The 56,407-nt window shown below is 64.9% G+C and carries 56 protein-coding genes (2 of these 56 cut by a window edge); 22 read left to right on the top strand and 34 right to left on the bottom strand.

Features of this window, described 5'->3' with window-relative positions:
• Positions 1-1,137, bottom strand: partial view of a phosphohexomutase domain-containing protein gene (locus tag J1N60_RS04620; protein WP_312911090.1) — the 5' portion only. 312 nt of this gene lie to the left of the window's left edge; only the first 1,137 of its 1,449 coding nucleotides appear in the window; the start codon lies at positions 1,135-1,137; its stop codon lies off the left edge, out of view.
• A 241-nt stretch (positions 1,138-1,378) separates the two neighbouring features.
• On the opposite strand from J1N60_RS04620, the gene J1N60_RS04615 reads away from it, so the two are divergent.
• Complete coding sequence (locus J1N60_RS04615) at positions 1,379-2,008, top strand: NADPH-dependent FMN reductase (protein WP_312911088.1); 630 nt, start codon at positions 1,379-1,381, stop codon at positions 2,006-2,008.
• A 28-nt stretch (positions 2,009-2,036) separates the two neighbouring features.
• Here the strand turns inward: J1N60_RS04615 and J1N60_RS04610 are convergent, their stop codons facing one another.
• From J1N60_RS04610 to glmM, 6 genes are all read right to left on the bottom strand, one after another.
• Complete coding sequence (locus tag J1N60_RS04610) at positions 2,037-2,210, bottom strand: DUF1059 domain-containing protein (RefSeq protein WP_312911086.1); 174 nt, start codon at positions 2,208-2,210, stop codon at positions 2,037-2,039.
• 199 nt (positions 2,211-2,409) lie between these two features.
• On the bottom strand, positions 2,410-3,690 hold the full coding sequence (locus tag J1N60_RS04605) for an RNA-guided endonuclease InsQ/TnpB family protein (RefSeq protein ID WP_312911085.1): 1,281 nt from the start codon (positions 3,688-3,690) through the stop codon (positions 2,410-2,412).
• Positions 3,691-3,831: 141 nt separating this feature from the next.
• Positions 3,832-4,089, bottom strand: a complete 258-nt coding sequence (locus J1N60_RS04600; protein WP_312911083.1) for a GIY-YIG nuclease family protein — start codon at positions 4,087-4,089, stop codon at positions 3,832-3,834.
• An 83-nt stretch (positions 4,090-4,172) separates the two neighbouring features.
• Positions 4,173-4,322, bottom strand: coding sequence for a DUF7563 family protein (locus J1N60_RS04595; RefSeq protein ID WP_253431981.1), 150 nt, complete (start codon positions 4,320-4,322; stop codon positions 4,173-4,175).
• Positions 4,323-4,433: 111 nt separating this feature from the next.
• The gene (larB, locus tag J1N60_RS04590) at positions 4,434-5,201 is read right to left on the bottom strand and encodes a nickel pincer cofactor biosynthesis protein LarB (protein WP_312911080.1); all 768 of its coding nucleotides are present in this window, start codon (positions 5,199-5,201) and stop codon (positions 4,434-4,436) included.
• Between the two features lie 70 nt (positions 5,202-5,271).
• A complete protein-coding gene (gene glmM, locus J1N60_RS04585; RefSeq protein WP_312911078.1) occupies positions 5,272-6,636 on the bottom strand; it encodes a phosphoglucosamine mutase in 1,365 nt (454 codons plus the stop codon).
• Between the two features lie 169 nt (positions 6,637-6,805).
• On the opposite strand from glmM, the gene J1N60_RS04580 reads away from it, so the two are divergent.
• From J1N60_RS04580 to J1N60_RS04560, 5 genes are all read left to right on the top strand, one after another.
• Positions 6,806-7,717: an HVO_0234 family beta-propeller protein gene (locus J1N60_RS04580; protein WP_312911077.1), complete on the top strand. Its 912-nt coding sequence runs from the start codon at positions 6,806-6,808 to the stop codon at positions 7,715-7,717.
• Between the two features lie 70 nt (positions 7,718-7,787).
• Positions 7,788-8,318, top strand: a complete 531-nt coding sequence (locus J1N60_RS04575; protein ID WP_312911076.1) for a hypothetical protein — start codon at positions 7,788-7,790, stop codon at positions 8,316-8,318.
• Between the two features lie 123 nt (positions 8,319-8,441).
• Positions 8,442-9,329, top strand: coding sequence for a ribose-phosphate diphosphokinase (locus J1N60_RS04570; RefSeq protein WP_312911074.1), 888 nt, complete (start codon positions 8,442-8,444; stop codon positions 9,327-9,329).
• A gap of 195 nt (positions 9,330-9,524) precedes the next feature.
• Positions 9,525-10,070 (top strand): heme NO-binding domain-containing protein, encoded by a 546-nt coding sequence (locus J1N60_RS04565; RefSeq protein ID WP_312911072.1) that lies wholly within the window; start codon positions 9,525-9,527, stop codon positions 10,068-10,070.
• A 135-nt stretch (positions 10,071-10,205) separates the two neighbouring features.
• Positions 10,206-10,766 carry a hypothetical protein gene (locus tag J1N60_RS04560; protein WP_312911070.1) on the top strand — a complete coding sequence of 187 codons (561 nt, stop codon included), beginning with the start codon at positions 10,206-10,208 and terminating at the stop codon, positions 10,764-10,766.
• Between the two features lie 87 nt (positions 10,767-10,853).
• Here J1N60_RS04560 and J1N60_RS04555 read toward each other — a convergent pair whose 3' ends face one another.
• Positions 10,854-12,056: a S24/S26 family peptidase gene (locus J1N60_RS04555; RefSeq protein WP_312911068.1), complete on the bottom strand. Its 1,203-nt coding sequence runs from the start codon at positions 12,054-12,056 to the stop codon at positions 10,854-10,856.
• Between the two features lie 134 nt (positions 12,057-12,190).
• On the opposite strand from J1N60_RS04555, the gene J1N60_RS04550 reads away from it, so the two are divergent.
• Positions 12,191-13,741, top strand: coding sequence for a DNA-directed DNA polymerase II small subunit (locus tag J1N60_RS04550; RefSeq protein WP_312911066.1), 1,551 nt, complete (start codon positions 12,191-12,193; stop codon positions 13,739-13,741).
• A gap of 42 nt (positions 13,742-13,783) precedes the next feature.
• Here J1N60_RS04550 and J1N60_RS04545 read toward each other — a convergent pair whose 3' ends face one another.
• From J1N60_RS04545 to serA, 3 genes are all read right to left on the bottom strand, one after another.
• The gene (locus tag J1N60_RS04545; RefSeq protein ID WP_312911065.1) at positions 13,784-14,290 is read right to left on the bottom strand and encodes a hypothetical protein; all 507 of its coding nucleotides are present in this window, start codon (positions 14,288-14,290) and stop codon (positions 13,784-13,786) included.
• 324 nt (positions 14,291-14,614) lie between these two features.
• Positions 14,615-15,382, bottom strand: coding sequence for a hypothetical protein (locus tag J1N60_RS04540; protein ID WP_312911063.1), 768 nt, complete (start codon positions 15,380-15,382; stop codon positions 14,615-14,617).
• Between the two features lie 88 nt (positions 15,383-15,470).
• Positions 15,471-17,054 carry a phosphoglycerate dehydrogenase gene (gene serA, locus J1N60_RS04535; RefSeq protein WP_312911061.1) on the bottom strand — a complete coding sequence of 528 codons (1,584 nt, stop codon included), beginning with the start codon at positions 17,052-17,054 and terminating at the stop codon, positions 15,471-15,473.
• Between the two features lie 213 nt (positions 17,055-17,267).
• Here serA and J1N60_RS04530 point away from each other — a divergent pair, with 213 nt between their 5' ends.
• The gene (locus J1N60_RS04530) at positions 17,268-17,738 is read left to right on the top strand and encodes a FlaD/FlaE family flagellar protein (RefSeq protein WP_312911059.1); all 471 of its coding nucleotides are present in this window, start codon (positions 17,268-17,270) and stop codon (positions 17,736-17,738) included.
• Between the two features lie 310 nt (positions 17,739-18,048).
• The gene (locus J1N60_RS04525) at positions 18,049-18,549 is read left to right on the top strand and encodes a PadR family transcriptional regulator (protein WP_312911057.1); all 501 of its coding nucleotides are present in this window, start codon (positions 18,049-18,051) and stop codon (positions 18,547-18,549) included.
• Between the two features lie 118 nt (positions 18,550-18,667).
• Here the strand turns inward: J1N60_RS04525 and J1N60_RS04520 are convergent, their stop codons facing one another.
• The 5 genes from J1N60_RS04520 to J1N60_RS04500 all read right to left on the bottom strand — a co-directional run bounded on the left by J1N60_RS04520 (position 18,668) and on the right by J1N60_RS04500 (position 25,640).
• Positions 18,668-19,270, bottom strand: a complete 603-nt coding sequence (locus J1N60_RS04520) for a hypothetical protein (protein WP_312911055.1) — start codon at positions 19,268-19,270, stop codon at positions 18,668-18,670.
• Between the two features lie 90 nt (positions 19,271-19,360).
• Positions 19,361-20,914 (bottom strand): carboxypeptidase M32, encoded by a 1,554-nt coding sequence (locus tag J1N60_RS04515; RefSeq protein WP_312911053.1) that lies wholly within the window; start codon positions 20,912-20,914, stop codon positions 19,361-19,363.
• Between the two features lie 267 nt (positions 20,915-21,181).
• Entirely contained in the window at positions 21,182-22,927 is a 1,746-nt protein-coding gene (locus J1N60_RS04510; RefSeq protein WP_312911051.1) for a hypothetical protein, read from the bottom strand.
• A 430-nt stretch (positions 22,928-23,357) separates the two neighbouring features.
• Positions 23,358-23,960 carry a TIGR00296 family protein gene (locus J1N60_RS04505; RefSeq protein ID WP_253431914.1) on the bottom strand — a complete coding sequence of 201 codons (603 nt, stop codon included), beginning with the start codon at positions 23,958-23,960 and terminating at the stop codon, positions 23,358-23,360.
• Between the two features lie 150 nt (positions 23,961-24,110).
• Positions 24,111-25,640 (bottom strand): carboxypeptidase M32, encoded by a 1,530-nt coding sequence (locus J1N60_RS04500; RefSeq protein ID WP_312911048.1) that lies wholly within the window; start codon positions 25,638-25,640, stop codon positions 24,111-24,113.
• 165 nt (positions 25,641-25,805) lie between these two features.
• Between J1N60_RS04500 and J1N60_RS04495 the strand changes: the two genes are divergently transcribed.
• A complete protein-coding gene (locus J1N60_RS04495; RefSeq protein WP_312911046.1) occupies positions 25,806-26,360 on the top strand; it encodes a DoxX family protein in 555 nt (184 codons plus the stop codon).
• A 52-nt stretch (positions 26,361-26,412) separates the two neighbouring features.
• On the opposite strand, the gene J1N60_RS04490 is transcribed toward J1N60_RS04495, so the two are convergent.
• Both J1N60_RS04490 and J1N60_RS04485 read right to left on the bottom strand, forming a co-directional pair.
• Positions 26,413-27,507 (bottom strand): M20 family metallopeptidase, encoded by a 1,095-nt coding sequence (locus tag J1N60_RS04490; protein ID WP_312911044.1) that lies wholly within the window; start codon positions 27,505-27,507, stop codon positions 26,413-26,415.
• Between the two features lie 109 nt (positions 27,508-27,616).
• Positions 27,617-29,035, bottom strand: a complete 1,419-nt coding sequence (locus tag J1N60_RS04485) for an O-antigen ligase family protein (RefSeq protein WP_312911042.1) — start codon at positions 29,033-29,035, stop codon at positions 27,617-27,619.
• Between the two features lie 202 nt (positions 29,036-29,237).
• Between J1N60_RS04485 and J1N60_RS04480 the strand changes: the two genes are divergently transcribed.
• A complete protein-coding gene (locus J1N60_RS04480) occupies positions 29,238-31,139 on the top strand; it encodes a PINc/VapC family ATPase (RefSeq protein ID WP_312911041.1) in 1,902 nt (633 codons plus the stop codon).
• 104 nt (positions 31,140-31,243) lie between these two features.
• Here the strand turns inward: J1N60_RS04480 and J1N60_RS04475 are convergent, their stop codons facing one another.
• Complete coding sequence (locus J1N60_RS04475; protein ID WP_312911039.1) at positions 31,244-31,882, bottom strand: DUF2391 domain-containing protein; 639 nt, start codon at positions 31,880-31,882, stop codon at positions 31,244-31,246.
• Positions 31,883-32,281: 399 nt separating this feature from the next.
• On the opposite strand from J1N60_RS04475, the gene J1N60_RS04470 reads away from it, so the two are divergent.
• Complete coding sequence (locus J1N60_RS04470) at positions 32,282-33,025, top strand: DNA polymerase sliding clamp (protein ID WP_254159080.1); 744 nt, start codon at positions 32,282-32,284, stop codon at positions 33,023-33,025.
• A 44-nt stretch (positions 33,026-33,069) separates the two neighbouring features.
• Here the strand turns inward: J1N60_RS04470 and J1N60_RS04465 are convergent, their stop codons facing one another.
• The 4 genes from J1N60_RS04465 to J1N60_RS04450 all read right to left on the bottom strand — a co-directional run bounded on the left by J1N60_RS04465 (position 33,070) and on the right by J1N60_RS04450 (position 37,799).
• Positions 33,070-33,777 (bottom strand): DUF2238 domain-containing protein, encoded by a 708-nt coding sequence (locus J1N60_RS04465; RefSeq protein ID WP_312911036.1) that lies wholly within the window; start codon positions 33,775-33,777, stop codon positions 33,070-33,072.
• Positions 33,770-34,384 carry a hypothetical protein gene (locus tag J1N60_RS04460; protein ID WP_312911034.1) on the bottom strand — a complete coding sequence of 205 codons (615 nt, stop codon included), beginning with the start codon at positions 34,382-34,384 and terminating at the stop codon, positions 33,770-33,772. The genes J1N60_RS04465 and J1N60_RS04460 overlap by 8 nt, the downstream gene beginning before the upstream one ends.
• 93 nt (positions 34,385-34,477) lie before the next feature.
• Complete coding sequence (locus tag J1N60_RS04455) at positions 34,478-35,482, bottom strand: metal-dependent hydrolase (RefSeq protein WP_312911032.1); 1,005 nt, start codon at positions 35,480-35,482, stop codon at positions 34,478-34,480.
• 184 nt (positions 35,483-35,666) lie between these two features.
• Entirely contained in the window at positions 35,667-37,799 is a 2,133-nt protein-coding gene (locus J1N60_RS04450) for a S9 family peptidase (protein WP_312911030.1), read from the bottom strand.
• Positions 37,800-37,986: 187 nt separating this feature from the next.
• On the opposite strand from J1N60_RS04450, the gene J1N60_RS04445 reads away from it, so the two are divergent.
• The 4 genes from J1N60_RS04445 to J1N60_RS04430 are packed head-to-tail and all read left to right on the top strand — an operon-like array spanning position 37,987 to position 43,341.
• Complete coding sequence (locus J1N60_RS04445) at positions 37,987-39,087, top strand: TAXI family TRAP transporter solute-binding subunit (protein WP_312911028.1); 1,101 nt, start codon at positions 37,987-37,989, stop codon at positions 39,085-39,087.
• Between the two features lie 22 nt (positions 39,088-39,109).
• Positions 39,110-39,718 carry a DUF1850 domain-containing protein gene (locus tag J1N60_RS04440; RefSeq protein ID WP_312911026.1) on the top strand — a complete coding sequence of 203 codons (609 nt, stop codon included), beginning with the start codon at positions 39,110-39,112 and terminating at the stop codon, positions 39,716-39,718.
• Between the two features lie 10 nt (positions 39,719-39,728).
• On the top strand, positions 39,729-42,428 hold the full coding sequence (locus J1N60_RS04435) for a TRAP transporter permease (protein WP_312911023.1): 2,700 nt from the start codon (positions 39,729-39,731) through the stop codon (positions 42,426-42,428).
• A 55-nt stretch (positions 42,429-42,483) separates the two neighbouring features.
• Positions 42,484-43,341 carry a PH domain-containing protein gene (locus J1N60_RS04430; protein ID WP_312911021.1) on the top strand — a complete coding sequence of 286 codons (858 nt, stop codon included), beginning with the start codon at positions 42,484-42,486 and terminating at the stop codon, positions 43,339-43,341.
• Between the two features lie 26 nt (positions 43,342-43,367).
• On the opposite strand, the gene J1N60_RS04425 is transcribed toward J1N60_RS04430, so the two are convergent.
• From J1N60_RS04425 to J1N60_RS04395, 7 genes are all read right to left on the bottom strand, one after another.
• Positions 43,368-43,976, bottom strand: a complete 609-nt coding sequence (locus J1N60_RS04425) for an IMPACT family protein (RefSeq protein ID WP_312911019.1) — start codon at positions 43,974-43,976, stop codon at positions 43,368-43,370.
• Positions 43,977-43,979: 3 nt separating this feature from the next.
• On the bottom strand, positions 43,980-44,387 hold the full coding sequence (locus J1N60_RS04420) for a hypothetical protein (RefSeq protein ID WP_312911017.1): 408 nt from the start codon (positions 44,385-44,387) through the stop codon (positions 43,980-43,982).
• A 49-nt stretch (positions 44,388-44,436) separates the two neighbouring features.
• A complete protein-coding gene (locus tag J1N60_RS04415) occupies positions 44,437-44,733 on the bottom strand; it encodes a MarR family winged helix-turn-helix transcriptional regulator (RefSeq protein WP_312911015.1) in 297 nt (98 codons plus the stop codon).
• 279 nt (positions 44,734-45,012) lie between these two features.
• Positions 45,013-46,173, bottom strand: coding sequence for a DUF5305 domain-containing protein (locus J1N60_RS04410; protein ID WP_312911013.1), 1,161 nt, complete (start codon positions 46,171-46,173; stop codon positions 45,013-45,015).
• A gap of 198 nt (positions 46,174-46,371) precedes the next feature.
• Positions 46,372-47,541 (bottom strand): S26 family signal peptidase, encoded by a 1,170-nt coding sequence (locus tag J1N60_RS04405; protein ID WP_312911011.1) that lies wholly within the window; start codon positions 47,539-47,541, stop codon positions 46,372-46,374.
• A gap of 96 nt (positions 47,542-47,637) precedes the next feature.
• Complete coding sequence (locus J1N60_RS04400; RefSeq protein WP_312911010.1) at positions 47,638-48,756, bottom strand: CARDB domain-containing protein; 1,119 nt, start codon at positions 48,754-48,756, stop codon at positions 47,638-47,640.
• A 120-nt stretch (positions 48,757-48,876) separates the two neighbouring features.
• Entirely contained in the window at positions 48,877-49,431 is a 555-nt protein-coding gene (locus tag J1N60_RS04395) for a hypothetical protein (protein ID WP_312911009.1), read from the bottom strand.
• Positions 49,432-49,706: 275 nt separating this feature from the next.
• On the opposite strand from J1N60_RS04395, the gene J1N60_RS04390 reads away from it, so the two are divergent.
• The 4 genes from J1N60_RS04390 to J1N60_RS04375 all read left to right on the top strand — a co-directional run bounded on the left by J1N60_RS04390 (position 49,707) and on the right by J1N60_RS04375 (position 53,496).
• The gene (locus tag J1N60_RS04390) at positions 49,707-50,291 is read left to right on the top strand and encodes a DUF7344 domain-containing protein (RefSeq protein ID WP_312911008.1); all 585 of its coding nucleotides are present in this window, start codon (positions 49,707-49,709) and stop codon (positions 50,289-50,291) included.
• A gap of 2 nt (positions 50,292-50,293) precedes the next feature.
• A complete protein-coding gene (locus tag J1N60_RS04385; protein WP_312911007.1) occupies positions 50,294-51,223 on the top strand; it encodes a hypothetical protein in 930 nt (309 codons plus the stop codon).
• 133 nt (positions 51,224-51,356) lie between these two features.
• A complete protein-coding gene (locus J1N60_RS04380; RefSeq protein WP_312911006.1) occupies positions 51,357-51,680 on the top strand; it encodes an EMC6-like membrane protein in 324 nt (107 codons plus the stop codon).
• 1 nt (position 51,681) lies between these two features.
• Positions 51,682-53,496 carry a ribosome biogenesis/translation initiation ATPase RLI gene (locus J1N60_RS04375; protein ID WP_312911005.1) on the top strand — a complete coding sequence of 605 codons (1,815 nt, stop codon included), beginning with the start codon at positions 51,682-51,684 and terminating at the stop codon, positions 53,494-53,496.
• Positions 53,497-53,664: 168 nt separating this feature from the next.
• On the opposite strand, the gene J1N60_RS04370 is transcribed toward J1N60_RS04375, so the two are convergent.
• From J1N60_RS04370 to J1N60_RS04355, 4 genes are all read right to left on the bottom strand, one after another.
• On the bottom strand, positions 53,665-53,916 hold the full coding sequence (locus J1N60_RS04370; protein ID WP_312911004.1) for a glycine zipper 2TM domain-containing protein: 252 nt from the start codon (positions 53,914-53,916) through the stop codon (positions 53,665-53,667).
• Positions 53,917-54,220: 304 nt separating this feature from the next.
• A complete protein-coding gene (locus J1N60_RS04365; RefSeq protein ID WP_312911002.1) occupies positions 54,221-54,616 on the bottom strand; it encodes a hypothetical protein in 396 nt (131 codons plus the stop codon).
• On the bottom strand, positions 54,613-54,861 hold the full coding sequence (locus J1N60_RS04360) for a hypothetical protein (protein WP_312911000.1): 249 nt from the start codon (positions 54,859-54,861) through the stop codon (positions 54,613-54,615). Before J1N60_RS04360 ends, J1N60_RS04365 begins: the two co-directional genes overlap by 4 nt.
• Before the next feature lie 250 nt (positions 54,862-55,111).
• Positions 55,112-55,633, bottom strand: a complete 522-nt coding sequence (locus tag J1N60_RS04355; protein ID WP_253431834.1) for an archaemetzincin family Zn-dependent metalloprotease — start codon at positions 55,631-55,633, stop codon at positions 55,112-55,114.
• Positions 55,634-55,672: 39 nt separating this feature from the next.
• On the opposite strand from J1N60_RS04355, the gene J1N60_RS04350 reads away from it, so the two are divergent.
• Both J1N60_RS04350 and J1N60_RS04345 read left to right on the top strand, forming a co-directional pair.
• Positions 55,673-56,119: a UPF0146 family protein gene (locus J1N60_RS04350; RefSeq protein WP_425499324.1), complete on the top strand. Its 447-nt coding sequence runs from the start codon at positions 55,673-55,675 to the stop codon at positions 56,117-56,119.
• Positions 56,120-56,176: 57 nt separating this feature from the next.
• On the top strand, positions 56,177-56,407 hold the 5' portion of the coding sequence (locus J1N60_RS04345) for a zinc-binding dehydrogenase (protein WP_312910998.1). Its footprint extends 813 nt past the window's final position; the window shows 231 of its 1,044 coding nt (coding positions 1-231); it begins with the start codon at positions 56,177-56,179; its stop codon lies beyond the right edge, outside the window.

Genomic DNA, 56,407 nt, shown 5'->3' with positions numbered 1-56,407 from the left:
GTCGTCGATCGGTTCCGCGGCGTGCATCACGGCCGCGAGCAGGCCCATCAGCACGCCGTCTTTCTCGCGGACGTGGCCGCGGACGGTGAACCCGCCCGACTCCTCGCCGCCGACGAGGGCGTCGTAGTCGGCCATCGCTTCGGCGACCCACTTGAAGCCGACGGGCACCTCGTGGACCGACTCGCCGTGGGCTTCGGCGATCCGGTCGATCAGGAAGGACGTCGACACCGTCCGGATCGCCGGCCCGTCGTTCGACTCGAGCAGGAAGTCGTAGAGCGCGGCGAAGAAGAGGTTCTCGTCGAGGAGACCGCGATCGGGCGTGACGACTGCCACGCGGTCGGCGTCGCCGTCGTTGGCGATCCCGAGCGCTGCGTCCCCCTCGGTGACCGCCTCGACCAGTTCCTCGAGGTTCTCCGCCGCGGGTTCCGGCGACCCGCCACCGAACTCGGGATCGCGAGTACACCGGAGGCGCTCGACGCTCGCCCCGACGCGCTCGAGGAGGGCGTCGGTCGTCCCCCGGCCGCTGCCGTGCATCGCGTCGTAGGCGATGGGCAGTCCCTCGAGTGCGTCCTTGGGGTCGAGGGCCTGGTCTCCCGCGACCGAGCGGACGACCTCGAGACAGGCCTCGGCGTGCGCGTCGACGAGGTCGACCTCGCGAACCGACCCGTGCTCAGCCTCGGGCAGCGGATCGGGGACGGCGAGCGAGTCCGCGATGGCGTCCATGATCGGGGGAAGCGCCGGGGCACCGTCGTCGGGAATGAACTTGATGCCGTTGTACGACGGCGGGTTGTGCGAGGCCGTGATCACGACCGCCGCCGAGAGGCTCCGGTCGACGACTGCGTGGGCACACAGCGGTGTCGGTCGGTCGCGGTCGCTCAACAGGACGTCGAAGCCGTTGGCACACAGGACGCGGCTGACCTCTTCGGCGAACCCGCGGGAGGTCTCGCGGGCGTCGTAGCCGACGACGACTGGCGCCGTCTTCCCCTCCTCGCGGAGCGTCGTCGCGATGGCCTGGGCGACCATCCGCACGCGGGGTGCGGTGAACTCCTCGAGCGTGGCTCGCCAGCCATCGGTGCCGAAGGAGATCGCTGCCCTGTCGTCGGCCGTCGTCGCGTCCGTTTCCGTCTCCGGATCCATACGCGGACTGTCGTCGCCCTGGTCGAAAAAACCGACGCACGCACACGGGGGCGACGGTGACGAACGCACACGAAGGCGACTGTGACGGCGTGGCGTCCGGGGTCCAGAGCCATCGGCCTCGAGAATTGAACCGCGATCGTTCCGGCACGCGGTCGAACCACGGTCGATCCGAAACGCGGCCGGAAGAAGTAACGACTGGCTGTATCGAGTCCGTTTTACCGCGCGACCCGGTAGAGCGCGTATGGACGCCGCTCCACACGTCGTCGCCGTCTCGGGGAGCTTCCGCGAGAGGAGTACGACCCGAACGGCCCTCCGGTACGTTCTCGAGGCTGCAGCGGACGCCGGCGCCGAAACGACGCTGCTCGACCTCCGCGAGTACGACCTCCCCGTCTACGACCCCGACGTCGACGGCCAGGGGGACGGGACCGCCGTGAAACGAATCGTCCGCGACGCCGACGCGGTCGTCCTCGGCACGCCCGTCTACCACGGATCGTACTCGGGAGCGCTGAAGAACTTCCACGACTACTGCGGCTGGGACGAGTACGAGGACACCACCGTCGGCCTGCTGGCGACCGCCGGCGGCGGCAGCTACGGGTCGACCCTGGACCACCTCCGGATCACCGTCCGGGGTGTTCACGGCTGGGTCCTCCCACACCAGGTCGGCATCCGGAACGCGTCCAGCCAGTTCGAGGACGATCCGAACGCCACCGACGGCCGGGCGTTCGTCGACCCCGACCTCGAGGAGCGCGTCGAGAAACTCGGCCGTTTGTTGGTCGAGTACGCGTTCATCTCGCCGGAGGTGACGACGCCGCGGGCGTCGGAGTCGAGTTCGGGTTCGGGTGCGGAGTCGAGTTCGGGCTCAGGCGACTGAGCAAAAAAACCGAATCGCCGGACGGCACTTAGACCGATTGTAGGTACTCGGTCTGCAGTTCCTCGTCCGTATAGTCCTTCCCGTGGACCTCCTTCATGTGATTTCTCGCCAGTTCGATCGCCTCTCCCTCGTCTTCGGACTGGACGACGAATCGGCAATCGTTCGCTGCCGATTCGCAGTCGAGTTTGTGTGCTGTCGTCATGTAGTTGTCTCCGTTAGTCGCCTCCCTCAGTCGTCGCCAGCCGCCCCATCCTGCACGTGGGCGGCGATTTGCTCGGCCTCCCCGTAGAAGGTCTCGAGGTCGTAGTCCTGTGCCTGAATCATCGCGCTGTACCGCGGCGTTTGACATCCTCCCCGCGCTGAAGCGCGAGGATTCCTGATCGCGTTTGGGATATTATGGTTTACGACGTGGCCTGTTCTTGAGGTGCAAACGCACCAGTTTCCTTGTTAAACAAGAACGTCGAAGGCTGTGCCAACCAGCCGTTACTCCTATCTCCGCCATCGCAGGCGAGACTCGGAGATACTTTCTGTCGAATGTTCTCAGCTCCGTTCACGTCCGCATTCGCCACCGCATCACACTTATCGCAGACGTACAATCCGCGTTCAACACGGTTCGCTGCACGCTTGCGACCACAGCACGAACACGACTTCGACGTATCACGCTCAGACACTTGCTCAACCGTGATTCCCTCCATCTCGGCCTTGTAGTCAAGCATCGACGTGAAGCGGTCGAACGCCCACGAATGTAGGTCAAGGTTGCCATGCTTGCCCCAGTTCTTCGACTCACCGCTCTTCTCGCCCTCACGGATGCCGGAGAGGTCTCCCACTACAATCGTTCCAACTCCCTCGTCAACACACCGTTCAACGATGTGTTTCGAGAGTGTATGGAAGTGGTAGGTGCGGCGGGCCGATTTCGTCTGATTCAACCGCGTCGCCTGCTTGGAGTCCGAATCGTCACAGCGAGCGATGCGTTTGCTGAAGTAGTAGTCATCCTGTTTCAGACAATTCAGCGGATATAGTTCGCTGTAGCCGTCTTCGTAGGAAAGGGCGGCGAAATTATTGATACCGAGGTCAATACCCACAGTCTTCTCACCGGGGGATTCAGTCACTTCGATTTCGACTTTGCAGACGAAGTGGAGTTCCCACTCCTCACCATCCCAGACTATCCGAACTTGTTGGACGTTCTCTACGGTGGAGAGGTCAACACCGGGGCGCATCTGGTACTCGCAGAGGATGAAGTCCGACCAGTACTCCTTGAGGTTTGAACCTTTGGAGAGGCGGACGCGGTTGTACTTGGTGTCGAGTTTGAAGCCTTTGGTCTTGAATGTGACCGTGGAACGCGGATGTTCGTCTCTGTGTTTGCGGTAGCCGGGCGGGTTCGCGTTCGTGTCTCCGTTGCGTCGTTTGCCGTACCAGCCGTTGAACGCTTCAGCGAGTTCTTGAAGGACTCGCTGACTTGACTGAGAATGCAGGTCACCGTAGCGTTTGTGCGACTTCAGGTACGCGGTGAGTTCGTTGTGTTCAGGAATGTAGCCGATTTCATCCCAGACGCGACTACACGTCCACCGCCCGACGTTCCAGAGTTTCGAGGCCGAGAACCCGAGGGCGTCAAGGTCGTCGGACACACGTTGCTGATTCCGAATGGACGCAGTGTAGGTTCGGGTGACGACCTGTTCCGCCATACATAATCCATGTCGGTAAGATTATTTAATGGTACGGATTGGTGTGGAATATCCAGTCGTCCGGCCGAAGACGAACTCGGGGTCAGCACCGTCGTTTCGCTCGCCCTGTCCACTCTGTCCAGCCTCTCCTCCCAACACGCCTTACTCGCTCTCGAGACCGACCAGTCGCTCCTTCCGCGTGCGAGCGAACTGCTTGATCTCGTACTCCCTGCTCATAGCAACCGACCTCGAGGAGTAGCGTTCGACGTGGACGACTTCCACGGGCCCGCGACCACGGGTGTACTTCGCCCCCGTTCCCGCGTTGTGCTCGTCGACGCGTCGCTCGAGGTCGGTCGTGTAGCCGGTGTAGAGGCTGCCGTCGGCGCACTCGAGGACATACACCGTGTGTCGCTCGGTCATCGGATTCGCCGATCAATAGGTGGGCGATATCAAAAAGCCTCGCTACGGCGTGGGGTCCGCCGGTGTTCGTCTGGGCTTGCCGCTCAGGAACTGGTGGCGCGTTCTCTCGCCGCTTCCGCGATCCCAGCGTTGGCCGAACAGCTGATACACGCGTGGATCTTGCCATCTTCGTCGGCGAAGACGCGTGCGAAGCGCTCGGAGACGTGCGCGCCGCAGTGGGTACACGTTGGCATGGTATGCCGGGACGATGCCGGCATCTCGAATTAGTGCCCGATCGATAAATAGCCTTTGCCAAACGCTGCCAAGTTTTTACAGAAAGAAACATTATCTTTCGTTACTGCGACTTACGACTCGCCGGTTCGGGCCTCGTCGATCGCTCGAGCGATCAGCGTCGCCTGGGCACCGGCGACGAAACCGGCGTCGACGTTCACGACCGAAAGGACGGTACACGACTGAAGCATCCCCGCCAGGGCGGCCTCGCCGTCGCCGCCGTGGCCGTACCCGCTCGAGACCGGCACGGCGATGATTGGGGTGTCGACGAGGCCAGCGACGACCGTCGGGAGCGCCCCTTCGCGGCCGGCCGCGACGATCGCCACGTCGGCCGCACGGACTCGCTCGACCTGGTCGATCAGCCGGGTGAGCGCGGCGACGCCCACGTCGTCGAGCCGGTCGACCTCGAGGCCGGCGTCGACGCAGACCAGGGCGGCCTCGTCGGCGACCGGGCCGTCGACCGTACCCGCGGTGACGATGGCCACGGTCGCCTCGAGGGCCGGTCGGTCGTGGTCCGCCGCGCTCGCGAGGAGGGTCGTTCCCCGGCGGTCGACCATGGCCCCCGGGACGGTCTCCTCCAGACGTTCCTCGAGTGCGTCGACGTGAGCGTCCTGGAGCCGGGTCACGAGCGCCCGGCCCGTTGTCTCGAGGGCAGTCGTTGCCAGGCTCGCGACCTGTTCCGGTGTCTTTCCTTCCGCGAGGATCGCCTCGGGGATCCCTCGACGGGTGTCTCTCGCAGCGTCGAAGCGGCCCGCTTCGCCCGTGACGTATCCGCTGAGCTGGGCCTCGGCTTCGGCGGGCGAACACTCCCCCGCGGCCACGGCCTCGAGTAACTCGCGCATGGTTCGTAGTGTGGCGGGAGCCTACTCGAATGCGTCGCTCCGGGGACCACCTTCGTGATCGACGGACAGATCAGGCTTGCTCTTTCGCCTCGATCAGCGCCTCGTGCATCTCGGTGACGAGCGCCTCGGCCCGCTCTCGCTCGCGCGCCTCGGCGTAGATCCGGACGAGCGGCTCGGTGCCCGAGGGGCGAGCGAGCACCCACGCGTCGCCGTGATCCAGGCGATAGCCGTCGCGCGTGTTGAGTTCGGCGTCGGACGACTGGGCCTGGTTGGCCGCCGCGTCGAGCATCGCGTCGCGCTCGGCGGTCGACTCGTAGGCGACGTTCCGGCGAACGTTCGCGTAGCCGTCGTAGGGCGCGACGATCTCGCTCACCGGGCGATCGGCGACGAGTTCGAGGAATCGCGCGGCCGTGTAGCCGCCGTCCCTCGCCAGCCGGAAGTCGGGGAAGAAGATCCCGCCGTTGCCCTCGCCCGCGATCGGGACGTGGCGGTCGTTCAACTCGAGTTCCTCGATCCGGGTGATGATGTTCGTCGAGCCGATCGGCGTCAACTCGAGATCGGCGCCGACGTCGTTGGCCACGTCGACCAGCCGCTGGGAGACGTTGACCGCGGAGACGGTGACGTCGTCGGGCTCGAGTTCCGCGGCGGCGAGGGCGGCCAGGGTGGCGTCGCCCTCGACGTAGGTGCCGGTCTCGTCGAAGAAGATGGCCCGGTCGGCGTCCCCGTCGTGGGCCACTCCGAGGTCGGCGTCGGTCGCGCGGACGAGTCGACCGAGATCGGTGAGGTTCTGGCTGACCGGCTCCGGGTCCCGGCCAGGGAAGTGGCCGTCGACCTGGGCGTTGACCGTGACGACGCGGCAACCGAGCGCCCGGAAGAAGCCGGGGCTCGTGAGCGAGCCGGCACCGTGGCCGGGATCGAGCGCGACCGTCAGCCCGGCGTCGGCGATCTTCTCGCGGTCGACGTTCGCCAGCAACTCGTCGACGTAGTCCTCACGCACGCCGTCGACCTCACGAACGCGGCCCGTCTCGTCCCACGACGCGACCGAGAACGTCTCTCCCAGCAAGGTCTGTTCGATCTCCTCGAGGTCGGACACCGCGAGTTCGACCCCGTCGGCACCCACGAGTTTGACGCCGTTGTACTGGGGCGGGTTGTGCGAGGCCGTGATGACGATGGTCGGCACTCCCTCGCGCTCGGCGTAGAACTGCGCACCGGGTGTGGGGACGATTCCGAGGCGGTCGACGTCCGTTCCCGTACTCGCCAGCCCGCTCGTGGCCGCGTCGGCCATCATCCGGCCCGTGTACCGGGTGTCTCGAGCGAGCGCGACCCGGTCGACCCCCCAGGCGGTCCCCGCCGCTTTGGCGACCCGGAGCACGAACGCCGGCGTCAGTTCCTCGTTGGCGACGCCGCGGGTCCCGCTCGATCCGAATACCTTCATTGCCGGGAACTTTAGCGGGCGTCGTCAAAGTGGTTCCGAAGCGGTCTGGTCGGCTTCGGGCCCGCTCGAGCGCTCCGTTTTTACTATAATTTCTATAGTATTTCTGGCGCGTTTTCAGAGACCAACGACAGACAGCAAACCTTTCGGCCCACGCCGCCCGACTCGAGGTATGGTATCGATCGACGAAAAGCGCGTCTACGGCGCTCGAGAGGGGGCGACGGCGGCCTACGTCGCGGCCGAGATGGGCGTCGTCCGCGTGCTGATTTCTGGCGACGCCGTCGGCGAGTTCTCGCTGCTCGAGCGCTGTACCGCCCGTGACCTCGCGGCGGGCGTTGGTTGGTTAGTCGTCGCGACCGGCGAGGACGTGCTGGTCTGCAACCTGTCGAGCGAGTCCGAGGAGCCAGCGTTCGCTCGAACTAACTTCGGTCCCGCCGTCGCCGTCGGAATCCGCGACGGGACGGTGTTGGCCGCGGACGCGAACGGCCTAGCGGGCAGTCTGGACCTCGAGCCACTCGCGGAGAACGACTGGCGCGACCTCGCGTTTGCCGACGCGAAGGCCCCCGAGGAACCGACCGTCCGGGCCGCCGACGGCGACCTCCTGGCGACCGATGCGGGCGTCTACCGGCGCTCGGGAGCCCGACTCGCACACGCCGGACTCTCGGCCGTCCGCGACGTCTCCGCCGCCGGCGTCCCCCTGGCGGCGACCGCGGGCGGCCTCTACCGCCTCGGCAACGGCTGGATGTGCGACCTCGAGGGACCGTTCGACCGGGTCGCGGCGGATCCGCTGAACGACCCCGGGTCGCTCGACCGCGCCCACGCGCTCGGCGACGCGGTGTACGAACACGGCACGGACGAGGAGGACCCCGAAACGGCGAGCGAAAACGGCTGGCGACGTCTCGACGTACCGGACGCCGGCCTCGTGGACGTCGCCTACGGCGACGGCGTGTACGCAGTTACCGAGGACGGAACTGTCCTGGTAGCCGACCCCGGTCGAGAACCGGGAACCGAGGCCCGGTGGCGGCCCCACGCGATCGGCGTCCGCGGGGTGACCGGCGTCGTCGTTCCGCTCGAGCGTGCCTGAGTCGCCAACGAACCGCGTCAGACGGGTGTCTGACGGGGAGTTATCAACAGGGCACCCCATTCGCTCGAATATGACCGAATTGACACGCAGACGGGTGCTCGCAGCGACGGGGATCGCCGGTGCAATGGCGACCGCTGGCTGTCTGGGATCGGCTGACGAAGGTGACGGGAACGAGAACGGAAATGGGGACGGACCGGACGACGAGGAACCAGCACCGACCGGAACGCGCCTCGGCGAAATCACCGTCGAGAACCTCGACGACGCCGACCACACGGTCGACGTCCTCGTCGAGTACGACGGCGAAATCGCCCACTGGTCGACCCACGAGTTCGACGACGAGACCGGCGGCGCCACGCTCGAGGCCGACTGGCCCGACGAACGGGGCGACTTCCGGGTGACCGCCCGCATCGACGGCGGGGACTTCACGCAGGTGACGCCGGCGAACTGGAGCGACCCCGACTGCCTCAACCTCATCGTCCTGGTCCGCCGGGACGGCACGGTTCGCATCGCCGGCGTCACCGAGGGCGGTCCCTGCGGATCGGGCGACGTGGACATCGAGGCCGCTCAGGACGCCGAGGAAGGGAACGAGAGCGACGAGTAGAGACTCAAGTCGACGTCGTCGGGTAAACTGGCGGCGAGGACGGCGCGAACGGTGAAGCGGAGACCAGGGCGACGCGAGCGACGAACGAAAACGGGTTTTACCACGGGCACGCTTTCCACGCGTATGACCACCATCGTCAGCGCCTCGAGTTCCCAGGCGCTCGCGGCTGCCCTGGCCCGCGAACGCGACACGACGCTCGCCAGCGTCGCCTACGACCGCTTCCCCGACGGCGAACTCTTCGTCAGCCTCGAGAGCGAGTCGGCTGACCTCGAGGGCGAACGCGTCGTCGTCGTCGCCGCGACGGCCTCGAGCGACGCCCACGTCGAACTGCTCTGCCTGCAAGACGCCGCCCGGGAGGCCGGCGCGTCCGAAGTCGTCACCGTCGTCCCGTACATGGGCTACGGCCGCCAGGACAGGGCGTTCGAGCCCGGCCAGCCCATCTCGGCGCGCGCCGTCGCCCGGTCGATCTCGACTGGCACCGACGCGACGTTCGTCGTCACGCCTCACGAGACGTCGGTCTGTGCCTTCTTCGAGCCGGCGGCAACCCCGGTCGACGCCGCGAGCATCCTCGCCGAGCCCCTTCCGGCCGACCTCGAAGAGCCGGTCTTCCTCTCCCCTGACGCGGGCGCGATCGAACTGGCCGAAACCGTCCGCGACGCCTACGGCCGCGGGGAGACGGACTACTTCGAGAAGACCCGTCATTCCGGCACTGACGTCGAAATCTCGCCGAGCGACGTCGACGTCGCGAATCGAGACGTCGTCGTCGTCGACGACATCATCGCCACCGGCGGCACGATGAGCGAGGCCGTCGGCGTCCTCGGCGAGCGCGGCGTCGGGCGCGTCTTCGTCACCTGCGTCCACCCGCTGCTCGTCCGGAACGCCTACACGCGGCTCTCGAACGCCGGGGTCGAGGCCGTCTACGGCACCGATACCCTCGAGCGGCCGGCGAGTGCTGTCTCCGTCGCGCCAGTCGTCGCCGAGGCGCTCGAGAGCGCGGGCCACCTCGACTGAGCTCGGATCACCGGGAAAATTGCCGCGAACGGACGGCCGAAGACCCATGAGTCGAACGACATATTACGGTTGGGTCGAATCATCGACCCGAACGGGGGACTCATCGGAGGTTCACGGAAGGCTCACCAGAGAGTCGCCGGAGACACGCCGGGAGTGCCAGCGGATCATCGACTACGCGACACACACTCGTCCCAGATGCACGGACTCGTCCACCAGACGCTGAAGACCTACGTCGTCGAGAAGACCGACGAAGCGAGCTGGGCGGTCGTCCTCGAGCGCTCGGGGATCGACCCCCGGCTCTACCTGCCGGTCTCGCACTACCCCGACGAGGAGATCGCGACGATTCTTGAGACCGTCGCCGAGCTGTCGGGTCACGAGGTGGCGGCCGTCGAGCGCGACTTCGGCCGGGCGCTCGCTCCCGCGTTGCTCCAGAACTTTCGCGCACACTGGCGAGAGGACTGGTCGCTCGTCGACCTCATCGAGGCGCTCGAGGAGATTACCGCCGCACTCGCGGCCAAGGCGGCCGATAACCAGCCGCCGACGGTGACCTGCAAGTCGACCGAATCGGGTCTTCAGATCACGTACCGATCCCACCGCGATCACCCGGCGATGGCCCACGGCATCCTCGAGGGACTGGCTCGCGAGTTCGAGACGGACGTGACGGTAACCCGGGTCGAGACCGAGCGGACTGACGAGGAGACGCGGGCCGTGTTTCGCCTGGACGGCGACGGACTCGAGTGATCGGCGGTGAGAAATCGGTCCGGAAACTACTACGTTAGGCACTGGCAAACGAGACGAAGAGCGCCTGCAGCCGCGTCGAAACAGTGGTTAACAGGAGACTAACCAATAGGGGCGGGGTGGAGCGCTCGAGTACCCATGAGCGACTACTCCAGGGACGAGCCGGACGCCGCTGACGCCTCGGACGTCTTCGACGACGTCACGCCCGATCCGGACGCCGTACTCGACGCCTTCGACGTCGATTCGCCCGACGACCTGCTCGCCGACGCCGCCATCGGTGACGGCGCTCACGACCCCACGACCGACGACGCGATTGACGCCGACGACACCATCGCGAGCGAACTCTTCGACGAACTCGGGCGCGTCGCCCGCGAACTCGAGGCGACCGACACGGTCGAACGCGAACCCGAGGGCGCGCTCACGGCGGGATCCACGACGGAAACGACCGAACGAACGCAACTGGGCTACGAGGAAGCCGACGGCGTCGGGGAAACGACCGTCGAAAAGCGCGTTCGCGAACTGCCGTCGTCCTGGCAGGCGGTCTTCGGTCGCGAGTCGGATCGGAGCGACGGCCGAACCGAACGCCGACAGCGGCGAACCGGGAGACTGCTTCGAGTCCGGACCGAGTCCGACATCACCCTGTCTGGGCCGACGCCGTCGCCGGTGCGCATCTCGAACGAGACGTTCGGGCGAGTTTGAGTCTGAAGGCGATACGGCAATACGAAACACGAATCGAGACGATACACGAGTCGGCCAATTAGTGCCAAAACATCAGTGCCGAGACGATCAGCGCCGTCTCGAGCGTGGCGGATACGCGAATCCAGTCGCGCCGACCATCCCGAGGAGCGTCGGTGACAGGAGGGAGAGGCCGCTCGAGACGTCCGGAATCACCGCGAACGGGAAGAGTTTCTCGAAGCCCAGCCGGACGTGCCCGAGCCACGGGATCCGGAACATGCCCTTGCCGGTGGTCCACTCGGGTTTGACGACCGACGTGTCGGCGCCGACGTTCGCCGTCTGGTCGTAGCCGCTGTTGGCGTCGCCCTTCGTGACGAACCCGTCGTGGGGGGCCGGACAGGCCCGAACCCGATCGCAGCTGGCGCCGTTGACGAACTCCGGGTTCGCCTGCCCGTCGACCCAGTTCTCGTCGGCTTCGACCCAGAAGTGAGCGCGGTGGATCACCGGCGTTTCGCGTGCGTTGCCGTCCGGTCGGAAGATGATCACGTCGCCGGCCCCGCCGAACTTCTCGTGGCCGTTCTCGAGGCCCGATTCGCGGGTGACGATTCCGGTTCCGTCGATCGAACCGTCGCCGACGAACCGATCCTCGGCGACGACGAAGATCATGTCCCCGCGCTCCATGTTGGGTTCCATGCTCCCGCTCTCGACGGCGACCAGCGGCGGCCAGATGCCGCTGATGCCAAAGAGCACCAGGCCGATGACGGCCACGAGCGCGACGCTGCTCAGTACGTCGCGCACCGCGACGACGGTGCCGTTGTCGGTCCGGAGGAACCAGCGAATCGGGCCGTCGTCTTCGATCGTCACCCGGTCGTCGTCCGGCCGCGCCCGTTGTGGCGGTGGCGGTGTCCGGTCGCGTTCCCGGGTCGTCTGGCTGGCGAGTGTCGACTGGCGCCTCGAGCCGTCAATACCGCCGTCGCTGCCACCGCTACTGCCGTTACCGACGTCGGCACCGCTACCGCCGCCACCGCTACTGACGTCGGCACCGCTACCGCCGCCGCCACTACCGACATCGCCGCCACCGCTACCGACACCGTCTCCATCACCACCATCGCCGGACGCCTGTGCCGGCGGCGGGGATTCGCTTCGGTCCGCACTCGAGTCGTCTTCTGCAGGTGATCGACTCGAGCCGGCCCGTTCGGTACCATCGTCCCTCGACTGATCGCCGTCCGCCCGGTCGCTCGGGCGTTCCGGCCCGGTGCCGTCGGCGCGCTCACTCGAGTCCGCCTGTCGGTCGTCGCCGCCGTCACCGCTCATCGACTCCCGGTTTGGGGGACGCGGCAATCAATTTTCTGTTCGAGGGTGAGTCGCGTTCCCACGCCGACAGGTCGTCGCCCGAACGGACGGTCGTATCCGCCATCCTTTTATCGTCACTCGCGAATACGCAGGACGTGCCACTCGAGGGGCCGGCCCGGATCGTCAGCGAACTCACCAGCCGCGGCTACAACGCCGACCGCGAGGCGGTGACGCTCATCGCCACCGCGGACGACCCCGCCGGCGTCCTCGAACGCGCCATCGACGCCGCCCCCGAGAACGCGCTCGTCCTCCGGACCGAGGACGTCAGGACGGCGCTCGACGGCGCAACCCACCAGCCTGCCTCGAGCGAGCCGACGTCCGCTCGCCAGGACCCCCCTGTTTCGACTGGAACCGGCCCCGACGTATCGCCACAGGACGAGGGTAACGCTCCAGTCGAAACGAAGGGGGATTCCGCTCCGAGAACGCCCCTCGACCCGAATCGGCAGTCGATCGACGTCGCCAACGACATGACCGGCCAGAGTACCGGCACCGGCGAGTACGAGGACTTCGTGGCGGTCTTTCGCGACCGCCTCGAGCGCCTCGGCGGTAAACTCCGGGGACGGGTCAACCACCGCCCGGCGACCGCCATTCAGTCGATGCCCGGCGGCGGTGAGGTCGGGATGGTCGGGCTGGTCAACGACATTCGCTCGACGGCCAGCGGCCACTGGCTGATCGAACTCGAGGACGCCACCGGGACGTTCCCGTGGCTGGTGATGAAGGACCGCGACTACGCCGACCTGGTCGACGAACTGCTCTGTGACGAGGTGCTCGCGATGGAGGGAACGCTCTCGGACGACGCGGGCATCGCCTTCGTCGACTCGATGTACTTCCCTGACGTGCCCCGGACCCACCAGCCCTCGACGGCCGACCGCCACGTGCAGGCGGCGCTCATCAGCGACGTCCACGTCGGCAGCCAGGAGTTCATGCACGACGCCTGGAATCGCTTTACCGACTGGCTCCACACCGAGGACGCCCAGCACGTCGAGTACCTCCTGCTGGCCGGCGACATGGTCGAGGGCGTCGGGATCTACCCGAATCAGGACGAGGAACTCGACATTATCGACATCTACGACCAGTACGAGCGCTTCAGCGAGTACCTCAAGCAGGTCCCGGGCGACCTCGAGATCGTGATGATCCCGGGCAACCACGACGCGGTTCGCCTGGCCGAACCCCAGCCCGGGTTCGACGAGAACCTGCGCGAGATTATGACCGCCCACGACGCACAGATCGTGAGCAACCCCGCGATGGTCACCGTCGAGGGCGTCTCCGTCCTGATGTACCACGGCGTCAGCCTGGACGAGGTCATCGCCGAGCTCCCCGCGGAGAAGGCGAGCTACGACGACCCGCACAAGGCGATGTACCACCTCCTCAAGAAGCGCCACGTCGCGCCCCAGTTCGGGGGCCACACCCGCCTCGCCCCGGAGGAGAAAGACCACCTGATCATCGACGAGGTGCCCGACATCTTCCACACCGGCCACGTCCACAAACTCGGGTTCGGGAAGTACCACAACGTGCTCGCGATCAACTCTGGGTGCTGGCAGGCCCAGACGGACTTCCAGAAGAGCGTCAACATCGACCCCGACTCCGGCTACGCGCCCATCGTGGATCTCGACACGCTCGAGATCACGGTGCAGAAGTTCGCGTAGGTGCGTCACTCGTCGTCCGCGTCAGTGATCAGCACTAAAAGTCTAGACGTATCCCTCGATAGCCACCGAAACCGACTCGAGGGTGTCGTCTCGTTCGTCAGTGACCCTGACGAGCAGCGAGTGGATTCCCAGATCGTCGTTCCCACCCCGCCACCACGGGTGTTCGACGGTTACGTCGAGGTGAATCCCATCGTCGGTTCGAGAGATCGCCTCGAGTGCGAGGTTGGGTTCGGTTTGCATTCCCGTCTGGACGATTACGAGAGACGAGGCGTCGAAATCGGTCTCTTCGACGAACGTGATTGCAGAATCGTCGAAGGTAATCTCGTTCGTTCCCGTCTCTTCGTCTTCGAATACCTTGTGTCGCTCTTCTCTTGGACCTAGAATGCGATCAGGCGGCGCTGGTTCGCCGAATACGTCTCCGCTGACATACAACGTTTCGACGTCCATTCCGTCCGGCAGGGACGGAGCTCGATACCAGTTCCACGCGACGTATCCGCCTGGAACACTGGCGCTCGCTCCGACGAGAGCGAGTATGTGCCTTCGGTTCATTGACGTTATATCGTATGCAAAAAGCATGACTCTTCGGGAGGCATCCAGAGCGTGATTGGTCGATAGAGAGATCGTACTACGCCCTCTTACGATGTTTCCCGCACATTTCGTCGGTCGGTCTCGTACGCCCATACTGCACTCACCCCAGCACCGACCACGATGCCCGCACCGAGTCCGAGTATTCCACCGACCGTGCTCCCGAGAACGCCACCCAAAAAGGCGGACGCAGTCACGACCAAATCCTTGTAGTCCATACAATTAATTATCCATCATCTGGAATAATTGTGGCGGTGACCGAAGATACAGTCCGGGAAACCCGACGAACTAGCGGGGAGAGCCATCAATACCCGTAACCCCGGTAATACGTTCGAGGACGTCCCGCGCCGACTCGAACGACTCCAGCGACGAGAACCGGAGTTCGTTGGGTCGAGGCTCCCCAAGGAGACCAATCAATTTCTCGAGAACGCGCCCGAGAACGCCCGCTGACGGCTCGTGCCAGGAGAGCGCGATCACTCGTCGATCCCGGTCAGGTTCGATTCCGGCCAGCATCCGCACGCCGAAGCACGTGTTTCCCACACAGAGCGACGGCGGCGCGATGCGGTACGACGTCTCGCCGTGCTCCCACTCGACGAGTGGTTCTGTCGAGAACACGCCCGCCGGATGGGCCTCGAGCGCCGTGCGAACGGCCGAAATTACGGCGGGATTCGCGTCCTCGTCGAGGGTGAACGACGTGTGTTCCGGGACGTACTCGAGACAGCACCGACCGTCGTGGAAGAGCCGAATCGACCTGAGCGCGTGCACTCGCTGCCAGGAGTCGATCGTGAGCAGTGCTGTCAGTGCATCGCCGACCTCCTCGGCGGCGGTCCCCTCGTAGACGACGTCGCTCCCGCCAGGTCGTACGTCGAATCGATCCTCGAGCAGCGAAATTACGTCGGCGTAGTCGTCTTCGAAGTGGGTCCGCTCGAGACGGATCGCTATCGACTCCGAGACCGTCGCTGTCGCGACGGTGGCGTCGACCAGGAGTCGATCGAGCGCACCGGTGCCGATCACGGGGTCGCCGACGAGCACGGCATGACTCGACTGGTGTTGCACTGTATACACCACCAAGCACGGAACAAATGAGCGTTTCTGACAACTCGAGCGACGACGACCGAAAACGAATCTGAATCGCCAAGACGGGCTACGACCCGTTCAGTGTGATGTACCGAACCCTGATGATCCGTTCGTCGGCCTCAAGTTCTTCCCTCGCCTCGTCGGGCACTTCGCCGTCGACGTTGTAGACGGTCAGGGCCTCCCCACCGTGGGCCTCGCGAGCGTTGAACATCCCTGCGATGTTGACGCCGTGGGCGCCCATCACGGTCCCGATGAGGCCGATGACACCGGGTTCGTCCGTGTTCCGGGTGACGACCATCTTCCCGTGGGGGATGGCGTCGACGCGGTAGTCGTCGATGCGGACGATCCGCGGGTCGTTGCCGGCGAACAGGGTACCGTCGACCGTGATCGCGTCGTCGCCGCTCGAGACCGTCACCGAGATCAGGCTCTGGAAGTCCTCGCTCTGGCGGCTCTTCGACTCGGTCACGTCGACGCCCCGGTCCTCAGCGATCTGGGGGGCGTTGACGGCGTTGACCTGCCACTCGAGCGGCTCGAAGACACCCTTCAGCGCCGAGGCGGTGACGAACTCGACGTCCTCCTCGGCGATGTCGCCCTCGTAGCGCACTTCGATGGACTCGATGCGGGCGTCGAGCACCTGGGCGGCAATCTTGCCCGCCGTCTCGGCGATGTTGATGTAGGGCTCGAGGCGCGGGAACGCGCTCTCGTCGATCGACGGCGCGTTGAGTGCGTTCGCGACTGGCTCCTCTGCGAGGGCGGCGACGACCTGTTCGGCCGTCGAGGTCGCAACGTTCTCCTGGGCGGCCTCGGTCGAGGCCCCGAGGTGGGGCGTGACGATGACGTCCTCGACGAACAGCAGCGGGGAGTCCTCGGGAAGCGGTTCCTCGCGGAAGACGTCCAGGGCGGCCCCGGCGACCACTTCCTGCTCGACCTTCGCCGCGAGGGCGTCCTCGTCGACGATACCGCCGCGGCCGACGTTCACGAGGTAGCCGTGGCCGAAACGCTCGAGTTCGGCGTCGCCGATCAACCCCTCCGTCTCCGGGGTCAGCGGGGTGTGGATCGTCAGGAAGTCGCCGCGCTCGAGGCAGGTCTCGAGGTCGACGAGTTCGGCGCCGAGGCGGTCAGCGCGCTCCTCGGAGATGTAGGGATCGTAGGCGACGAGGTCCATGCCGAGCGCGTCGAGTTTCTTCGCGACCTCCTGGCCGACGCGACCGAGGCCGATGATACCGAGGGTCTTGCCGTTGAGTTCGGTCCCCAGGAACTCGCTTTTGGCCCATTCGCCGCCTTTGAGGCGGGCGTGAGCCTGCGGGATCGAGCGGGCGGCGGCAAAGGTCATCGCGACCGTGTGCTCGGCGGCCGCACGAACGTTCCCCTCCGGTGCGTTGGCGACGATGATCCCCTCGTCGGTGGCCGCCTCGATGTCGATGTTGTCGACCCCGATACCCGCCCGCCCGACGATCACGAGGTTCTCGCCAGCTTCGAGGACCCCACGCGTGACCTCTGTCCCGGAGCGTACGATCAGCCCGTGTGCCGTCGAAATCGCCTCGAGGAGCGCCTCGCCCTCGAGTTCGTAGGCCGTTTCGACCTCGTGGCCGGCGTCGCGGAGTACGTCCAGACCCGCGTCGTCGATGGGGTCCGTGACCAGAATCTTCATGCGCGAGTCAATCGCGTGCAACGGGTAAACCCTTCCGAAGGCTGCAGATGTTGGTCCCCTGTGTGAGGAACTCACAGGGACGCGAAAGCGAGCGGCGCCGTCCGCAACTCATCGCTCGACTCACCGCTCGAAATGACGGGAATGTTCAAGCCTGCTCCGCCGAAGAACCCGACAGACACGCAGCCAGGCAGCCAGGCACCCTACACCCCCATCATGTCATCCCCCACCCCCACCCCGTACCTCGAATCGCTCGAACAGTCCTCGGCCCACGCCGACGCGACGATCAAGTGGGCTCGCTACCTCGGCGAGACCTTCGGCACCACCGGCGCGCTCAACTGCCTGCGGTACTACGAAACCCTCGGGTGGATCAGCCCGCTCGTCCGCAAGCAGATGACCTCCTACCTGCGCGGCCTCTCGCTCGGCGAGATTCACAACCGTCGTTACGACGAACCCGCGAGCCTCGAGTACCCCCTCGAATCGCTGTCGGGGACGCTCTTTGGCGCCCACGCCCAGAGCCTCGAGTACATCTCGAAGATCAGCGGGGACGACCTCGAGGAACACGTGATGATCGCGCGGATGGCCGAACGTCGTGTCGAGCGTCGACTGGACGACGAGGAGGAAGACTCGAGTCAGCCGAGCGAGATGGTGAGCATCATCCGAGACGAGGCGACGAGCCTCTCCTGACGACGAATCGTCATCTTTTCGACGACGCCGGCCGTCCGAATTCGGTTGTCGAGATGGACGACACGAGATATTTCGCATACATATTTAAGGTTCTTCCGTAAACCCTCTCAACCGGAGTCTAAGTGCTTATAACGCGACTTTCGCTCTCGGACAGTCGGTTTTCATACCGGCAAGAATCGGCCACGTTCTTTATTACGTGGTAGTTCATCCTCTTGAGTAATTCACGATCGGAAATGGAATCAATCCAACCGTTCTCCCGTGCGTGGGGAAGGGTGGTGCGTTCGGTCGTGAACCCCCCAGGTGTTCGAAAATGCGTGAGCAACCCCCCAATACGAAGTCCGTCCTCGAGCAGTTCTCGAGCGCGGCGACTGCGGCAGGGCAGTCAGCACAGTACGATATCACGATCGGGACGACCAAAGAAGACAGCCGGGCCGTCGAGCGCGAACTCGACGAACTCATGGCGGAGGTCACGAGTGCGCTCCCGACCGACGATGTCCAGTTCGACGACGCCATCATCAAGGAGAATCTCGACGAGATCCTCCTCATGCTCATCTCGCTCCACGGCGAAACCCACGGCAAAGAACTCCTCTCGGACCTGACGCACCTCTTCGGTGCCCAACTCAGCCCCGGGACGGTCTACCCGAGCCTCCACGAGCTGGAGGACGAGGGTGTGCTCTCGATGCACGCGAAGGTCCGCACGAAGGAGTACGCCATCGCCGACGAGGACTACGTCCGAACGACCGTCGAGCAAACGATGCTCCAGCACCTCGCGTTCGGATTGCTGTTGTACGCGTTCTTGCCGCGGCTGTAGGTGTAGGCGATTTTCTGGCAGAGTGTTCGACGGCAGCCGATACGTGTGGATTCTCTCTGGTGGAGTCACTCGAGCAGTGACTACGAGCGGTGGCTACGACAGTGACTACGAACAGTGACTACGCTCGAGGGTCGGAGTCCGGGTCGTGGCTGGAGTCGGGATCGACGTCAGCGTCGGCGTCGGCGTCGGTGTCGGGCCCTGGTCCAGGTTCGACGACGTCTTCGCCGAACTCGTCAGCGTGAGGTCGTTTCGCACCCGGATCTCGATCCCGATTCTGCTCCTGGCTCTGAACTCCATTTCGGCCCCGGTCGCGGTCGCGGCCCTCGGGCTCCCCGGACTCGATTTCGATCTTCGTTCCTCGAGTCTCCTCCTCGCGCCGTTTGCCGATCAACTGCTCGATGCCGCGCTCCGTCTCCTCGTTGATCGCCCACAGCACTCGCCCGAGTCGGTCGGCGTCGCCCGCCAGCCGCTCGAGGTTCTCGTCGGGGGCGAACTCCTGAATACTCCGGGCGCCGTCCGGGTGGAGATACTGCAGCGGGTGGTCCGGCGGCACGTCGTTGAGGTCGACGTCGAAGCCCCAGAGGTACGGGAGCGCCTGTACGGCGTACCCGTGTGGTTTCGGCGCTCGGCGACCCGCAGCGGTGAGCGCGAGAGTGACCGCGGTCGATTCGGCGTCGGTGTCGTAGTAGATGCCCGGCATCCCCGGTATCGAGACTCGCATACTCGAGCCAGGGTGCCAGGAGAAAGAAGTACTCGCCCGGCATACACAGGGTCGCTCGCGGCGCCCACTCGAGACCGGGTCGATCCAGCGCTAGAGGCCGTACAGCGTCCGGAACTTCTCGTCGACGTACTCGAGGAAGTACTCGGCGGTGAGCGGTTCGCCCGTCGCCACCTCGATCAACTCCTCGGTCGGGTAGCGCTGGCCGTGACGATGGACGTGCTCGGTCATCCATTCGCGGAGGGGGTCGAACTCCCCCTCCCGAACGAGCGCGTCTACCTCGAGGTCCTCGCGCATCGCGGCGTCGAGCTGGGCTGCGAGCACGCTCCCGACGGTGTACCCCTGGAAGCCGGCGAAGCCGTACGACCAGTGGGTGTCCTGGAGACAGCCCTCGGCGTCGGTCTCCGGTCGAACCCCGAGGTAGTCGTCCATCTTGTCGTTCCAGACCTGCGGGACGTCGGCGACCTCGAGGTCGCCCTCGACGAACGCCCGGTCGATCTCACACCGGAGGATGACGTGCAGGTGGTAGGTGAGTTCGTCCGCCTCGACGCGGATCAGGTTCTCGGGGTAGATCCGGTTGACCGCCGCGTAGGCCTCGTCGACGGTCACGTCCTCGAGGTGCGGGAAGTGCTCTTTGACGGTGGGGAGAATCAGCTCCCAGAACGCCTTCGTCCGACCCACGTGGTTCTCCCAGAAGCGAGACTGGGACTCGTGGACGCCCGAGGAGAGCGAGGAGCCGAGCGGAGTTCCGTACTGATCCTTCGGGAGGCCGAGCTGGTAGGTCGCGTGACCGAACTCGTGAATCGTCGCCGTCAGCGCGTCGAGCGGGTCGTCCTCCCGGAAGCGAGTCGTGATCCGGGCGTCGAACTGATTGCCGGACATGAACGGGTGCGGAGCCGTGTCGAGACGACCGTGGGTTCGGTCGTAGCCCAGCACGTCCAGAACGGCCTCCGAGAGCGCCATCTGGGTCTCCTCGTCGTAGGTGTGGCCCGCGAACGGCGTCGGCAACTCGCGGCCCCGCTCTTGAATCTCGTCGATCAGCGGAACGAGATGGGCGCGCAACTCGTCGAAGATGCGCTCGACCGTCTCGAGCGGCAGGTACGGCAAACTATCCTCGTAGAGCACCCGATAGGGGTTCTCCGCGGGGTCGATCGCCGCCGCGCGCTCGCGATGGAGGGCGATGAGTTCCTCGAGCGCCGGCGCGAACCGCTCGAAGTCGTCGGCCGCCTTCACCTCCTGCCAGACCTGCTGAGTCTCGGCCTGGTGGGCCGTCAACCGCTCGATCAGGTCGGCCGGGACGTCGACCGCCCGGTCGTGCTCCCGGCGGAGTTCCCGGACGACCGCCGTCTGCTCGTCGGTGAGGCCGTCCGCAGATTCAGCGTTACCCGTATCCCGCGTCACCCCATCGGACTCGAGCGCCTCGAGCCACGTCGCCACCTCGTCGGCGGTCAACAGTTCGTGTCCGAGCGACGAGAGCGTCGACAGTTGCCCCGCTCGCGCCGGCGTTCCCCCTTCGGGCATCATTACCCGTTGATCCCACCCCAGTGCCATCGACGCCATCCGGACGTTCGTCAGCTTCTCGGATCGCTCGAGAAGCCGTTCGTAGGCGTCCGACGGGTCGATGGCAGTCTCGTCAACAGTTGCCATATTTCGTCTCGAAAGGTTCGAGTGAGTGATAGTAAATCCTCGGGTCGATCCGACCATCGTGTGTAGAGAAGCGAGTTCTTCGGCGGCGAAGGCTTACAGCCACTCGGCGGTCCGGATCGACGTTTTACTTGCTGAAAATTCGTTCCAGCCATTTTGAGTTCCCTGTCGAACGGAGGAGATCGGAGCCTGGCTCCTTGGATTGATTCCGCTATACGTTTGACATAAGTGATGGAAAACCGATGTTTTCGTGAATTTCGATAGAATTGGCTACAGATACAGATTCGAGCACGACGCCTCGAGTCGCTTGACCCCCTGGACGGTTTTCCCGGCCGTCCGGAACTGCGGCGACAGATCGTCTAGCTGCCGGCCACCGTCGGTGAGCAGTCGGTGACTGACCTGGGTCGTCCGCATCGACTGCCCCGACCGAACCGCCGGCAGGACACTCTCGAGGTCGTCCGAGGCCCGCCGCAGCTGGGTGGCCACGTCGCTCGCACTCGTCGCCCCTTTCGAGAACCCTTTGTCGCCGACGAGCGTCTCGATGACGAGGAACGCGCTGTACCCCGAATACCAGCCGTTGGCGAACTGGCAGTGGGTGAACTCCTCGTCGCTGAGCCCCAGGTGGTCGCCGTCGGAGTAACCGAGCGTTCCCAGACACGTCGAGAACGATTCGAGTGGATCGCTCGAGGGAGCTGGATACGGATTCGCCTGCTGTTGATCGTGATAGATGCTCGGTGGCAGATCCTTCGCGATCTCGACCCAGGGATTCCGCATCGGATCCACAGAGGCCCGTCCCATCTCCTCGATGAACTCGGTCATCGCCGTCGCCATCTCTCGCGGCTCCTTCCGAACCAGGCGGATGAAATCCGGCAACTCGGCCGCACCCATTGTAACACCGGTCAGAACCCCTGCTTCCTCGGGCGAGTTGAGTTCGGTCGCTAATTTGACCGCGTACGGGTGTTTGTAGTACAGCGTCTCGGTCCCTATGTTCTCGTGGACGTCTTCGACGGTGATCGTCGTCAGCGAGCCTCGCCACGGAGTGAGAGCGATCTCGAGGGTCGACTCGAACGTCGAGGTGTCGAATTCTGATTTCTTCCCAGGATACGTGTTCTTGTCAAATCTCGCACAATCACGCCTGAGTTCAGCACTCGCCACGCCAGCGGAATCACTGAGTTCATACCCATAGGTCACCCAGTATTTCGGCAATTCGAACTTTTCATTATTTATCCCCTCGTTGATTGACGACAGGCTCACCGCTGGCGGCGTCACCGTGAACATCGTCGGATCCTCCCTGTCGAGTTCGAGAGCGTCTCGATCCGAAATCCCGTCACCGGTCGTATCCCGAAGCTCGGGATCGGTTCCCAGTTCGAACTCCTCGGCGTCGCTCAATCCGTCGCCGTCGGTGTCGTCGATCAGCGGGTTCGCCTTCACCGGTCGTTCGGTGAAGAACTGCCCCAGGTCGCGGTCGTCGTCCGGGTCGGCGAGCGCCTCCATCATCGCTTTGGCCTCGCCGTGCTCGTCGACGACGTTGATCTCCCAGCCCTCGAGTTGCTGGCGATCGGTCAATCCGTCGCCGGTGGTGTCGATACGAGCGGGGTGGGCAGTAGCACCGTTGACCACGGCTTTGAGGTCCCAGGCACCGTCGCCTCGATCGGACCTGACGAAATCCCATTCGAGGTCGATGACCTCGGCGTCGGTCAGCCCGTCGCCGCTCGTGTCCGCAACCGCCGGATCCAGGTCGAGAGGGGACCAGAAAACGCCCGGTGAACCATGACGCATCCTGAGGGGCATCGTCTGGACTTCGTCGGGGATACCGGTGTCCGCAGTATCCTCGAGGAAACTCACGTAGTCGACCTCGAGTTCCTCGTCGTTCTCGGCCCGGAGCTGGACGGTCACCTCCTGGCCGGCGAAATCAGAGACGATGAGCGATGTGTTGTGCCAGTCCGTATGAGCAGAGACCGTTCTCGTCCGGTCGTCACCGATCAGCCTGAGTTCGGCGTCTCCGGTTCCGCGCAACCGCGTGTAGAAGTCAACTACCCTACCTAACGCTCGCTGATGCTCACGTTTGAGGGAAGGGGTTGTCGGAATAGCCTCGTGATCGTCGTCATCGTCGAGCAGTCCCCGATCCGACTCGTTTCCGTCCGTGAACGTCGAGTTGCTGTCCGGGTCGGGTGGGACCGTCTCCGTCGCCTCGAGTTCGTACCGGTTGAAATCCGCTTCGTCTCACCCGTCAGCCGTCCCTCCTCACTGCCGACTCGAGGCGCCAGGCGACGCGTCAAATGCTGTTCGTCGATGGATTCTTCGATGCGCCGCTCGCTATAAAAAGTGTAGTGTCCCCCTCCCCTGGTGGACGCCACCTGAAGGCGCCACCTCCGACGTGCGTCCGTCCGGTGAGTGGGCACCGAGCGCGGGCCACATCGAGCCAGGACCGACGCGACGGGAGACGTTACAGTTCCTCGATGCTCCCGTCGCTCGAGCGCTCGCGGAAGACCTGTCCCTCGAAGAGGGTGACGACGACGTCGTCGTCCTGCCAGGCCGTCGGGGGGAGTCCGGCCTTGCGACACGTTCGGTCGAGGTACTCGCGGGCGCTCCAGCCGTTTTCGACTGGAATCGTCGGGTAGAGCCACCCCGCGTTGCCGCCGCCGTCGATGGCGACGCCGTGGGTACCGAGTTCGAGGTCCTCGAGCGGGTCGTCGGTGAGCAGGATGTTCCGAACTGTACAGACCGAGACTGTCAGGTTCGAGAGTTCCGAGGGCGTCACCTCCGAGCCACAGGAGTCGCCGCTCGCGGCTTCGATCGCCGCGTCGACGATGACGTGACCGAGCTGTTCGCCCGAGCGATAGCCGCCGGCACAGCCCCGAAGGCTGCCCCGACCGCGGGTGGATTCGAGCCGGACGAACGCGCCGGTGCGCTCGTAAAAAGTCTCGCGCATGCTTCCCGGGTGTTCTCGTTGGCCGTGCCGTACGTAGGATTCGACGGATTCGCGTGCGAGTTCGACCGCACGCGCCCCGTCCTCGTAGGAGAGGTCTGCGCCCTGTCGCTGGGACATACAGACGTACAAGGAGTTACGTCCCCTAAAGCGCTTCTATTGGAAAAGGGGTATAGTAGCCCCGGCTTACGAGGACGAAAAATCGCCTTGCGTCGGGCTCAATACAGGATTACTGGCGTCCGCTTGGCCGTCCTCGAGGACGGTTCAGCCTCAGTAGTCCTCGAGATCGTACAGGTCGCCGTACTTGTCTTTCGCGTACTCGAGGAAGTAATCCGCCGTGTAGGTCTCGCCGGTGGCTTCCTCGACGAGGTCGGGCGTGGTGTAGCGCTTGCCGTGAGCGTGGATCTCCTCGCGCAGCCAGCCATTGAGGTCGGCGAAGTCGCCCTCGCGGACGCGGTCGTCGAACTCTCCGAGGTCGTCCTCGGCGGCGGCGTACAGTTGCGCGGCGAGCACCGACCCCAACGAGTACGTCGGGAAGTACCCGAAGGAGCCGTGGCTCCAGTGGATGTCCTGCAGACAGCCCTCGGCGTCGGTTTCGGGGCGGATGCCGAGGTACTCCTCGTACTTGTCGTTCCAGGCCTCGGGGACGCCAGAGACCTCGAGGTCGCCCGAGATCAGGTCGCGTTCGATCTCGAAGCGAACGACGATGTGGAGGTGGTAGGTGAGTTCGTCCGCCTCGACCCGAATGAGGTTGTCGTCGTAGACCTGGTTGGCCGCCTCGTAGGCCGCCTCCGGGGAGACGTCCTCGAGTTCGGGGAAGCGCTCGCGGGCGATCGGCAGGAAGTGCTCCCAGAACGGGCGGGAACGACCGACGTGGTTCTCCCAGAGGCGGGACTGCGACTCGTGGACGGTCAGGTCTCGCGCTTCACCGAGCGGGGTGCCGTACCCCTCGTCGGGAAGGCCGAGGGTGTAGTTGGCGTGGCCGAACTCGTGGATGGTCGACGTGATCGACCCCAGCAGGTCGTTCTCGTCGAAGCGAGTCGTCACGCGCGCGTCGAACTGGGTGCCCGTCGAGAACGGGTGCGGGGCGGTGTCGAGACGGCCGCGATCCCAGTCGTAGCCCAGCGAGTCGAGCACGTCTCGAGCGAGCGCTTCCTGATCGTCGTCGTCGAACGTGCCTGCAAAGGCGTCGGTCTCGACGTCGGCCTCGGAGTCGTCGATGGCCTCGAGCAGCGGCACGAGTTCGTCGCGCAGGCGCTCGAGGACGCGCTCGGCGGTTTCGAGGTCGAGGTAGGGCTCGTAGTCGGCAAAGAGGACCTCGTAGGGATCGGCGTCCGGGTCGATGTGGTTCGCGTACTCCTTCTGTAGGTCGACCAGTTTCTCGAGCGTCGGTTCGAAAATCGAGAAGTCGTCTTCTTCTTTGGCCTCGACCCACGTCGGGTGGGCGTTCGCGGTCGTCTCCGAGATTTCTTCGACGAGGTCCTGGGGAACACTCGTCGCTCGGTCGTACCGCCGTCGGATTTCGCGGACGACGGCTTCTTCCTCCCCGTCGAGTTCGGTATCCTCGAGTGCCTCGAGCAGCACGCCGGTTCGTTCGTCGGTCAGCAGTTCGTGGCCGAGCGCCGAGAGCGTCGAGAGCTGTTTCGCCCGGGCGGGCGTGCCGCCTTCGGGCATCACGACCTCCTGGTCCCACCGGAGGACCCCGGCGGCGTTGCCGACGTTCGTGATGCGTTCGATGCGCGTGAGAAGTTCGTCGTAAGCACCGTCCGTCTCCGTCTCCGAATCCGAGACTGTCGCCATGTCACTGCAATACTTGCGGCGGGCTATCAACCTCGTGGTTTCGGCGAACGCCTCGAGGCGGCGCTGGCGACGTCACGAGCGAAGCGAAACGAATCCGGCGAGACGAATACCACGTATTGGGAATCGGTCCCCTCGTTTAATGGATCAGCAGACGACTGTTCAACCATGGCAACAGAAGAAGTACAACTGCAAAGCACAGTTGCAGGATACACGGCGACCGGAAAGCTTCACACTCTCAGCGTCTGGTTCATCCTCGCCCTGCGACTGATGATGGGACTCGCCTTCTTCCAGAGCGGGGTCGATAAGGTCCTCTCCAGAGAGTTCAGTGCGGCGGGCTATCTCACGGGGGCGGCACCGAACAACGGGAGTCCCGCCGCGGACCTGTTCGTCGCGATGGGCGAGACCGGCTGGTTCGTCGACTTCGTGAACGTCGCCGTCCCGTGGGGCGAGGTCCTCATCGGTCTCGGGCTCATCTTCGGCGTCCTGACGCGCCTGGCGGCCTTCTGGGGCGCGTTCATGATGCTCATGTTCTACCTGGGCAACTGGGACATCTCCCACGGCTACATCAACGGCGACTTCGCGTACATGCTCGTCTTCCTGTCGGTCGCCGCCTTCGGTGCCGGCCGCATCCTCGGGCTCGACGCCTATATCGAGCAGTACGAGGTCGGCGGTCAGCCACTCGTCGAGCGTTACCCGTGGACGCGGTACTTCCTCGGGTAGGTGAATACTCTCGATTCGTTTTCTTCGATCAGTAGTTGCGTCGGCCTGTGATTCACCCGCCTCGCTTCCACCCCGTAGACGCGAGCCGCCGGTACGTCTCGAGACAGCGCTCGAGCACCCGGATCGAAACGCTCTCCGTGGCGGTGTGGGCCTCGCCGGGTTCGGACGGGCCGTAGACGACGCACTCGGTGCCGGCCTGGACGAGCCAGCCGGCGTCAGTGGCGTGGGGTTTCGTCACGAGTTCCGGCGGGGTCGACGCGTCTGACTGGACTGCTCGAGCCACCTCGAGCACTGACTCGGCGAATCCGTCGTCCCCACAGCGCATCGGCGGCAGGTCCTGGTCGACCGTCCACTCGATTCCCGGGAGGGCTGCGACGGACTCGAGATCGACCCGCTCGCCGGGGACGGTTCGCTCGTCGACCGTCAGCGTACACGAGTCGGGGACGACGTTGATCCCCGACCCGCCGTCGATTTCGGTGACGGTGACCTGTCCCTCGAGTGGTTCGCCCGCGACCTCGACCGTTGGCGGCTCGAGTTTTCGGATTGCATCGACGGCGTCAGCCGCGCGGTAAATGGCGTTCTCGCCGACGTCGGGTTCGCTGGCGTGAGCCGCCGTCCCGCGGGCGGTGATCGTGCTCCCGCGGCGACCCCGGTGGGCCACGGCGACGTCGGTCACGCCCGGGCCGGAGTAGTTCGTCGACCCCTCCCCGACGACCGCGTAGTCGGGGGCGAAGCCGTGCTCGATGGCGTGGCGGGCGCCGACGCCACCCACCTCCTCGCCGACGAAGCTCGCGAAGACGAGTTCGCCAGCGGGGTCGGCGTCTCGAAACGCGAGCATCGCCGCCGCGACGGCCCCCTTCATGTCGGCCGCGCCGCGGCCGTAGAGACGCCCGCTGCGTTCGTCGACGACGTACCCGCCACTGGTATCGAGCTGTGAGGGCGCCGGGTCGACGACGTCGTGGTGGCCGACGAGTGCCAGCGACGCTCCGCCTTCTCCCCGGCGAGCGATCACGTTCCCCACCTCGTCTCGAATGACGTCGGCATCGGTTTCGCGTCGCAGCCAGTCCTCGACGTAGTCGCCCGCGGCCGTCTCGTCCTGGTGGCTGGGAATGGAGACGAGGTCGCGGGTCAGTTCGCGAACGTGCATGGCGGCGAGTACGACGGTGGAGGTGTTGGGTCCACCGGATTCGGTCTTCGAAAGTGGACCCGACCGCCGCCAGATCGAACGTGGACCCGACTGCCGCCGGCTCGAGCGCTCAGTCCCCGAACAGGAGGTACCCGATGACGAGCGAACCGATCACCGCGCCGGGTGACCACCAGAACAGGGTATAGGACTCGAACAGCTGGTGGACGGCCCAGCCGGCGGCGAACGCGAGCATCGCGACGTCGACCTCGCGGTACTCGATCGCCCCGGCGACGACGCTGCCGACGACGAGGCCGAGGTACGCGAGGCCGCCGACCAGTCCGAACCGGACGAACACCGAGAGGTACGAGTTGTGCGGCGACGCGGACAGTCCGCCCTCGAGGTAGGGTTCGATGACGTGTCCCGCCGGAGCGCCGTATCCGAACAGGAGCGGGCCGTCCCGGATCGCCGCGAGGCTCCCGGCCCAGAGGGCGAAGCGGTTCGAGTCGGAGATGCCGATGACGTCGACGTACATTCCGAGGAGAAATCCGCCGATTGTGAGGGCGGTCGCGACGAGTACCGCAGGGACGGCGCGTCGACCGAAGACGACGTACCCGGCGTAGACCACGACGGCGGTCGCCGCGGCGAGCATCGACGCCCGGGCGTTCGAGAGAAATAACCCGAGGCCGCAGATTCCGGCGAGGGCGGCGGTGACGGCCCCACCGAGGGGGCGTCTGGTGGCGACCGCCCGATGGAACTCCACCATAGCGGCGACGAATCCGGCGAAGGTGACCACGCCAAGGGAGTTCGGGTTCACGAAGATCGATCGCATGATCGTGACGTCGGTCTCGATTCCCGGGAGTGACGGGGAGCCGGACCACTGGCGAACCTCGAAGAGCCACAGCGAGTAGTCGCCAACGAGGTACGTGACCAGTCCCAGCAGGACGACGGCCGCGGCCAGGCGAGAGATGGTCCAGAGGAACACCCGTTCGGGAACGAGGCGCGGAATCACGACGAGGCTGCTCCCCATCACGACCAGGGCCCACACGGGCCATCGCGACTGCGAACTCGAGGGGACGAACGCCAGCGTGTGTGCGAGCGAGACGGCGGCGAGGACGGCGAAACAACCGATCGCAACCCACTCGCCGACCGAGTACTGCCTGGCGTCGGTGACGAGGAGGAAGAACGAGACGATGGCGACGAAGACGGCGACGACCGAGAGCGGTCGAGTCGATTCGAGTCCGAAGCCCGGCGAGCGGCTCTGGTAGACGACGACGAGGACGGCGGCGGCCGCGGCGAAAATGATGGCGAGACCGAGTCCACGGCGGACGGCCTCTCGGGACGAGGCCACGGCGAGTCGACAGCCGAGGACTGCCCCGGGGACGACCGCGACGGCGGCGAGGTGCCACGCATGGACCGAGTCGGTCGCGTTTGCGACGACGACCAGTCCCAGGTAGCACGCGAACAGGAGGCCGGTCGCGCCGGTCACGAGCCAGCCGTCGCTCCGGTCGAAGACGAGCGGCGACGCCGGTTGCTGGTCGATCGTAGCCACAGTCGTGGCAATCACAACGGATGATAAATAGCTGTTCCAATCGACAATCTGCCAGGTACGGGTCGAGCGACCGCCTCTTAACGCGTTCCGTCTCGCTGACTGTTCGCGACTGGATGATTTCCGCGTACTTACCCGTCCGGCAGCCGTACACCTGGTATCGCCGGTGGACACGCTTATACGCCTCCGTCGAGCAATTACCGTTATGAATGTCGTGCCGGACACGAGCGTGGTCATCGACGGCCGCGTCTCCGCTGCGATCGAAGACGGGCAGTTCGAGGGAGCGACGGTCTCCGTACCGGAAGCCGTCGTCGCCGAACTCGAGGCGCAGGCCAACGACGGCCTCGACAGCGGCTGGGACGGCCTGGGCGAGCTCAAACGCCTCGCCGAGTTCGCCGACGAGGGCCGCATCGACCTCGAGTACGTCGGCGAGCGCCCCTCCGCCATCGAGCGCGGTCACGCCGCCGAGGGCGAAATCGACGCCGTCATCCGCGACCTGGCCGAGGACCTCGAGGCCACCTTCGTTACGAGCGACATCGTCCAGGCCGAAGTGGCCCAGGCGAAGGGCCTCGAGGTGGACTACCTCTCCCCCGAAGTGCGGCGAGTGGGGACCCTGGCCATCGAGGAGTACTTCGACGACCAGACGATGAGCGTCCACCTCAAGACGGACACGCGGCCGAAGGCCAAACGCGGCGAGATCGGCGACATGCACTACCAGGAGATCGCCGACGAGCCCCTCGACGAGGACACGATGGACGAGTACGCCCGCGAGGTCGTCGACGGTGCCCGCGAGGCCACCGGCGGCTTCATCGAGCTCTCGGAACCGGGGATGAAGATCGTCCAGTTTCGGGACTACCGGATTGCCATCGCTCGGCCGCCTTTTTCCGACGGCATCGAGATCACCGCCGTCAGACCGATCGTCCAGACCGACATCGAGGACTACGAACACGCCGACGAATTGAAAGAGCGCCTGCTCGAGCGCCAGCGCGGCGTCCTCATCTCCGGGTCGCCCGGGGCCGGGAAGTCGACGTTCGCCCAGTCGGTCGCCCGGTACCTGAACGATCACGACTACGCGGTCAAGACGATGGAGAAGCCCCGCGACCTCCAGGTCGGCCCCGAGATCACCCAGTACACCGAACTCGGTGGGCGGATGGACAAGACCGCCGACGCCCTGTTGATGGTCCGGCCCGACTACACAATCTACGACGAGGTCCGCAAAACCGACGACTTCGAGGTCTTCGCGGACATGCGCCTGGCCGGCGTCGGCATGATCGGCGTCGTCCACGCGACTCGTCCGATCGACGCCCTCCAGCGACTGGTCGGTCGCGTCGAACTCGGCATGATCCCGCAGGTCGTCGACACCGTCGTCTACATCGACGCCGGCGAAGTTTCGACCGTCTACGACGTCAAGACGGAGGTGAAGGTCCCCGCGGGGCTCACCGAGGAGGACCTCGCTCGCCCCGTGATTCAGGTGACGGACTTCCAGACGGGCAAACCCGCCTACGAGATCTACACGTTCAACCGGCAGGTCGTCACGGTTCCGCTCGAGGACGGCGGCGAAACTGCGGAGAGCGGCGTCGATCGGATCGCCAAGTCCGAGATCGAACGCGAGATCCGGTCGATCGCCCGTGGCTACGTCGACGTCCAGCTGAAGAGCCAGAACCGTGCCGTCGTCTACGTCGAGGAGGACGATATCTCGACGGTGATCGGCAAGGGCGGCGGGCGGATCACCGACGTCGAGAACCGGCTCGGGATCGACATCGACGTGCGAACGCACGACGAGAATCCCCACTACGGGTCGGACTCGAGCGGTGGTGGAGGCGGTGGCGGTAGTGGCCGCGGCGGCCACGGCAACGCAGGCGGAAACAGCGGCAACGCACAGCCGGCCGGCCAGATCGTCACCCCCGAGATCACCTCGAGACACGTCATCGTTCCCGTCGACGGCAACCACGGCGAAACCGTCGAGGTGCAGGCCGGCGGCGAGTACCTCTTCACCGCGACGGTGAGTCGCGGCGGCGAAATCCAGGTCTCGAGAGGGAGTGCGATTGCCGACGACCTCGAGGACGCGATCGATCGCAAGCAACCGATTACGGTCGTCCCGTCGTAGCTGGCGCCGGTACTGTCCCGCGGCGAGCGAAGCGAGTCGCGGCTTTTTCGTCCAGGTTTTTGCGCGAGGGTGAGCGGATCGATGTGACGCACGGTCGTCGCCGCTCAAAGGCGGTCGCTGATGTCCTCGTCCGTCGATTCCCCCGGCAAGATGTCGCCTAGCGCGGCGCCGAACGCGGCGACCGTCCAGACCACCGTCACGCGACTCACCTGCTCCATCGCCGTCGGCTCATCCGCGGTGAGTTGTCCCCACATGAGCATCATTGCAACGGACGCCAGTAGCGACACGACGAGCACCCCCGCGTAGCGCCGCGGGATCACGCCGAGGATCGGCTTTCGAACCTCGACCTGCCTGAAGTCGGCGTAGTAGAGCAGCCCTGCGGTCATCGCTAGGAGAAAGCCGAGATTGGCGACGAAGAACACGGGAACGCCGCCAAGGGTGACCGACAGAAACCACTCCGCGATGTCGAAGACGCCGTCCTCGACGAGTAGCGGGAGCGCGAAGATGACGGACCCCACAAACGCCTGCGCGATGTCTTTCGTCGTGTACTTCGTGATCCGTTTCGTGAACGCCTGGCTCCCGGGCATTCGATTTACGAGGTGAATCGTCTCTTCGACTCGTCGACGCTCTCCGGGGTCGTCAGCAGCGTCTTTCAATTCGTCCAGTTTGTCAAGCAGGTCCTCGATGTCCGGGTCCGAAACGTCGTCGCTCGAGGCGCCGCTCGCGTGCGTATCGGCGGTCATCTATCCGAATGGGGATCGGTTATCGACAAAAGTGTGGGTGCCTCCGGTCGGTCCAACCCAGCGCAGTGCTCAGTTTCTCGAGGCCCACAGGCGGCCCGCAAACTGGAGGGGATTGGCGAAGGTCTCGGTGACGTAGACGCCAATGGTCTGGAGCGTGATGGCCGAGCGTTAGGAATCGGCATTCGAACGCAGAATGCAGAAGGACCCCTCGGGTCGTGAAGTCCATCAATTCTGTTTCGAGGACGGTGAACTCGGTGAAGACGAGATCGACAGGCGACTCGAGGTGTCGTCCGCCGGAACACGGTCACCGTTTACACGCCGTGGACCCAGGAGGTGGACGCGAACGGAGTCGGCGCCAAAGGGTGCCTTTTTGTACCGACCGTCCGTAGCCCGATCCATATGTTCAAGGCCATCGTGAGCGCGGAAACGCTCACCAGCGCGCTCGATTCGGTAAGCGTGCTGGTCGACGAGTGCAAGATCCACCTCGAGGAGGAGGGGCTCTCAATCCGGGCCGTCGACCCCGCCAACGTCGGCATGGTCGACCTCTCGCTCGAGGCGGCCGCGTTCGAATCCTACGAGGCCGATGGCGGCCTGATCGGCGTCGACCTCTCCCGACTCGAGGACATCGCCGGCATGGCGGAATCCGGCCAGTTGATCCAACTCGAACTCGACGAAGAGACTCGCAAACTCCACATCCAGATCGACGGCCTGGAGTACACCCTCGCGCTGATCGACCCAGACTCGATCCGCCAGGAGCCGGACATTCCGGATCTGGACCTGCCCGCCCGGGTCGTCCTCGAGGGCAAGGACGTCAACCGATCGGTCAAGGCGGCGGACATGGTCTCCGATCACATCGCGCTGGGCGTCGACGACGCCGAGGAGTTCTTCTACGTCAACGCCGAGGGCGACACCGACGACGTCCACCTCGAGTTGACCCAGGACGACCTCATCGACCTGCAGGTCGGGCCGGCGCACTCGCTGTTCTCGCTGGATTACCTCAAAGACATGAACAAGGCGATTCCGAGAGACACCGAGGTCACGCTGGACCTCGGCGAGGAGTTCCCCATCAAGTGTTACTTCGGCTTTGCGGAGGGACAGGGCCAGGTCACGTACATGCTGGCGCCGCGGATTCAGAGCGACTGATCGACCGATCGACCGATCGACTGATCGACTCGAATCGACATCGCTCACTTCTTCTGTTCTTCCGTTTCCCCTCGCTCGAGGTGCTCCAGTCCCCCCGCTGATCGAGCCTCGAGTCGCTCACGAATCGCCCCGCTCACGTCTCCGAGGTAGGCCCCACCCCAGGTGGCGACGACCAGCGCCCCGATCGAGTTGAAGACGAAGTCGAGCATCGTGTCCTCGAGGCCGTACTGGGTGAGCACGCGAGGCAGCCCCAGGGCCTCGGCAGTGAGGGCGATGGCGAACTCGAGGATCTCCCAGAGGACGCCGAACGCGAGGACGAACAGCAGGATGAACAGCGCGATGAACCGGCCGGGGAAGTGGATGCCCTCGGCGTGCTCGTCGAGGGCACGAACGGTGGCGTAGCCCGCGGCGGCGACGACTGACGCCGAGAGCGCGTGGGTCATGTGGTCCCACCACCAGACCTGGCTGTAGAGCGTGCTCGTGGCACCTGGCAGGCCGACGGTGCCGAAGGCGTGGAGGAAGACGGCGGTCGTGATCCACAACGTGAGCCGTGGATCCATCGGAATACCGTAGTCGCGCTCGAGGATCGGCGGGAGTTGCGTCACGGCGAGGGCCACCGCAGTGTTGACGACGATGCCGCCGTTGCCGCGATCGACGCCCACGAAGAGCATACCGACCAGCGACAGCTCCATCAGGTACGAGAGCTGTCGCTGGCGCTCGGTCGAGAGTGTGAACGCGGCGAGATCAATCATCGTCCACCCCCGGGACGAGGTCCTCGAGGTCGGGGAGTGGGTCGATGCGGCCGAGTCGTCTGAAGTACAGTTCGAAGACGACTCCGGCGCCAAGTCCGGCGAGCGCGGAGAATACGAACTCCCACATGACGGCGTCGTGGTCGGCCTCGAACGGAATGCCGAAGACGGTGGCGACCCCCCAGCGGAACACCGCCCAGAGAGCGGCGGCGGCCATCGTCGTGACGACGACGAAGACGACGGCGAAGGAGGCAGTCATCCGCACAGCGGTGAATGTCTGGAGTTCGACGGCGAGCACAAGCGCGACCGCGGCCACCGAGAGGTAGGAGGCGACGTGGCCGGTCAGGAGGTCGGCCCCCAGCACGATGCCGAGTGCGGGGGTCGCGGCGAGCAACAGCACCTCCCAGGGGAGCATGACCAGCGGCGATCGGAATGCGATCGGCGGGAGGACGGCGAGCCCGACCAGGACGAGCGCGAACGTCGCCCACAGGAGTTCGCGAGTCGCCAGCCCGCCGACGGCAATTCCCACCAGGGCGACCACGATTGCCCAGCCGGCGACGGCGTTCGTCCGATCGTCGCCGATCAGTTGCTCGAGTCGCGTTTGAGACACGGTCACTGATACCGATGGAATCGTTAAAAAGGGGAGGGCTCTCAGGGCGGGCGCCGGAGGTTGTCCGGCCGAGTACCCCGGACACGCTCGACGTTACGGAAATCCTGCCAACAGGTACACCGCGGCGTAGGCGAGGAGCGCGACGGTCACGCCGGTCAGCGCCGTGAGGACGATATCGAACACGCCGCTCGAGGTGCGCCAGCGCTGCGGGATCAGACCGTGAACCCCCGGCACGGTCCCTTCCCGGACGACACCACAGACGAGTCCGGCGCCGAGGATCGAGAAGACGAAGTGGTAGGACATGTCGAGCGTCGGGGGCGTACTGACCAGGGCGACGACCCCGTAGGCGGCCCCGGCGGCGGCGCGACGGTCCAGCGCTGCGAGAGGGTCCCGGTCGGCCAGGCGTGCGTAGGTTAGCAAGGCGAGCCAGATGACGGCGAGTTCGATCGCGAACGCGCCGAGCAGGTTCAGCGTCGGGTCCGGGTGGAGGAGGACGCGAGACTCGAGAGCGGGGGCCGCGAACGGGAACAGCCACTCGGGCGGTTCGCCGGTGACGAGGTCGCCCCACGGATGCGAGAACAGGCCCCAGATCGCCGCGAGGGCGACGATCGCCGGCGAGAAGGTGGTCGCCCGGGAAGTTCCGACCGCGACGACGGCGCCGGTGATCGCGAAGAGAGCCATCACGAACGCCGCGACCGGACCGGACGCGGCGAATGCAACGACCACGAGTGCGGTGAGTAACCCGACGGCGGCGGTGTGAGCGAGGTAAGCACGAACGGAGCCGGAGCTCGAGCGCGTGCGACGAATCGCGAGCAACCCGAACGCAGGCGCGGCGACGACGCCGACGACCAGCGAGTGGGTGGCCGAGCGGTGGACGGTTCGACTGGCGTCCCAGAACGCGGTCGAGGCGCCCAGGGCGCCGTCGCCGAGGTTCCACTCGGCGAGGCCGACGAGCGCGTAGGCGACGTCGACGTCGGGGATCGCGGCGAAGAGGCCGGCGACGACCCCGATCGCCAGCGCGCGACGTGGCCCCCAACCTCGCCACTCGGCGACGAGGGCCGCGACGGCGAACGCGAGGAGCGCGTGACCGACGAACACGATATATCGGATAGGGAACGCGTCGTCTTAAGCGACTCGCGTACTCTCGGTAGTCGGAAGTAGGTGCCGTGACGCAGGAGGCAGGTGGCTCGAGGGAGTCTCGACAGCGGTGACAGACGGCTCGAGAGCGCCGTGGCGGCGGTGACAGACGGCTCGAGACCGACAAATCCGTGGCGATGCGGCGTCAGGCGCTCGTCTCCTCGTCGTTCTCGGTTGGTGCGTCGTCGCCTTCACTGGCATCGTCCCCACCCTCGTTTGTCTCGCCCTCTTTCCCCGCCGTGAGCCCCTCGTTCGGGCCGCGCTCGAGCGCTGGCGACGCGTCGGTGTAGTCGCTGTAGCCGTCGAACCAGCGGACGATCCGCTCGAGGCGGTCGACGACATGGGCCGGTTCGCCCGAGCGAGAGAGTTCGTGGCCTTCGCGGGGATAGCGGACCATTCGGGTGTCGACGCCGTGTTTCTTCAGGCCGAGGTAGAACAGTTCGGCCGTGTTCGCGGGCGTGCGGTAGTCCTGGTCAGCGTGGATCAGGAGCGTCGGCGTGGTCACGTCCGGGACGTGTGCGACCGGGGAGTGCGCCCAGAGGTGCTCAGGGTCCTCCCAGGGCGTAATGCCGTAGTCGCCCTCGACGAGTTTGAACGCGTCCGTCGAGCCGTAGAAGCTGGTGAAGTCGTAGACGCCGCGCTGGCTGACGGCGGCCCGGAAGCGGTCGGTCTGTCCGACCGTCCAGGCGGTCATGAACCCGCCGAAGCTCCCGCCGGTGACGTACTGCTCGTCTTCGTCGACGTACTCGCGCTCGCAGGCGAGGTCGACGCCCGCGAGCACGTCGGTGAGCGTCACGTCGCCCCAGTCGCGCTCGATGGCGGCCGCGTGGGCCTCGCCGTAGCCGGTCGATCCGCGAGGATTACACCAGAAGACGGCGTAGCCCGCGGCCGCGAGGCTCTGGAACTCGTGCCACATCGTCCCGCTGGTGGTCCACCGGGTGTGGGGGCCGCCGTGGATCTCGACGACGAGCGGGTACGTTTCGTCCGGGTCGAAGTCCGGCGGCGTCAAGAGCCACCCCTGCACCGGACCCTGCTCGCTCTCGTAACGCAGTTCCTCGGGTTGGGCAACCGCCCGGTCCTCGAGGTAGTCGGCGTTGACGCGGGTCAGCCTAGTGACCTCGTTGCCCCCGCGCGTGGACGCGAAGACGTCCCCCGGGTGGTCCCACTCGCTCTGGACGGAGGCGATGGCGTTTTCACCTACCGAGAAGCCCTCGAGAGTGACGCCCTCGCCGTAGACGGTGGTTGGATCCTCACTCCCGTCGCCGGGGGCCGACCAGAGCGCGCTCGCGCCCTCGTCCGGCGTGGCGAAGTAGAGGGTCTCCTCGTCGGGCTCCCACTCGATTCCGCCGTCGAAGCTCAGGGTGCGGTCGATCGAGTCGGTGACGGTCGTCTCCGTTCCGGCCGTCCGGTCGTACACCTTTAGTTCGGTCTGGCGGAGAGTAAACCCGTCTTTCGGCACCCAGGGGTAGGCGACCCGGCCGTCGGTCGTCGCCGCGAGCATCGTCGCCCAGCCGGTCGTTTCGGTTACCTGCTCGACCTCGCCCGTCTCGAGGTCGTGTGCGAGGATTTCGGACTCGATGGAGTCGTCGGGTTCCTCGCCGAGCTTGCGGGCGTAGTAGACCGTTTCGTCGTCGCCCCAGGTCGCCCCCGTGTAGTCGACGTCGCCGTTGGTGAGTCGCTCGAGGGCGTCGTTGTCGCCTGCGGTCTCGGTAATTGACCCTTGCTCGAGCGCCGACTCGACCTCGAGCGTGTAGATGTGGTTCCGCCGCCCGTCCGCGTAGCGCTGGTGGGCCCGGTAGACGAGTCGGTCGATCACCCGCGGGTCAGGCGTCTCCGGTTCGTAGTCCGGATCGACGGCAAAATCGCGCCCCTCCGCGCGGTCGTCGGCCGTCGATGCCTGGGTGAAGAGAACCCGAGAGCCATCGGGGCTCCACTCGAGGCCGGCAACGCCGCCGACGACGCTCGTGATCTGCCGGGCCTCGCCGCCGTCGGTCGGGAGGAGCCAGAGCTGTGGCCGGTCGTCGTCGGCGCCTCGGGTGCTGACGAACGCGAGATGTGACCCGTCGGGGCTCCAGCGCGGCTGGCTGTCGACGCCCTCACTGACGGTGAACTGGGTCGGCTCGTCGCCGCCGAGTGGAACGACGTAGACGGTTGCCTCGTAGGACTCGTCGTCTTTCGGAATCTTCCGGACGAACGCGACGCGCTCGCCGTCGGGCGAGAGCTGGGGGTCGGCTACCTGGACGATGTCGTGGTAGTCGGCGGGGTCGACCGTGTGCATAGTCCTCACTCCGAGCGGTCGAGAGTATACGTTTCGGTTCGAAGGAACCGTGGGCGTCTACGACGCGTGTCACAGGGCCATTACCGGACGTTCAGCGCGTCGTGAGTGTCCAAAAGTCCATATTTTCAGCGAACGCAATCGGTTATGCGCGGCATAGTAATCAGCCGAAAACGCATAGACTGCCATCATGGCGCGAAAGTTCAATCGACGCGACTTCATCGCAGTGACTGGTGCAACAGGAATTGCAGGTATCGCCGGGTGCATCGGCGAGGACGCCGAGGATCCCGGAAACGGCAATGGGAACGGAAACGGCAACGAAACCGGCAACGGAAACGGCAACGAAACCGGCAACGGCGACGATAACGAAACCGAAGACGGCAATGGCAACGGCGACGACGAAGAGGAAATCGGCGAGGCCGAACCGGACGAGGGCGGAGAAGTCCTCTCCTGGCACGCCGGCGGCACCGGCGGCACGTACTACCCGCTCTCCGGCGAGGTCAAGTCCATCGTCGAGGAGAACACGCCCCACGGCCTCCAGGTCCAGTCGACCGGCGCCAGCGTCGAGAACGTCGGCAGCCTCGCCCGCGAGGAAGCCGAGTTCGCGCTGATCCAGAACGACGTCGCCTACTTCGCGTTCAACGGGACCGGCATCGAGGACTTCGAGGGCGAACCCGTCGAGAGCATTCGCGGGGTCGCGACGCTCTACCCCGAAACGATCCACATCGTCACCCAGGCCGACTCGGGCATCGAGTCCGTCGAGGACCTCGAGGGGGCGACGATCAACACCGGCGACGCCGGCAGTGGGACGCAGGTCAACGCGAACCAGATCCTCGAGTCGGCGGGCATCTCTGACTTCAGCGAGCAGAACACCGACTTCGCGACGGCGACCGACCAGATCCGTGACGGCGACGTCGACGCCGCCGTCATCGTCGGCGGGTGGCCCGTCGGCTCGGTCGAGGAACTCGCCTCCTCGAGCGACATCTCGCTCGTGTCCGTCGACGGCGACGTGCGCGAACAGGTCAAGAGCGACGCCGAGTGGATGGCCGACGACACCATCCCCGGTGGCACCTACGACGGCGTCGACGAGGACACCGAGACCGTCTCGGTCCAGGCGATGATAGCCACTCACGAAGGCGTCGACGAGGGCATCGTCGAGGAGGTAACGACCGCCATCTTCGACAATACGGACTCCTTTACGATCAAGGCCGACTTCATCAGCGCCGACACCGCCCAGGACGGGATGCCGATCGACCTCCATCCGGGCGCGTCCGCGTACTTCGGCGAGTAACGCGTCCACGACGCCTCTCACCGTGTTCACTGGTCACCGCCGTCGCCGAACGCTCGTCGGTATCGTCGTCGTCGTCGCCCTCGTCGTCGGGAGCGTCGCGGCCGCCTCGAGTCTCGATCCGGATCCCGAACGAACCCTCGTCGTCCAGGATGCCGACTCGGGCGAGACGCTCCTCGAGCGACCGGTCGAAAACGGCGAGCGGGTAACGCTGGCGTACACCCACAGCGTCGAGAAGACGCCGGTCGAGGACGTCTACGCCGTCGACGGCGATCAGTTGCGGATGACGGAGATGCGATTCCAGTCTCACGGCGCGGGGTTGCCTGCCGACGAGTCGATGGAACTAACCGACGGCTGGTTCGTCGTCGAGCGAACCTCAACGTACAGTCAGCTGCGGGTTGCCCCCGGCTCCATCGCCGGTCACGAACTACTCGTCGGCGAGGATCGGTACGACCTCGTGGCGATGTCGGACGGGCCGGTCGTCATCGTCGTCGACGAGGACGAACCGGGAGCGCTCGAGGGACTGCTGGCGTTTTCAGCGCCGGCAGAAGTGGCACAGGACAGACTATTGGGCGACGAGGACCGCTCGAGCGGTACTGTCGTTACCCACATAAATATGGGCCTCTCCCACTGATACCGTACCAATGAGCGTCGATACCGGCGGGTCGGAAGAATTGTCCGATGCCGAACAGGAAAAGATCCTCCAGGAGGTCGAACGACGCCGGACGCTCCAGGGCGGGGCCGCCGTTCTCGTCTCGCTGATCGGGATTACCTTCTCGGCCTTCCAGATGTGGATCGCCGCGAGATCCTACATCTTCCAGATTACCCTGCCGCTCTACGGCACGATCGATATCGGCTCCCTGCAACTCCTGCAAGTCGGCGCGATCCACGTCACGTTCGCCCTGGTGATCGCGTTCTTGCTCTTCCCGGCCAGTCGAGGCGACGGATTCGTCGCCCGGCGACTCGGTCGTCTCGAGTCGGCCACGAGAGGACAATTCGGCGACGAGCACCCGGTCACTCGAGGGGTCTCCCGGGCGGGCGATTTCGTCCGCTGGGCCGCAATCGACCCCCAGATGAACCGGGTAACCCCGCTCGACGGCCTCATGATCGTCCTCTCGTTGCTTCCCGTACACTACACCGTCACCAACTACGACGAGATCCAGTCGATCGCCATCAGGCGGTTCGACGGAACTCAGGGTATCGGGGACGTGCTCTGGTTCCTCGAGCCAGTCGTCGCCGGGATCGCGGCACTCGGGATTCCCATCGACGAGGCGTCCTACGCGTTCTGGATGGGCGTCCTCGGACTCTTGCTCGTGCTCGAGGCGACCCGGCGCACGCTCGGCTTCATCCTGATGAGCCTCGTCGGCTCGTTCATCGTCTACGCGCGCTGGGGCTACCTCGTTCCGCGAGACTCCGTCATCGGGCCCCTCGCCATCCAGCCCGAGAACTGGGCGAACATCGTCTACAACCTGTGGTACACCGTCCAGGCGGGCGTCTTCAGCACGCCCGTCATCGTGAGCGTCCGGTACATCTACATCTTCATCCTCTTCGGCGCCTTCCTCGAGATGAGCGGCGCCGGCAAGTGGTTCATCGACCTCGCGTACGCGCTGACCGGGACCAGGCGGGGTGGACCAGCGAAGGCGAGCGTCGTCTCGAGCGGCTTCATGGGGATGCTCTCGGGGTCGTCCATCGCCAACACCGTGACGACGGGTGCGTTCACGATTCCGCTGATGAAACGGTCGGGCTACTCGCCCGAGTTCTCCGGGGCCGTCGAGTCCTCCTCGTCCTCGGGTGGCCAGATTCTCCCGCCCGTCATGGGCGCCGCGGCATTCCTCATCGTCGAGTACACCGGCATTCCCTACGCCACCGTCATCATCGCCGCGACCTTACCCGCCCTCGCCTTCTTCTTCGGGATGTGGGTCATGGTCCACTTCGAGGCCGTCCAGCACAACATCGGCGGGCTACCTCGAGACGAACTGCCGGAGATCCGCTCGCGCTTTCGGTCCGGCTGGTTCTACCTGGTCCCCATCGTTCTCCTGCTGTACTTCCTCATCATCGCCCGCTTCTCGATCCCCCGTGCGGGCTGGTTCACCATCGTCTCGGTGATCGCCCTCATCGCGTTCGTCGCGGCCTACGACGAGCGCTCGCGCGTTCCCCTGGTCGGCACCATCGCCGCCATCTTCACCCTGCAACTGCTCAGCTACGCCACCGTCGGCGGAAACGTCGTCGACGCCACATTGGCGTTGACAGGGCTCGAGGCCGCCGGGACGGGACTGGGACTCGAGACGGCCGCGTACGCCGCGGCGAGCGGACTGGGAACCATCGTGATCCTCGTGAGCGCCGCCGTCATGCTCGCCAGGCCGAGAACGGTCCCGACGCTGCTCGAGCTCGACGATGCCGTCGACGAGTCGGCGGAACGGGCGGCGTCGAAGATCCGTCGACCGCAACTCGCCCGGAACCGGGCCTACCGGTTCGGTGCGTTCGTCCTCAAGTCGATGGACTCGGGGGCGCGAACGGCGACGACGGTCGTGATCGCGGTCGCGGCCGCGGGCGTCATCCCGGGTGTCATCAGCGTCTCCGGCCTCGGCCCGAACCTGGCCGCGCTGATCGACGCCGTCAGCGGCGGCTCGCTGCTGATCTTGCTCGTCCTGACGGGCATCGCCTCGATCATCTTCGGAATGGGGATGCCGACGACGGCGATGTACATCATCCTGATCGCGATGCTCGGCGGGCCGATGGAACAGGCAGGGACTGCCCTGCTGGCTGCCCACCTGTTCGTGCTCTATTTCGGCCTGATGGCCGACGTCACGCCGCCGGTCGCCGTCGCCGCATTCGCCGGTGCGGGCGTCGCGAAGGCCGACGAACTCGGGACGGCGCTAATCGCCTTCCTGCTCTCGCTCAACAAGATCCTTGTTCCCTTCGCGTTCGTCTTCTCGCCGGGCATTCTGCTCCTGCGAGAACGCGGCGACGAGTGGACGATCCTCACCGCCGCCGACGTAGCCGACCTCGGCTTCTTCGTCCCCGACGTCGTCATCCCCATCCTCGGGATGTTCCTCGGCGTCTACGCCCTCGGGGTCACGATCATCGGCTACCAGTACACCGACGTCGGCCGGGTGAGGCGAGCGCTGTACGCCATCGCCTCCATCTTCCTGATGGTCCCCGAGATCCCGCTCCTGGTTCTCGAGGGCACCCTCGAGGCGGTCGGCATTCCGGCGTACCTCGCCATCTTCGAGTTGACCGCCTCCCTGCGACTCATCGGCCTCGTCACGCTGGTGGCGCTCTCGACCCGAAACCGAACCCGCGGACGGACGACGGAGGCGGCGGAGACGGCGGAGACCGCCTGACCGCCGACCGTCGACCGCCGTTGCATTCATATCCCCCTGCGGAGAATCGAATGACGTGTTATCGGATCGACAGCAGTTCGAGCCCCGCCTCGAGCGAGCCGACCTCGAGGTTCCCGACATCGGCTTTCGGTTCGGAATCGGGGCGTACGTCGCCGCAGTGCTCACCGCCGCGGTGACGACAGCTGCCGTCCTCGCCGGCGTCACCGGCACGACCGTCCTCGCGCTCGCGCCCGGAACGGTCACCGTCGGCGTGATCGTCGGCGGCGTGCTCGCCGGCCGATATCGCGGGTTGGCCGAACGGCTCGGTCGCCGTCGTTGGCCTAGCGTGCCGTGTTCGCTTCCTGCCCTTCCGTTCGTCGGACTGGCGTTCGCGCCGTTCGTGACCGACGTCGGAGCGAACGTCGCTGGAGTCGCCATCGTGGGCGCGATCGGGATCGTGCTGGCGGGCCTCCTCGTCGCCGCAATGGCCACCAATCGCTACGTTGACGCGGTCACGAGCGACGAACCCGTCGTCGCCTGGACGTGGGCCAAAGCCGGCGTGCTCCGCCGGGAACTGGTCATCGGTGTCGGCTTCCTGCTCGTCGGCCTCGGCTCGTTGTACGCCGGCGACCTCACTTTCGCCGTTCTCTGGGGCGCCTACGGCCTGTTCTGGCTCCTCGCCGGCTACTCGAGTTCGCTCTTCGACGCCGATTCGGTGTCGACGCCCACCCTCGCCGTCCACGAGGCCGGCCTCGTCGTCGATCGCGGCCTCACGAAACGGCTGCTTCCGTGGGCAGCGATAGCTGGGGTCGAACTCACCGCCGACGAACTCGTGATCGAACGCGACTGGCGCTCGCTCCGGTGTCGTCGGGACGCGATCGACGATTCCGAATCGGTCGCCGCGACGCTCGAGGCGCTTCGCATGGAACGATAACCGTCAGTCGGCAGCCGCCAGACGCCTCACTCGAGACGCGCCCGCCCGCTCGTCGCACTGCGAATACGGTCACGGAGAGCGTCGGCCTCGGCGATCGGGACCCGAACCTCGAACCGCACGTCCGCTTCGTACTCGGCCTCGAACTCGAGCCCCTCGCTCTCTAAGATGCCACGAACGGTTCCCGAATCGTCGTACTCGAGGGTGATCGACACCTGTTCGTGAGGCCGCTCCTCGATCACGCCCGCGGCGTCGACCGCCTCCTTGACCGCCCGGGAGTACGCCCGAACCAGGCCGCCGACGCCGAGGTTCGTCCCGCCGTAGTAGCGCGTGACGACGACCGCGACGTTCTCGAGGTCGCGCTGGGTGAGCACGTTCAGCGCGGGCTTGCCGGCGGAACCGCTCGGCTCGCCGTCGTCGCTCGCGTACTCCCGGAGCCGCCCGTCGGCGTCGACTCTGACCCGGTAGACCGGGACGTTGTGGGTCGCGTCGGCGTACTCCTCGCGTACGTTCTCGAGGAACGCCTCGGCCGACTCGAGGTCGTCGGCGGGGCGAGCGTGTCCGAGAAACTCCGAGCCCCGGACGACGAAGCTCGCGGTCGCGGCCTCGGCGACGGTTCGGTAGGCCTCGGCGTCCATGCGTTACCTCGAGCTGGCGTCGTCGGGACGGTAGAGGTCTGGGTTACGCCACCAGAAGAGAGCCCAGCCGGTGAGAAAGCCCACGAGCATGGCGAGCAGGTCCCGCAGGAACTGCGAGCCGATCAGGTCGATCGTCAGCGCGATGGCGATGCCGGCGCCCACGGCCGTTCCCACGACCAGGAAGCCGACGTCGCCGAAGATCTTCGCTCGTGACTGCTCCCAGTAGTACTGCCTGTCCGAGTCGTACCAGACGCCCACGTAGACCAGAACCGGTGCCATCGCGGTGACGATGATGGCCATTCGCCAGTCGGTCGAGATTTGCAACACTTCGCTGGCCAGGTTGGCGACGACCGCGGCAACCATCAATCCGAAAAACAGCCACGCCCACTCCGGCAGCGTCTCCTTGTCCATGTCTCGAGTCGGTCACTCGAGGACGAATATTCTATCGACTCGCGACAGGTCACTCCGCACAGCAGGCGTCCTTGCTCGCCGGCTCGCCGCTCCCGCCGTCGGCCGCGACCGGTTCGGGCTCCGTAATCCGGTAGAGGCTCTGGCGCGCGTCCGCGAAGTAGATGTTCTCGTCGACGGTGCCGATGTCGCTGAGGCGCTCGAGGGCGTACCTGACCGTGCGCGCCGACAGCATCGACTCCTCGACGATCTGTTTCTGGGTCAACGGACCGTCGTACTCGAGGACTTTGTAGACCAGCTTCGCACTCGGTGGCAAATCCGTGATGTCCTCCCCGTCAGTCTCACTCATATTACGAATCGAAATGCTCCAGGAGTATAAAGTTGAGCCTTTCTGGATGACAGAACGGATGATTCATTCACGAATACATCTATGAATATTGGGCATAGAACCTCGAGGAACGGGACTTCTCGACAATTTGACCGGTCAGTCAGCCGGCGTGACAGACTCGGGTGAGAACATAAACGAGTACACACGAGAGTACGCGACAGAGTACAGATATGCGTGACATTACAGATATGCGCGACCGATCACCCGTGTGCGCGACAGATCACAGGCGTACGCGACCGATTACAAATTGTTCCAGGCGTCGTCGTCCTCGGGGTCCGGCAAGTCCTCGAACGGCGGCTTCGGTCCGCTATCGCCCGTTTGAGTCGCCGGTCCGTCGCCGTCACCGGACGAGATCACGTCGCCCGGAGTCGGCCGCTCCTCGAGGTCGAAGTCCGGCCACGCCGTCTCTTCCCAGAGCCCGCGGTCGCTGTAGTAATAGACGACGCCGTCGCTGACGACCGCAAACAGGCCGCGACTCCGGTCGTGGATCACGCGCTCGTTCGTGTCGATGGCGACGTCGACGACGTCCTCGAGCGTGTCGAGCGAGACGTGTTCGTCGCCGATCCACATCGGCAGCGAGCCCCGTGAGATCCACTCCGCGTAGCGATTCTCGTGAATCGCCTGGCGCGCCCGGTCGACATCGACGTCGGAGCGGGAGTTGACGAACGCGGCCCCGCCGAACGACCCCACCGTGAGGATCAGGAGGGTGCCGATCAGCGCGGAACTAGGTGGGTCAGTCGTCTCGACGGTCTGGGTGACCGGGTTCGGGTCCGACTCTTCGGGATGGTCCTCGAGGTAGTAGCTCCGTTCGGTGACGACGAACGGGGTTGACGGGGCGTGTTCGCCGACGTGCGTCCCCGTATCGTAACTCGTACGGATGATCAGCGAGATGTCGACCGTACCGACCCCGTCGAGGCGAGTCCTGAGTTCCTCACGCCGGTCCTGGACCTCCCGGACGTCGACCGACGCTCTGGTGACGCCCTGCCCGTCCGTAATCGTCGGTTCCTCGGCCGCCAGCACGCGTTCTGACTCCCAGAACACCTCGTCGTTGCGCGAGGCTGCGTACCTGAGGACGATCTCGTGCTCGAGACTCGTCTCGTCGCTCGGGACCGCCGTCTCGGCGACGATCTCGAGTTCCGGTGAGGCGTTTATCACGTACGCAGGGTTGTCCTCGAGCACGGTGCCGGCCTCCCAGAGGCCGTCCTGGACGACTACGGCTTCCGTACCGACCTGCGTCGAGACCGTCTGATGATCGACTTCCTGGGTGGTCGTCGTCGTCGACGGGTTCGCGACGACCCAGCCGGTCGCGAGCAAGGCGATCGTGCCGATCACGAGCAACGCAATCAGGATCGGCCGGCCGGATCTGGCGATCAGCAGGTCGAGTCGCGGCGTGTTCGTCACGGTGTCCCCTCTCTCTCGTTGGTTCCGTCGATTCCGTCAATCCCGTCAATCCCGTCTGGCCGCACCGCTGGCTGTGACTCGCCGTCGGCCAACCCCCCATCTAACACGGTGCGGAAAGTCACGCGATACGATAGGTCGTCGTTCATCGACTATAACAGTAGTGGCCGTCGATCGGTTGGTCTGAGCGGATGATAGCGCTCACAGCCACTTCTCGAGCAGGCGCTCGAGTCGCGTCGAGAGCGGGAGATGCGAGCCGGGCGTCCGTATCCGAAGGTCGCCGGTGCCGAAGAGGGCGAACACCAGACCGACGGCGACGGCGACGATCACGACGTTGACCGCACCGATGGCCACGAACGGGTGGAGGTCGTGGAGCCAGACGAGCAGCGTCGGTGGCAAGACGAGGAGGTACCGACTCTCGACGACGTCGCGGGTGTAACTCCCCGTCGTCTCCGGCGCCGTCATCGAGAGCGCGACCTCGGCCGTGTCGCGACTACCGACCGTCGTCGCCCGCGGCTCGGCGTCGACGGCGGGGTGTGGCGCGTCGAGCACGACGACGACCGGGACGTAGCCACTGTTGTCGATCGTTCGCGTGAGCGTCGTCGTCTCTCCGGGAGCGACGATCTGTGGGTCGTCGGTCGGCGAGTCGGTGCTCACGAGTTCGTAGGCGGTTCCACCGGCCGGGATCACCATCGCCGCCGTCGCGAAGAGGGCGAGCACGACGACGACGGCCGACAGCGCCGACCAGAGCCCGATCACGTTCTCGCGGCTGGTTCGTCGCGCCGTCCGCCGCTCGGCGACGCCGACGCGCTCGAGCAGCAAGCCGACCCCAAGCAGGCCGACCCCGAGGGCTACCAGCAGGGCGCCGGTCCCCTCGGCGTCGAAAGCTGCCGTGATTCCGAGCGGCGCCGCCAGGAGACCGAAGACGGCCCCGACGAGTCCCTGGACGCTCATGATGACGGTTCCCAGGTGCGGGACCCGGACGACCGACCCCCCGATCTGCCAGGCCTCGGCGACGATCTTCCCCTCGGTGACCGGCGGCTCGCCCCCATCCTGGTCGGTGAACGGGTTGGCGTCGCCCCGCGTCACGTACCCCTCGTCGGTCTCGGCGACGATTCGATGGGTGGTGAGCCCGCCCCCGTGTAACGTCTCGGCCTCGAAGACGACGACGTCGCCGGGTTCGGGCGCGTCGGTCACCGCGCTGGGGACCGCGACGAACCCATCCCCGGCGGCAAGCGTCGGCCCCATGCTCCCCGTCGCGACGTAGCCGAGCAGGATCGGCTGGCCCAGCACCTGGCCGAGAACCAGCAGTACCACGACGAGGCCCACCAGCCCCATCGCGACCTGCTTCGCTATCGACGCCCCGTTCATCGTCGTCGCTCCCTCGAGTTCGCTCCTGGCACGGTCGTGTTTTCCCTGTCTCGCATTCGAATCGTCTTAACTGCTCGTCTCCGGTCGGTACTCATCTCACGTTCGCCGCCGCCGGACGACGAACCCGACGCCCAGGGCAATCGGGAGCGCGAGCGCCGCCGTCGACCGTGAGGGAAGCGCGGCCGTGACCGCCGCAATCGCCGGCAGTCCGATGACCGTGACGGTACCCACCGCCTCGCCCTCGAGCGCCAGCGCGTAGCGGCCGGGGTCGGCGAACGATCGCTCGAACTCGACCTGTCGCGTCTCGCCGGGTGCGAGTTCGACCCGCTCCGTCTCGACGACGAAGCCGCCGACGGCGAACTCGAGGGTTCGTACCCCCGTCGCGTTGCCCGTGTTCTCGACGGTCGCCGTGACCGACACTGACTCCCCGATTGCGACCTCGGTCCGGTCGAGGTCGATCCCCGTCACCGTCATATTCGGCACCGATTCGCCCGGTTCGGGTTCGGGATTGGTGACCGTCACCGTGTGCGTCCGGCCGTCGATGCCGACCTCGTACGTGCCGGGGGCGTCCATCGTCCGCTCGAAGGAGACGGACCGGTTCTCGCCGCCGAAGACGAACACCCGTTTCTGGCTGACGACGATGTCATCGACGGTCAACCCGACCATCGTCGCCATCGACTGCGATCCGCCCCGGTAGATACCCGTGACCGTGATCGTCTCGCCGACGGTTACCTCGGTGTCCGAGACGATGACACGCTCGAGCGTCGGCGGGTCGGGGTCGGTTTCGTCGTCCTCGTCATCGTCGTACCGCACGTGGATCGTGAACGACTCCGTTCCCTCCCCCGCCTGGTGAGTGTCGATAGAGACGCCGACGGCAATCGACTGGCCGGTGGCTGGTTCGAGCGGCGATTTCGCGGTTATCTCGTCTCCAGGGTCGCCGTTTCGGTAGAAGGTGACGCCGTCGGTGCCCGAGAGCCAGATGTGATCGACGTCCTCGTCGATGGCGCGTACGGTGAAGGCCTCGTCGACCGTCGTTACCGCGTCCGCATTGAGTCGCTCGAAGTCGAGTTCGAGCTGGCCGTTTTCGGTGGTGGCGTAGGGACTCGAGGCCTCGAGAACAATTGTGTTGGAGGTGTCGTCCTCGAGAGTGACTGCAGCTGTCGGCACGGCTAAGGTGAGGGCGAGCGCCGTAACCATCACGAAGGCATATTTCATTATAATTACAATAGATCTTCAGATGTGTTTGAGATGGTTGAACACTGAATTCGGCCACACACTAATTCCCGGTTTCTACCGGGCGTAATCTGAAAACATATCCTTTGAATGAGACTGGATCTAAGCAGACACGGAATTTGCCTTAATCGTGATATCTACACTGGCTAAATTGGAAACGGCCCCGCCCCAATCGCCGGGGTTGTCGCTATTTGTATTGATAGCGATCCCTAACTGAAGTTCCGAATTAGTTGCACCAGCAAGATCTGTATCTCCGGCGATTATTGTATGATCATCACCATAAGCCGAAATTGAATCCGAGCCGTTCCACGAACCTGTGTAAAAAACGACGCCTTCGGCAGTACCATGATTATTGATAGTTATCTCTACATCGTTGCTCCCTGCGTTCCCAATAGTTAATACGTCATCAAATGACGTGACAGCGTTTTCATTCAGGTCCTGAAGATCAATTTGCATTACGTTACCCCCGTTATCAATAATTCCTCCATATGATTCATCTACTTTAAATCGAAGGAGTGCATTCTCGTCGTCAGCAGTGCTGACATTAACAGTACGACTCGCTTCAACGGTACTAAACGCACCCGTCGCGAGTGCGCCGCCGCCGCCAGCTACGATCGTTCCCAGTCCGACAAGCACGTTGCGTCTGTTGAGTCTCATTGTATGGTCTCCGTTCGATCCGCGCCGGCACCGTAGGCACCGGATACCGACGTGATCATCACCTCCTTCACTCGAGGCTACCCCCTTTGTATTAGGTCTCCAGAAGCAGTTCTGGCCCACCAATCGGGGCTTCAAGACGGGCTTGATCGGCCGAAATCAGCCGTCTGAGGGAAAGTGTGTGAGTTAAAAACACACTCGTGTTAGATCTACACGCGACGGCAACAAACGTTATGTAGGCATAGTTCAGTAATCCTAGATAGATTTCGGGGGGACCAATGGCGACGATTACCGAGCAGGTAGGCGAGAACGACGCTGGGACGGCCGAGAGCGACAGGAATGCCGCCGGCCCCACTCGAGGCGAAATTTTCGACCTCCTGAGCAATCACCGTCGACGGTACGCCATCCACCACCTCAAGCAGACCGACGAACCCGTCGAACTCGGAGCCCTGGCCGAACAGGTTGCCGCCTGGGAACTCGAGAAGGAGGTGCAAGGACTCACATCCACTGAGCGCAAGCGTGTGTACACGTCGCTCCAGCAGACGCACCTTCTGGCGCTCGAGCGCGCGGGAATGGTCGAGTTCGACGCTCGAGCGATCGAACTTACCGAGGAAGCCGAGCAACTCGAGGTCTACCTGGACATCGTTCCCGGCGATTCGATCCCCTGGGGCGTCTACTACCTCGGCCTCTCGGCGGTCGCCGCCGCGGTGATGGTCGGGCTCTGGCTCGAGGTCGTTCCCGTCGAGACAGTGTCGACACTGGGATGGGCCACGGCCGTCGTGGGGCTGTTCGCCGTGTCGGCGGTGGTGCACGTCCTGGAGAATCGACAAAACCGCCTGGGTGAAGGGGAACGCCCGCAATAGCCATGAACGGGATCGGAAAACTCGCGGTCGTTCTCGTGGTCGTCGGCACGGTATTACTGGCTGGACCGGTCTTCGGATTCACGACGATCAGCGCAGATCGCGGCGTCTCCGTGAGCACAGCTACAGACCCGAACGGGTTACTTGGTGTCATCGATAACTCGGCTGCGGGGAGCGCAGACGTTGTCCCATCGAATAATCAGCGGGGCGAAGTCTTCTACATCGACGATAACGCTGGACTGTTCGACGTTAACGATGTGACTGTCAACGACATCAAGTTCAACGGCCAAGAGACGGGCCTCGAGGCGAATGTCCAAACCGACGGCACCAACGGTGACTACGCCGTCGTCGTAACGTGCGGAACGTCAAATCTCAAGGATCCGGGAACGCTCACCGTGCAACTGACGGCCTCGAGCAGCGTGACTGTCGACTTGGAGCGAACCACAGGCGCGGAAATCGACGTGAACTGTCGCGGCGGCGGGAACACTGATCCGCCGGGGCTTGAGGTCACCAGCGTCGATTCCGTGCAGGGAGGCGTCGTCGAGTTTACGCTCAATAATACTGGTGGTAAAATCGAGATTACGGAAGTCTCGGTTACGAGGGCATCGACGTCGGCGACCGAGATTTCGCAAGGGAATCAAGCTGGAGAGGTGATTGTCGATGGCGGGGCCGATAATACAGAAACGGCATCCGCCAGCCCCTGGGAGATCGGAGATCAGAACGTCGAGTTCGGGAACGGAAAGGGGAAGCGAGTGGACCTCGGAACGGGTGATCTCGCCACCGTGACGATCGACGCGTTCGTTGACGAGAACGGCGAGGAGGTCTCGATGGACAATGCGGAGATAGAGATGACATTCCATGACAAGAAAGGCGGATCCGACAGCATAACTGTCACAATCTCCTGTGACGACGATTCGACGGCCTGTGGGCCATAATCGACGCGGGCACTCATCCTCGAGGCCAACAAATCTCGAGTGGCAAATTGCTATCCGAGATTCAACGCTTACACGTGGTACAGCGCCCGGACAATGCGAACGGCTTTTGAACGCCCGACACAGACTCAGTAGTATGTCAACCGCAACGATGAGCGATCGACGCGAGCACATTCGCTCGATCGGCGTGACAGCGTTCGCCTGTCTCGCCGGGGTTGGCGCCGCCATCGGCTCCTCGATCCTCACCGCCGGGGAAGCCGTCGACGCCGCGGCGACCGAACCGCTCACCTACCTCCTCGTCTTCGGGCTGATCGCCCTGCAGGTCATCGCCCTGCCCGCGACCGGCCTCTACGATAGCGAGGAGTTCGGACCCAAACACGTGCTGTTCATCGGGTTGATGACCTTCTCGTTCTGGTTCATCACCTGGGGAATCATGCTGAGCACCGGCGCGAGCTTCTAACATGGCCAAAGACAGCATCGCCGTCGTCGACCTCGATCGGTGCCAGCCCGACCGGTGTAACTACGAGTGCAAGAACTACTGCCCGCCCAACCGCACCGGCAAGGAGTGCATCACGCTCCGTGGCGAAGAGGCCGACGAGGGCCAACCCGAACAGATTCGCATCTCCGAGGAGATCTGTCTGGGCGAAACCTGCGGCATCTGCGTCGAGAAGTGCCCCTTCGACGCCATCGAGATCATCAACCTGCCACAGGAACTCCAGGACGACCCTGCCCACCGCTACGGCGAGAACGCCTTCTCGCTGTACGGCCTCCCGGCGCCACAGGAGGGGAGGGTAACCGGCATCCTCGGACCAAACGGCATCGGGAAGACCACCGCCGTTCGCATCCTGGCCGGCGAACTCGAGCCAAATCTCGGGCGCTTCGACGAGCCACCGGGCTGGGACGACGTGCTCGAGGCCTACCGCGGCACCGAGATCCAGGACTACCTCGAGGCCGTCCGCGACGGCGACCTCTCGGTGGCGCGAAAACCCCAGTACGTCGACCAGATTCCGAACCAGTTCGACGGAAACACTCGCGAACTGCTCGAGCGGACGAACGAGCGCGACGCCCTCGACTCGCTGGTCGAACGGCTATCGATCGGTCCAGTGATGGACCAGTCGATCGACGATCTGTCGGGTGGCGAACTCCAGCGCGTGGCGCTCGCGGCGACGCTCGCTCGCGACACCGACTTCTATTTCCTCGACGAGATCACGCCCTACCTCGACATCGGCCAGCGGGTCACCGCGGCCCGTCTGATCCGCGAACTCGCGGAGGAGGAAGGGAAGTCGATGCTCGTGGTCGAACACGACCTCGCCGTCCTCGACTTGCTCGCCGACACCCTCCACGTCGCCTACGGTGAGCCCGGCGCCTACGGTGTCATCACGACGCCCAAGTCGGTCCGCAACGGCATCAACGAGTACCTCGCGGGCTACCTCGAGAACGAGAACATGCGGATTCGCCCGAACCCGATCGAGTTCGAGGAACATGCCCCCCGAAGCGCCACCCGCGGGGACACCCTCGTCGAGTACCCCGACCTCGTCAAGTCCTACGGCGACGGCGAGTTCTCCCTCGAGGTCGAGGGCGGCGAAATTCGGAAGAACGAGGTCCTCGGCGTCGTCGGCCCGAACGGCATCGGGAAGTCGACCTTCGCGAAGCTGTTGACCGGTGCGCTCGAGCCCGACGAAGGTGAAGCCGAGTTAGATCTCGACATCTCGTACAAACCACAGTACGTCACCATCGACCAGCCGATGCGCGTCGACGCGTTCCTCGCTTCGATCACCGACCAGTTCGGCTCCTCGTACTGGAACACCGAAATCGCGGGTCCGCTCCAGCTCGAGCGGATCATGGAGCAGAGCCTCTCGGACCTCTCGGGCGGGGAGCGCCAGCGAGTTGCCATCGCGGCCTGCCTCTCCGATACCGCGGATCTGTACCTGCTCGACGAGCCCTCGGCCCACCTCGACGTCGAACAGCGAGTTCAGGCCACGCGGGCGATCCGGCGCTACGCCGAACAGCAGGACGCCACCGTCCTGGTCATCGACCACGACATCTACATGATCGACCTGCTGGCCGACCGCCTGATGGTCTTCGACGGCGAACCGGCCGTCCACGGCCGCGCGGGGACGCCCCAGTCGATGCGCGGCGGCATGAACGAGTTCCTGGCGAACCTCGAGGTGACGTTCCGCCGGGACGAGCGGACCTCGCGCCCGCGGATCAACAAGCCGGACTCCCAGCTCGACCGGCAACAGAAGCGCGAGGGCGAGTACTACTACGCGCCCTGATCGGCGCCGTTCGATTTCTTCGCGATTCGAATTTCGCGCTCGAGATCGAGACTCTCAGCAGTCGTGATCACGCTGGTTCGAGGATGAACGACTGGAGAGCGAGGCTGTCCAAAAAAACGTCGTATTCTCGTGTTCGGCCGTGCGTCCGTCTCTCTTCCGTCCGATTCGTTACTCCTCGACGTCGTTGCCTCGAGACCGCAGTCCGCCAGCGGTGGGCCCACTGCCGGGTTTCAGGTCGTCGAAGCGCGACTGGACGGTCGGGCGGTGTTCGCCGATGGTCGCCCCGACCAGCGCGCCGAGGGCGGCCCCGGTGCTCGCGGTCTGTTTGCCCAGTAGTCCACCCAGGAAGGCGCCGACGGCGGCACCCATCGCGGCGTAACGTGCGCGGCTCATGGCACGGACGAGTCTATCTTTCACCATGCGTGAGTGTACGGTCGAGAGGAAGATAAGCCTGTTCCCGGCTGTTGCTCTGTGGGTGTGCTGAGTCACTGGTTGTACCGAGGATTTGCCGGTTACGTTGAGGGCACACTCGCGAGCGAAACGGAATTAGCCGATCGGTCACTGACAGCACCCATAGTTGTCACCTTGCTCGAGTTCGTCAGCGTGCCCATCCTCGTGGACGCGACTCTGGAAGACGTCGGTCGTCGCTCGCATTCGATAGCCATCATCTGACGCTGGTGACCCGAAAAGCGGAAACGCGATGGAAGACACGACAGTTCGATACTCAGAGCGGGACGAACTGCGAGGGATACAGATGGTTCGAGTTGAGCCAGAACAGCGCGAGGAACCCGAGGAGCAACATCGCTGTCACGAGGCGAACAGTATGCCGGGTGAACCAGCGTGTTGCGACGTGCCGGAGTACGATCGTCACGATCAGTGCTGGCAGAATCGTTAGCGAGACCGGCCACAGCAGATGCCACCGACTCGAGAGCTCCACGTTCCAGCTGAGTTCGACGAGCGCTTCTGCCGCAAACGCCTGCAAGAAGACCCCGCCAACGAGGCCGAGTAGACAGTACACGCCGAATACGAGCCGATATCGGTTCGCGTAGGCGACCGACTGCAGGTACTCGAGGCCGGTCACGTTTCGGTCTGGGGTGAGAGAGGGTGATGGTGACATCATCCAATGGTGTAGATTGCAACGAGCGAACGGTACAGTGGTGCGTATGCGACGAATACCACAATCGAGACGAGCGCCCCTGACTGCCAGCCGAACCACCTGACAGCGATCGATCCCAGCAGCGATGCACACACGAATGCGGGAATGGTTGTCATGAGTACCCACTCAGGGAGGCCGAGGAAGAGGCCGTGCTGGAAGGGATACACCAACAGGAACTGGACGAGTATGCCGAGGACGAACGCGAGCACACAACAGCCACCGAACATTGCGTGGCGGGTACGTGTCCGGGAAAATTTGCTCACCGAATTGAAAGTCATGACTAGTTGTTTCTGTGGAATGATTTATATAACTAGTTCCCCACGTGCGTATTAGGCGTATCCAACCTTGATACAACAAATAGGCCCTAAACAGGCTGTTTAATTCGAAGTTAACAGTATTTGAGGGAATTGGCCAAGTAATCGGGCAACCAGGCTATCGGGCTTCTGAGCAAACAATCGATTAACCGATCAACCGCTGACAGCTCCCACAGAGGTGTTCTTCCTTGATGTCGACCTCCCGGACCGTGGGCGAGAAGTTCATCACGCAGCGCTGGTTGTCGCAGTGCTCGAGCCCGTAGGTGTGGCCGATTTCGTGGACGATCTCCTTGCGGATACGGTCCTGGAAGATGTCGCTCGCGCTCTTGTTCGAGAAGCCGCCGTCGCTCGAGGTCTGCAGGCGATAGGTCGAGACGACGCTGCCGCTCCCGTCGAGGTACGCGAGGCCGAAGACGTAGTTTCGCCGGCGGTAGAAGAGGTCGTGGGGGGTGACGGCGATGTTCTTGTCGCCTCGGCCGACGCGCTCGGCCAGCTGGATGAACGTCTCGGCGCAGTACTGGTTGCGCCCGGAGTCGTACGCACCGTTCGGGATCGACTGGGCATCGTTGACCGTGACGTCGCAGTCGTAGACCGACCGGAGCGCCGCGGAGGCCTCCCGCTTGACGTTCGCGGGAACGGACCCGACCGGCACGATGTCGACGAGCATGGCAACGTCTATGGCGCCCCCCAGCATAAACGTCCCGCCGTGGTACGCTTTCACCGGGACCGTGACGAAGACCGGTCCCAGAATCGGGACGCGCTCGTGGGGGAACTCCAGGCATACGAGCGCCTGCTCGAGGTCGGCATCGGACGGCGCACGGCGGTCGCCGAGGCGCTCGTCGAGGCCGGGTGTGCGGTCGTCGCGACGGACGTTCACCCGCGCGAGACTCCCGAAGGAGTGCAGTTCGTAATCGACGACGTGACCGATCCCGACCTCGCGGTCTACGCCGACCCCGACGCCATCTACGCGCTAAATCTCCCGCCGGAACTGCACCGGCCGGCGCTCGAGGTCGCTCGCGCGGTCGACGCTGACTTCCTGTTCACGACGCTGGGCGGCGACCCGCCGCTGGTGCCCGTCGAGCGAGTGTCGCTGCCTCGAGAGACGTTGTTCGTCTCGCAGCGGGGAAATCACCGTCCCGGCGACAGCCACTGAGAACGAGCACTGGCGGGTGACGAACGACTTTTCACGGATTCCTGCGTTGGGCCCGGTATGCAGGCTGTCACCTTCACCGGCCACGGAGACACCGACGTGATCGAGTACGCCAGGGTTCCCGACCCCGAGGTCGGCCCCGAGGACGTGCTCGTCGACGTGAAGGCGGGCGCGCTCAACCACCTCGACGTCTGGACCCGCCGCGGGCTTCCCGGACTCGACCTCGAGATGCCCCACGTCCCCGGCAGCGACGCGGCGGGCGTCGTCGTCGACACCGGCGACGCGGTCACC

Source organism: Natronosalvus caseinilyticus, from assembly GCF_017357105.1.
GTDB lineage: Archaea > Halobacteriota > Halobacteria > Halobacteriales > Natrialbaceae > Natronosalvus > Natronosalvus caseinilyticus.
The sequence above is the reverse complement of the archived record's forward strand: the minus strand, read 5'-3'. Positions and strand labels throughout refer to the sequence as shown.

Bases quoted from the DNA above. Each gene is read 5' to 3' on its own strand.
- J1N60_RS04615 (WP_312911088.1), top strand. From the start codon at position 1,379: ATGGACGCCGCTCCACACGTCGTCGCCGTCTCGGGGAGCTTCCGCGAG.
- J1N60_RS04610 (WP_312911086.1), bottom strand. From the start codon at position 2,210: ATGACGACAGCACACAAACTCGACTGCGAATCGGCAGCGAACGATTGC.
- J1N60_RS04605 (WP_312911085.1), bottom strand. From the start codon at position 3,690: ATGGCGGAACAGGTCGTCACCCGAACCTACACTGCGTCCATTCGGAAT.
- J1N60_RS04600 (WP_312911083.1), bottom strand. From the start codon at position 4,089: ATGACCGAGCGACACACGGTGTATGTCCTCGAGTGCGCCGACGGCAGC.
- J1N60_RS04595 (WP_253431981.1), bottom strand. From the start codon at position 4,322: ATGCCAACGTGTACCCACTGCGGCGCGCACGTCTCCGAGCGCTTCGCA.
- larB (WP_312911080.1), bottom strand. From the start codon at position 5,201: ATGCGCGAGTTACTCGAGGCCGTGGCCGCGGGGGAGTGTTCGCCCGCC.
- glmM (WP_312911078.1), bottom strand. From the start codon at position 6,636: ATGAAGGTATTCGGATCGAGCGGGACCCGCGGCGTCGCCAACGAGGAA.
- J1N60_RS04580 (WP_312911077.1), top strand. From the start codon at position 6,806: ATGGTATCGATCGACGAAAAGCGCGTCTACGGCGCTCGAGAGGGGGCG.
- J1N60_RS04575 (WP_312911076.1), top strand. From the start codon at position 7,788: ATGACCGAATTGACACGCAGACGGGTGCTCGCAGCGACGGGGATCGCC.
- J1N60_RS04570 (WP_312911074.1), top strand. From the start codon at position 8,442: ATGACCACCATCGTCAGCGCCTCGAGTTCCCAGGCGCTCGCGGCTGCC.
- J1N60_RS04565 (WP_312911072.1), top strand. From the start codon at position 9,525: ATGCACGGACTCGTCCACCAGACGCTGAAGACCTACGTCGTCGAGAAG.
- J1N60_RS04560 (WP_312911070.1), top strand. From the start codon at position 10,206: ATGAGCGACTACTCCAGGGACGAGCCGGACGCCGCTGACGCCTCGGAC.
- J1N60_RS04555 (WP_312911068.1), bottom strand. From the start codon at position 12,056: ATGAGCGGTGACGGCGGCGACGACCGACAGGCGGACTCGAGTGAGCGC.
- J1N60_RS04545 (WP_312911065.1), bottom strand. From the start codon at position 14,290: ATGAACCGAAGGCACATACTCGCTCTCGTCGGAGCGAGCGCCAGTGTT.
- serA (WP_312911061.1), bottom strand. From the start codon at position 17,054: ATGAAGATTCTGGTCACGGACCCCATCGACGACGCGGGTCTGGACGTA.
- J1N60_RS04530 (WP_312911059.1), top strand. From the start codon at position 17,268: ATGTCATCCCCCACCCCCACCCCGTACCTCGAATCGCTCGAACAGTCC.
- J1N60_RS04525 (WP_312911057.1), top strand. From the start codon at position 18,049: ATGCGTGAGCAACCCCCCAATACGAAGTCCGTCCTCGAGCAGTTCTCG.
- J1N60_RS04520 (WP_312911055.1), bottom strand. From the start codon at position 19,270: ATGCGAGTCTCGATACCGGGGATGCCGGGCATCTACTACGACACCGAC.
- J1N60_RS04515 (WP_312911053.1), bottom strand. From the start codon at position 20,914: ATGGCAACTGTTGACGAGACTGCCATCGACCCGTCGGACGCCTACGAA.
- J1N60_RS04505 (WP_253431914.1), bottom strand. From the start codon at position 23,960: ATGTCCCAGCGACAGGGCGCAGACCTCTCCTACGAGGACGGGGCGCGT.
- J1N60_RS04500 (WP_312911048.1), bottom strand. From the start codon at position 25,640: ATGGCGACAGTCTCGGATTCGGAGACGGAGACGGACGGTGCTTACGAC.
- J1N60_RS04495 (WP_312911046.1), top strand. From the start codon at position 25,806: ATGGCAACAGAAGAAGTACAACTGCAAAGCACAGTTGCAGGATACACG.
- J1N60_RS04490 (WP_312911044.1), bottom strand. From the start codon at position 27,507: ATGCACGTTCGCGAACTGACCCGCGACCTCGTCTCCATTCCCAGCCAC.
- J1N60_RS04480 (WP_312911041.1), top strand. From the start codon at position 29,238: ATGAATGTCGTGCCGGACACGAGCGTGGTCATCGACGGCCGCGTCTCC.
- J1N60_RS04475 (WP_312911039.1), bottom strand. From the start codon at position 31,882: ATGACCGCCGATACGCACGCGAGCGGCGCCTCGAGCGACGACGTTTCG.
- J1N60_RS04470 (WP_254159080.1), top strand. From the start codon at position 32,282: ATGTTCAAGGCCATCGTGAGCGCGGAAACGCTCACCAGCGCGCTCGAT.
- J1N60_RS04465 (WP_312911036.1), bottom strand. From the start codon at position 33,777: ATGATTGATCTCGCCGCGTTCACACTCTCGACCGAGCGCCAGCGACAG.
- J1N60_RS04450 (WP_312911030.1), bottom strand. From the start codon at position 37,799: ATGCACACGGTCGACCCCGCCGACTACCACGACATCGTCCAGGTAGCC.
- J1N60_RS04445 (WP_312911028.1), top strand. From the start codon at position 37,987: ATGGCGCGAAAGTTCAATCGACGCGACTTCATCGCAGTGACTGGTGCA.
- J1N60_RS04435 (WP_312911023.1), top strand. From the start codon at position 39,729: ATGAGCGTCGATACCGGCGGGTCGGAAGAATTGTCCGATGCCGAACAG.
- J1N60_RS04425 (WP_312911019.1), bottom strand. From the start codon at position 43,976: ATGGACGCCGAGGCCTACCGAACCGTCGCCGAGGCCGCGACCGCGAGC.
- J1N60_RS04420 (WP_312911017.1), bottom strand. From the start codon at position 44,387: ATGGACAAGGAGACGCTGCCGGAGTGGGCGTGGCTGTTTTTCGGATTG.
- J1N60_RS04415 (WP_312911015.1), bottom strand. From the start codon at position 44,733: ATGAGTGAGACTGACGGGGAGGACATCACGGATTTGCCACCGAGTGCG.
- J1N60_RS04405 (WP_312911011.1), bottom strand. From the start codon at position 47,541: ATGAACGGGGCGTCGATAGCGAAGCAGGTCGCGATGGGGCTGGTGGGC.
- J1N60_RS04400 (WP_312911010.1), bottom strand. From the start codon at position 48,756: ATGAAATATGCCTTCGTGATGGTTACGGCGCTCGCCCTCACCTTAGCC.
- J1N60_RS04395 (WP_312911009.1), bottom strand. From the start codon at position 49,431: ATGAGACTCAACAGACGCAACGTGCTTGTCGGACTGGGAACGATCGTA.
- J1N60_RS04390 (WP_312911008.1), top strand. From the start codon at position 49,707: ATGGCGACGATTACCGAGCAGGTAGGCGAGAACGACGCTGGGACGGCC.
- J1N60_RS04385 (WP_312911007.1), top strand. From the start codon at position 50,294: ATGAACGGGATCGGAAAACTCGCGGTCGTTCTCGTGGTCGTCGGCACG.
- J1N60_RS04380 (WP_312911006.1), top strand. From the start codon at position 51,357: ATGTCAACCGCAACGATGAGCGATCGACGCGAGCACATTCGCTCGATC.
- J1N60_RS04375 (WP_312911005.1), top strand. From the start codon at position 51,682: ATGGCCAAAGACAGCATCGCCGTCGTCGACCTCGATCGGTGCCAGCCC.
- J1N60_RS04370 (WP_312911004.1), bottom strand. From the start codon at position 53,916: ATGGTGAAAGATAGACTCGTCCGTGCCATGAGCCGCGCACGTTACGCC.
- J1N60_RS04365 (WP_312911002.1), bottom strand. From the start codon at position 54,616: ATGATGTCACCATCACCCTCTCTCACCCCAGACCGAAACGTGACCGGC.
- J1N60_RS04355 (WP_253431834.1), bottom strand. From the start codon at position 55,633: ATGCTCGTCGACATCGTGCCGGTCGGGTCCGTTCCCGCGAACGTCAAG.